This is a genomic window from Streptomyces sp. RG80 (genome assembly GCF_040446465.1).
Lineage (GTDB): Bacteria > Actinomycetota > Actinomycetes > Streptomycetales > Streptomycetaceae > Streptomyces.
Map to the genome: position 1 here is coordinate 1 of NZ_JBEAAJ010000004.1, position 54727 is coordinate 54727.

Genomic DNA, 54727 nt, shown 5'->3' on the forward strand with positions numbered 1-54727 from the left:
GTTGTGCTCGACGGCGGGCCAGAACTGCGGGTTGTTGGTGAACAGTTCCCGGAAGTTGTCCAGCCCCACCCAGTGGATGGAGTCGAAGCCGATGCCGTCCCAGGTGGTGAAGGCCAGCGCGATCGACGCGAGGGCCGTCACCCAGACCAGGACGACATGCAGGATCGTCGGCAGGGTCGCCATCAGGCCCAGGGTGAGCCGGTCGCGACGGGTCAGGAGCCGGCGGTGCCCGGTGGGCACCTTGCGCGGGGCAGCGCCCGAAGGCGGCGCGACGGGCGCCGCCTTCGGGGACTCGGTGGTGTCGGTGGTCATGTCGCTGCCGATCACGAGGACGCGAAGATGGTCTTCTTCTGGCGCTCGATCGACGAGAGCAGACTGTCGATCCCCTTGGGGTCGCGGATGAACTTCTGGAGCGCGGGCTGCATCACCGTCGAGGTGAAGTCCGGGCGGCTGTCGCGGTCCATGAACTGCGTCAGGTGCTTGGCGCCGGAGATCATCTCGTACGCCTTCTTCTGGAGGGCGCTGTACGAGGAGGTGTCGGCGTTGGACGCGGCCGCGACGACGTTCGGGTCGGACTTGAGGTAGATCTGCTCGGCGGCCGGGGTGCCCAGGTACTCCAGCAGCTTGACCGCGCCGGCCTTGTTCTTCGGGGCCTTGGAGAGCATGAAGCCGTCGGTCGGGGCCTCGACGGTGTCCTGGCCGAACTCGGGGGTGATCTCCGGGAAGGCGAAGAAGTCGAGGTCCTCGCGGTCGGCCTCGTTGGTGAACTGCTGGCCCACGAAGGTGCCCAGCAGGTACATGCCGGCCTTCTTCGACACCAGGGTCTGCGCGGCGTCCTGCCAGGTGCGGCCGACGGCGCCGTCCTGGTGGTAGGGGAGGATCTCGGCCCACAGGTCGAAGGCCTTGCGCACCTTGGCGTCGGTCCAGGAGGCCTTGCCGGCCATCAGCTCGACGTGGAAGTCGTAGCCGTTGGCACGGAAGTTGATCTGGTCGAAGGTGCCGAGCGCGGGCCAGGCGTCCTTGTCACCGAAGGCGATCGGGACGAGCCCGTCCTTCTTCATCTGCTTGCACAGGGCGACCAGCTGGTCCCACGTGGTGGGAACCTCGTAGCCCTTCTCCGCGAAGACGCTCTTGCGGTAGAAGAGCGCCCACGGGTACGTGTACAGCGGCACGAAGTAGTACTTGCCGTCCGCGCCCTTGCTGAGCGCCTTCATCGCGTCGGGGAAGTTGCCCCCGATGGTCTTCCACACGTCGTCGATCGGCGTGGCCAGTCCCTTGCCCGCGAAGAACTGCATGCGGTACCCGGCGAACCAGTTGAACACGTCGTCCGGCGTGCCCTGCAGATACGAGTTGATCTGCTCCTGGAAGGTGTTGTGGTCCTTGGTGTTCACGTCGACCGTGATCCCGGACTGCTTCTTGTAGGCGGCGTAGATGTCCGCGAACGCCTTCTTCGGCACCGCGTCGGACGCGTTCGAACCGACGGTGACGGTCTTCGGGTCGGCCGAGGTGCCGCTGCCGCCACAGGCGCTCAGCAGGGGGATGCCGGCACCGAGAACGGCGGCGCCGCCGATGCCGCGCAGGACGGAACGGCGGCTGGCGGAGGGGAGGGAGAAGTCGGGCATGAACGGCTCCTGAAGGCAGGGTTCGGCCAGGCGGGGAGTGTGTCAAAGTCCGTCGTAACCGATCAGAAATCAACTTGACCGAACACGGTGGCGTAATGACAGCCGCATGTCCTGTCATTGGTCAAGAGATGACGGTCACCTTTGTGGAAACGTGACCGACACATCCAAGATCGTGTTGATCGTCCGAATAGCCTTCGACCCGTCGAACAAGTAGCGATCGTTTCCGGCCACGTCACACGGACGGCCCCACACCCTCGCCGGGGGTATGGGGCCGTCTGAGTGTTGGATTTAGTGGATCTCGACCGTCTTCGTCTCGGTGACCTGGTCGATCTCGGAGACCCGGATCGTCACCTTCATCTCCCAGGTGCCGGCGAGGGGCAGGTCGAGGTCGTCGGTGCCCCAGTAGCCGCCGCGGTCGGTGAGCTTGGCGTCGAGGGGCCCGATGTCCTGGGAGGCCAGGGTGAACGAGAGCCTGACCTCGGGGACGATGGCGAACCCGCCCTGGGCGTCGAGGACCACCGCCTCGACCGTGTTCCGGCCGACCCGCCCGGCGTCCAGGGTGATCTGCACCTGGCCGCGCGCGCCGCCGACCTCGAACGGGACGTAGCTCACGGAGGCGACCGGCAGCCCGGCGGCCGCGGGGCTCTTGGCGGCCTCCTCCTCCGCCCGGCCCGGCAGGGTCCCGGTGAGCACGGTCGTGATCACCAGCACGATCACCCCCACGGTGACCTCGGCGAGGACGGACCGCCGCAGCCCCCGCCGGTCCGGCACCACCGGTTCCGGCTCCGGCTCCGACTCGGACGGCTCGTCGGGCAGCGCCGGCCCGCCCACCGGCTCCGGCACCCGCTCCGGTACGACGGTCCGGGCGCCGGCCGTCGCCAGCCGTACCGTCCACAGCCGCGAGAACCCGGCCGCCGTCAGCAGCACGACCACCGCGATGAGCTTGACGACCAGAAGCCGGCCGTACGTCGTGTCGGTGAGCGCGGACCAGGAGCCGAGGCCGCGCCAGGACTGGTAGACGCCGGTGACGGCCAGGACGGTCACGGAGGCGAAGGCCAGCTTGGAGAAGCGGGCGACCGTGGCCGGCTCCAGGACCGCGGCCCGGGACAGAGTGACGACCAGGGCCGTGAGCCCGCCCAGCCAGGCCGCCATCGCCAGGACGTGCAGCACCGAGGAGGCCATCGCCACGGGCACCTGGATGCCCGCGGAGGCGTGTTCGCCGGCGGCCCAGGTCAGGGCGAGGCCGAGGGCGAGGGCGGCGCCGGCCGCGTAGGAGGACCGGCGGCGCCGGAACAGCCGTAGGAGGAAGACCGCGGTCAGGGCGAGGAGCGCCAGCCGGGCCAGCAGGACCAGGCCCGGGCGGCTCGTCGCCGTCCGTTCGAAGGCGGCGGCGTCGAAGGCCGTCGCGGGGCCCGTACCGGTCTCGTAGGGCGCCCGGAGCACGAACAGTGCGACCGTGGCGCCGAGCAGCGTCCACCAGCCCACACGCAGCAGCCTGGGCAGGATGTTGGCGTCCGCCGGGCGGCACACCGCGAGGAACACGGCCGTGCCGATCAGCAGCGCCACGGCGAGATAGGCCAGATAGCGGGCGATGTTGTAGAGGCCGGCCGTCGCCGGGTTCTCCACGGGCCCCGCGTCCACGGTCACGGCCGTCGCCGAGGGCTCGCCGATGGAGAACGTGAACGCCCCCGACACCGGATGGCTGTCCGCCGAGACGACCCGCCAGGCCACCGTGAAGGTGCCCTCGCCGAGCCCGTCGGCGGGCAGTGCCACCCGGGCGGTGTCGGAGCGTCCCGGCACGTGGTCGGCCTCCCCCGTGCGCACCCGCTCGTTCTTGGGGCTCAGCACGCGGAAGGAGTCGTCGAGCAGACCGACGGACTCCGTGAACGTCAGGGTGATGTGACCGGGTGCGGACTTGAGGACGACCCCGTCCTCGGGGTCGCTGGAGCGGAGAGCGGCGTGGGCCGACGCGGATCCGGCGCCGCCGAAGAGGAGCAGGACCAGCACGGTGCCGACCAGCACCAGGCCTTGAACTCGACGCCGTCGTCGTCCACCGTCACGCTCCATGTCAGTTCCTCAACCCTGGGCTCGCCTCCGGGAGAGGTACGGACGCGGGCGCCGGAACACTCACCACGTGGGCCGCGCGGACATTCCGCCGTCGACGACCAGGTCCTGCCCGGTGAGCCATGAGGCGAGCGGTGAGGCGAGGAACACACAGGCGTCGCCGATGTCCCGCGGGCTGCCGAGGCGTCCCAGGGGCGCCTTGTCCCGCCACCGCCCGACGCCGTCCGGCCAGTCCTCGGCGAGCCCCTCCCGGTCGATGAGCCCGGGCGAGACGCTGTTCACGCGGATGCCGCGAGGGCCGTATTCCAGTGCCGCCGACCGGGCGTGCATCACCACGGCCGCCTTGGACGCGCAGTAGTGGGCGTGCCCGGCGGCCGGGGCGTGCGCCTCGACGGAGGCGATGTGCGTGACGGATCCGCCCGCCATCACCTCGGCCGCCGCCTGCGTACAGGCGAAGACGCTCGTCAGGTTGGTGTCGACGACCTCCCGCCACTCACCGGCCGTCATCCCGGGCAGCGGCCGCACGGGCTGCACCCCCGCGTTGTTGACCAGCGCGGTCAGCCCACCACCCCACGCGGACGCCTCCCGCACCAGCTCCCGGCAGGCGTCCTCGTCCGCGAGATCCGCTTGCAGTACGACGGCCCGGGCGCCCGACTCCCGCACGCGGGAGGCCACTTCCTCCGCCGCCTCCACCGACGTACGGCAGTGCAGGGCGACCGCCGCCGCCCCCTGCTCGGCGAACCGCAGCGCGATCCCCCGCCCGATGCCGCCGCCCGCGCCCGTGACGAGGGCGACCTGTCCTTCGAGGAGTCTCATGGCCGGCACGGTCCCGCGATCCGGTCGGCCTCGGCGGGGTGCTGTGCCTTCCCGGGGGACGCCCCCCGGACCCCCGGCAGAAAAGCAGGTCCGCGAGCACCACCCGTGCGAGCATCGCGAAGCGAACCCACGCGACACGCCCTCGACGCACTGCCCCGCCCGACACCACCATCCACGCCCCTGGCCAGGGCCACCCGTCCTTGGAGAAGTCTCATGGTCGGCACAGTCCCGCGATCCGGTCGGCCTCGGCGGGGTAGCGCGCCGCGAGCGTCTCGAACTCCCCGTGCTCGTAGCCCTCGTAGGTGAATCCGGGGGCCATCGTGCAGCCGAAGAAGGTCCAGTCACCGCGCGGTCTCGCGCCCATCCAGGTGCCGCCGGGGACGGTCAGCTGGAGGTGCTGGCCGGCGAGGACGTCCGGGCCGAGGACGGGGGTGGCGGAGGTGCCGTCCGGGGCCAGGAGGAGCAGGTCCAGGGGGTCGCCGAGGTAGAAGTGCCAGACCTCGTCGCTGGGCAGCCGGTGCAGGGCGGAGAAGTCGCCGGAGGCGAGCAGGGCGACTATGGCCGAGCCCTCCGGCCGGCCGTCCGCGCGCTCGGGGCCCGCCCAGGTACGGCGGAACAGGCCCCCCTCGCGCGGAATCGGCTCCAGTCCGTAATGGGCGACGAGGTCTTCTGGGGTCACCCCGGGAAGGCTACCTCCCGGGTCAGGAAGGCCAGTTGGGCGTGCTTCTCGGGCAGGTACACGTCCGGGATGTCGATCTCCGGCAGCACGACCCGCTCGCCGGCCACGAACCCCTGCCGCAGGAAGCGGGCGATGGCCTTCTCGTTGCGGACGTCGGGGTCGACCACGACCCGCTCGTGGTCCTTGAGGATGTAGTTCGCGACAGCGCCGAGCAGCGCCGACGACCAGCCGTCCCGGGCGCCGCCCGCCCCGGCGGGCGCGAGCAGCAGATGGATGCCGATGTCGCCGGGCTCGACCTCGTAGCACTCGCCGACCCGGTCGGCCTTCGGCTCATAGGTCTGGAGCAGTCCGGCCGGTTCGCCGTCCTTCTCCAGGAGGTAGGCGTGGTGGGTGTCGAGGGTGTCCAGGTGGGCGTAGATCTCGGCCACCTGGTCGCGGGTGAGGCCGTTCATGCCCCAGAACGCGGCGCGTTCCTCGCTGACCCAGCCGTGCAGCACCTCGGCGTCGGCCTGCGGGTCGAGCGTGCGCACCCGGACGGTGCCGAAGCCGGCGACCTCCTGCTCATGGACGTAAAGGTCAGACATCGCTCTCCTTGCTGAGCTGTTCGAAGTCGGTGACGACCGGGACGAGGTCGCCCACCAGCCACAGGGGCAGTTGATCGCGGTGATGCGGTGAGCCCGGCACCCCCGAGGCGCCGAACGGCACCACCCAGCGGCTGTCCTCACGCCGGGCCAGGTCCCACACGTAACGGGCGGCGGGACCGCGCGCGGCCAGGTCGGTCAGACCGGGGACGGCCGAGGTGCACAGCACACAGTCGTGGTCGCCGGACAGCCCGGGCCCGGGGTGCTCCCCGGCCGCCGGGTCCGGCAACGCCCGCCAGGCGAACAGGCGGTGGGTCTCGCCCCAGGTCTCGGCGGGCTTGCCGGCGGCCACCTGCTCGAGGGCCGCGCGGATCTCGGCGGGGCGGTCGACGCCGTACAACTCCTCGGCGCGCAGCAGGTGTTCCAGGGCGTAGCCGATCCGCGGGACCAGGCCGAGCCAGGGGAGGAGGACCTCGGGGTAGGCGGGCGGCGTGGTCAGCGCGGCGAAGGCGGGGTGCGCGGCGAGACGGCGTACGACCGCGCCGCGCACCGCCGAGTAGAGGGCGGCGTCGGTGCTGTCCGCGTCCATGCGGCGGTTCCAGCGCAGCAGGGTGTCCCTGAGCCGGGCGGCCTCGGGGGTCAGGCCTTCCAGGGCGGCGAGGTGGTCCAGCAGGGGCCCGGCGGAGGCGAGGTGGGTGTCCATGTGGATCGCGGGCATGTCGTCCGCGGACCACTTCTCCTTCTCCGCGAGCAGGGCGGCGATACGGTCGGCGCGGTGCGGCGGGGCGAACTCGACGCCGAGCGGGGCGGCCGGGCCCCGCTGGTTGGCCATCACGGCGACACCGTCGGTGAGCCCGGCATGGGCCAGGTCGTGCCAGCCCTCCCACTCGTGCCCGGGCTGCCAGGCGGGGACGATCCGGGTGCGGTTGGCCTCGGACCGCAGCGGCACCCGACCCGCGACCCGGTGCAGCAGCCCGCCCTCGGTGTCGGCGGCCTGCACGACGTTGACCGGTTCGGCCCAGGCGTCGAAGGCCCGGTCCACGTCGGCTACCCGGCGGGCCCGCAGCAGCGGGAGCAGGGTGCCGAAGCCCAGGTCGGCCGTCACACGGGGCGGGATGCGCAGGCTGAGGGCGAGCGGGGTGCCGTCGTCGAGGCCCTCGGGTCCGCCGGCGATCACCGGGCCCCGCTCGGTCTCGATGATCTCGACCTCGACCGGCTCCTCCCCCGCCACCTCGACGGTCTCGGTGTGCCGGGAGGCGCGCGCCCAACTCCCGTCGGGGCCAAGGGCCTCGACACCGGCGCCGGTCCTGCGCAGCCGCTCCTCGTAGAGGTCCTGGTAGTCGGCCATGGCGTTGGTGATGGCCCAGGCGACCGTGCCGGTGTGGCCGAAGTGGGCGATGCCGGGGACGCCGGGGACGGCGAGGCCGACGACGTCGAACTCCGGGCAGGAGAGGTGGATCTGCTGGTAGACGCCGGGGTCCTCGATGAAGCGGTGCGGATCGCCGGCGATGACGGCGTGCCCGGTGACGGTCCGTTCCCCGGCCACCAGCCAGCCGTTGCTGCCGGAGGTGCCGGGGCCGTCGATGGCGAAGAGCCCGACGGCCTCCTCGCCGAGGTGCTTGACGGCCTGCTCGCGCCAGAGCTTGGCGGGGAAGCCGGCGAACAGGATGTGGGTGGCGAGCCAGACGCCGAGCGGGGTCCAGGGCTCCCAGTGACCGGGGGTGCCGAGCGGCAGGGTGGCCTCGCCGAGGCCTTCGTTGACCCCGTCGACGTACGCCCGTACCCAGTCGGCGGTCTCCGGGTCCGTTCTCTCCAGGTTCGCGAAGCAGCGTCTCGCGGTGTCGTCGAGGCGGGCCCGTCTGATGAAGCGGTCCCAGGGCAGGGCGTCCACACCGAGGAGGGCGGCCGAGGTGCCGCGGGCCCGGTGCCGCTCGACCTCCAGCTGCCAGGCCCGGTCACGGGCGGTGACCCGGCCCTGGGCACGGGCGAGTTCGCGCACGCTGTCGGCACGCAGATGCGGGACACCCCAGGCATCCCGGTAGATCTCGGCGCTCACTCTGGGTCTCTCCTGTGCTTTAGGTTAGGCTCACCTAAGTAATCGGTGGTGAAAGCGTACGCGAGAGGTGAAGACACGATGGCGCAGGGGCACGGCTGGGAGGGCGCGGTCCTCAGACTGCTGCGGGCGAAGGACTACGTCTTCACCGTCACCGGCGCCGAGGACGTCACCGCGAGCTACCGCCGCGTGCACCTCACCGACGGCGGCATGCTGGCCGCGACCGGCGTCCACCCCACGATGTGGGTCCGCCTATGGTTCTCCCACGCGGGCAAACCGCACCAGCGGGCGTACACCCTGGTCGACCCGGACCCCGCGACCGGCACCTTCAGCCTGGAGTTCGCCCTCCACGAGGGGGTGGCCAGCGACTGGGCACGCACGGCGAAGCCCGGCGACACCGTCGAGGCCACGGTCCACGGCACCGGCTTCGAGAACCCCGACCCGGCACCGACGCGCGTCTTCGCGATCGGCGACCCGGCGTCCCTGCCCGCCATCAACTCCCTGCTGGACGCCCTGGACTCGTCCCCCGCGACCATCTGGTTCGAGGGCCCCACCGCCGGCCTCCCCTTCCGCACCGACCCCACCCGCCACGACCTCCGCGAGTCCACCGCCCTGGTCGACGAGGTCAAACGAGACCTCCCCGACCTCCTGCGGACCCACCCGGACGCATACGTCTGGATCGCCTGCGACACCGCGACGACCCGCACCCTCGCCGCATACGTCCGCAAGGACCTCGGCGTCCCCAAGGACCGGATGCACGCACTGGGGTACTGGCGGGCCGCCTGACGTACAACCGTTCGTGGGGCTCGTGTGTCATGCGGGACGTCTGTTGTCTCCACCCGCATCGAGGAGTCCCGTTGCGCAGAGCTGTCACCGCGGCCACCGTGCTCGCCGCGGCCACCGCCGTCACCCTCACCCCGGTGACGTCGTCCGCCGCTGCCCCGTACAAGGGCGCCAACACGGCCGCCGTGCAGGACGACTTCAACGGTGACGGGTACCGGGACCTGGCGGTCGGGGCGCCGAACGCGGCCAACGGCACAGTGGAGGAGGCCGGTTCGGTCGTCGTGCTGTACGGCTCGAAGTCCTCGGTGAGCGCCACCCGCCGGACCGTCATCACCCAGGCGACCGCAGGCGTCCCCGGCGACCCGGAGAAGTGGGACGAGTTCGGCAGGACCGTGACCAGCGCCGACCTCGACCGGGACGGTTACGCCGACCTGATCGTCGGCACCCCGCACGAGGACGTCGGCGGCGCCGAGGCGCGGGGCGCCGTGACCGTCGTGTGGGGCGGACCGAACGGGCTGAAGGGCGGTGCGAGCATCGCCCCGCCGGCCGGCTTCGGCGAGGACAGGACGTATTGCCGCTTCGGCATGTCCGTGGCCGCCGGTGACACGAACGGCGACGGCGCCCCCGAACTCGGCATCGGCTCCGGCTGCAGCGCGGCTTCCTACAGCGGCCCCTTCACCCGCGCCGGCAAGCCCGCCGCGCAGTACCTGGAGTGGCGTGAGAACGCCCGCGGCGTGGTGATGGGCGACGTCGACGGCGACGGCAGGGCCGAGCGCTTCTACCTCGCCGGCCCGACCGACGGCGACATCCGCGGACCGGTGACCCTCGACGCGGGCGCACCGGACCCCGAGAACTACTCGGCCAACCAGGGCATCGAACTCCCCTACGCCGACGGCCACGCCGGCCAGATCGGCGACGTGAACGGCGACGGCTACGGTGACCTCGTCACCGGCGTCTCGGGCGACGAGTCCCACTTCAACGAGCCCGGCGCCGCCCGCAAGGGCGGCGAGATCCAGGTGCTCTACGGCAGCGCCCAGGGCATCACCGCCGACCAGCGCCCCAAGGTCTTCCACCAGGACACCGCGGGGGTGCCGGGCACCGCGGAGTGGGGTGACTGGTTCGGCCAGTCGCTGAGCGTCGGGGACGTGAACGGCGACAGGTACGCCGACGTCCTCGTCGGCTCCCCCTACGAGGCCGTGGGCGCCCGCGAGGCCGCCGGTACGGCCGTCCTGCTGCGCGGCTCGGCCGCAGGCCTCACCACGGCCAAGGCCGCCGGATACACCCAGGACACGGCGGGTGTGCCCGGCACCGTCGAGAAGGGCGACCAGTTCGGGGCGGCCGTCCACCTCGCCGACCTCACCGGGGACGGCAAGGCCGAGACGATCGTCGGGGCACCCACCGAGAACAGCGACGGCTGCCTGTGGATCGCCCGCGGCTCGGCGTCCGGCCCCGTCCTGGCCGGCTCGGTGAACCTGTGCGGCAAGAGCGCCGGGATCACCCCGCGCGGTGTGAAGGGCTACTTCGGCGCGGCCCTGACCAGTCCCCACGTGGAGATGTGAGCGCACCGGGGGCATGATCGGGGTCATGGACGTCACCCTTCACCTCGCCCAGGACCCCGAGGCCGACGAGCTGCTCGGGCGCTCCCCGCTCGCCGCGCTGGTCGGAATGCTGCTGGACCAGCAGGTCCCGATGGAGTGGGCGTTCAAGGGACCCCGCACCATCGCGGACCGGCTCGGCGCGGACGACCTGGACGCGCACGAGATCGCCGCACAGGACCCGGAGGCCTTCGCGGGCCTGCTCTCGGAGAAGCCCGCGGTGCACCGCTACCCCGGCTCCATGGCCAAGCGGATCCAGCAGCTGTGCCAGTACCTCGTCGAGCACTACGACGGCAGCGCCGAGCTCGTCTGGAAGGGCGTCGACGACGGGCGCGAGCTGCTCAAGCGCCTGGAGGCGCTGCCCGGCTTCGGCAAGCAGAAGGCGCAGATCTTCCTGGCCCTGCTGGGCAAGCAGCTCGATGTACGGCCCAAGGGCTGGCGGGAGGCCGCGGGCGCGTACGGCGAGGCCGAGTCCTTCCGGTCCGTCGCCGACATCACGGGCCCGGAGTCGCTGACGAAGGTACGGGCGCACAAGCAGGAGATGAAGGCGGCGGCGAAGGCCGCGAAGGCGGGCGGCAAGTAAGCCGTTCGGCCCGTCCCACCTCGCGGGGCCGTCGTACGCGGTCCCAGCATGGACCATGACCGAGGCACCGCGCGGCTCCACCTGGGGGCCCGAGTACGACGACCGCAAGGTCCACGCGCAGCAGCGCGTCCATGAGCCCGAGCCGCCCTTCGAGGGACCCCTGCACGCCCTGTCCAGGGCGGCCTGGCAGGTGGTCCTGGTCACCGGCCTCGCCTCCCTCGTCCTGGGCGTCCTCGTCCTGGTCTGGCCGGGCTCCACGCTGCTCGCCACCGGCATCCTGTTCGGCGTCTATCTCGTCGTCAGCGGCGTCTTCCAGCTGGTCTCGGCGTTCGGCACGCACAAGACCACCGGGTTGCGCGTACTCGCCTTCATCAGCGGGGCCCTGTCGATCCTGCTGGGCCTGTTCTGCTTCCGCGGCCCCATGCAGTCGATCCTGCTGCTCGCCCTGTGGATCGGCATCGGCTGGCTGATCCGCGGCATCACCCAGACCCTGGCCGCCGCCTCCGACCCGTCGATGCCCGCCCGCGGCTGGCAGATCTTCCTCGGGGTCGTCACGTTCGTCGGCGGGATCGTGCTGATCGACTCGCCCTTCGAGTCGGTCGCCGTCCTCACCGTGGTCGGCGGGATCTGGCTGGTCGCCGTGGGCGTCGTCGAGATCGTCACCGCCCTGCGAATGCGCGGACGGGCCGCACAGGTGCCCCGCACGGTGTGAGTAACCCGTGCGAGCGGATCTGACGGACGACGCGATGAACCTCGTACTCCCCGGGGCAGACCAGCAATCATGAGCAGCACCAGAACCTGGCTCCGCGCCTTCGTCCTGCTGCTCGCGCTGCTCGTGCCGGGCGCCCACGCCGGGGCGCACGCCGCCACCGCCGTCACACCGCTCGTCTCCGCGGAGTTCGTCGAGTACGACGTCCTCGGCACGGCCCTGCGGCCACCGGCGCGCAGCGCCCTCCGCCCCGCCGCACCCCTGCGCCCGGCACCCCACCCCCGACCGGCGTCCCGCGTCCCGGCCGGCCCGGCCTTCCCGGCGCCGCCGCACCCGTCGTACGCCCCGCACACCCCGCGCTCGGTGGTCCTGCGCTGCTGACCGGGCCTTGCACACGAGGCCGTTTCAGCAACGAACGCGAGGAGTACGACCACCATGCCCATCGACCCGTACGCCGTCCTGCGCGCCCTGCTGCGCGCCGAGGCCGCCCGCAACGCGCCCAAGCCGCAGGTCACCACGGAACATAAGCCGCCGGCCAAGGAGGTCAAGCGCGGCTGATCCCGGGGCGGAGGCGGGGCCCTACGGGGTCATCGCCTCCGCCGTGCCGTTCCGAAGATCGAGCGGCTGATCTCACGGCCGATCTGCGTCCCCAGCGACCGGGCGAGGGACTTGAACACCCCACTGCCGGCGACCTGTTCGACCACCGAGGGCTGTTCCTTCGCCTTCGGCTTCGGCTTCGCCTCCTTGGGCGGGGCCGTCATCTCGTCCGGGCCCTTCGCCCCGCGCGACGCGTTCAGCTTCTCGTACGCCGACTCCCGGTCCACAGCCTGTGCGTATCGCCCGTGCAGCGGCGAGGCCTTGACCGCGCTGTCGAGGACAGCGGGGTCGACCGGGCCCATCAGGGACTCCGGGGCCCGCAGCCGGGTCGCGGCGACGGGCGTCGGGGCGCCCTTCTCGCTGAGCACGGTGACCACGGCCTCCCCCGTCCCGAGCCCGGTGAGCAGCTCCTCCAGGTCGTACGCCGAGTTCGGGAAGGTCTTCACCGTCGCCTTCAGCGCCTTCTGGTCATCCGGGGTGAAGGCCCTGAGCGCGTGCTGGACGCGGTTGCCGAGCTGGGCGAGGACGTCGGCGGGTACGTCCTTCGGGGTCTGCGTCACGAAGAAGACGCCGACCCCTTTCGAGCGAATCAGCCGCACGGTCTGTGTGATCGAGTCCAGGAACGCCTTCGAGGCGTCGTTGAAGAGCAGGTGCGCCTCGTCGAAGAAGAAGACGAGCCTGGGCTTGTCGGCGTCGCCGACCTCCGGCAGATCGTGGAACAGATCCGCCAGCAGCCACATCAGGAACGTCGAGAACAGCTGCGGTCTGTCCTGCACGGCGGGCAGTTCGAGCACGGAGACCATGCCGCGCCCGTCCTCGGCCGTACGCAGCAGCTCCTTCGTGTCGAACTCCGGCTCCCCGAAGAAGTCGGCCATGCCCTGCGCCTCGAAGGCGGTCAGGGAGCGCAGGATCACCCCGGCCGTGGCGGTCGAGAGCCCGCCGATGCTCTTCAGCTCCGGCTTCCCCTCGTCCGAGGTCAGGAAGGTGACGACCGCCCTGAGGTCCTTGAGGTCGACGAGTTCGAGGCCCTTGCTGTCGGCGTAGTGGAAGACCAGGCCGAGGGACTGCTCCTGGGTCTGGTTGAGCCGGAGCACCTTCGACAGCAGCAGCGGGCCGAAGTCGGTGACGGTGGCCCGTACGGGAACGCCGTGGCCGATGCCGCCGAGGGCGTAGAACTCGGCCGGGAAGCCGGTCGCGGTCCACCGCTGGTGGACGTCGGCGGCACGGGCCTTGATTCTGTCGTTCGTGGTACCGGGGGCCGAAATACCGGACACGTCCCCCTTGATGTCCGCGAGGAAGACGGGCACCCCCTGCGCCGAGAGCTGCTCGGCGATCAGCTGGAGCGTCTTGGTCTTGCCGGTGCCGGTGGCGCCCGCGACCAGTCCGTGCCGGTTCAGCATCGGGAGCGGGATCCTGACCTGTGCGTCCGGCAGACACACCCCGTCCCACAGGAGGGCGCCGAGATCGAGGGCGGGCCCGGTGAAGGCGTACCCGGCGGCGATCTCCAGAGCCTCCTTCGGGAGGGCCGGGGCACTGCCCGGGGCCTCGGGAGCGGCGGCCTGCGGCATGGTCTCGCTGTCACTCATCTCAGGCACCTGTTCCGGTTTGCCCCCTATTACGGCATCTTTTCCAGCATCACACTCCGTCGCCATGGCTGCGCCCGGAAGGTCTTGACCGGTAGGCTTTCCGTGTGATCTTCAAGCGCATCGGAAACGGCCGGCCATACCCCGACCATGGCCGGGAAAGCACCCGGCAGTGGGCGGACGTCGCGCCGCGCCCGGTCCGCCTCGATCAGCTGGTGACGACCAAGGGCCAGCTCGACCTGGAAACCCTGCTCGCCGAGGACTCCACGTTCTACGGCGACCTCTTCGCGCACGTCGTGAAGTGGCAGGGCGACCTGTACCTCGAGGACGGCCTCCACCGCGCGGTACGAGCGGCGCTCCAGCAGCGCCAGGTGCTCCACGCGCGTGTGCTGGAACTGGACTGAGCGGCGGATTTGTAAAGGGTTGGCCCTTTCGGGTTCACCTGACCCGAATCCAATGATCATTTAGTAGGCATCACCGCCCGGGCGCACTACGCTGCGCCCATGAGCATGCTGACTCCCCCAGGCATGGGCGGCAAATACCGGATCACGGGGGACAAGTACCCGCGCATGCGACGACCCCGGCGGCGTGGCCGACTCGTGGTCGCGCTGGTGGGCTCGGTCGCCGCCCTCGGTCTGGTCGGCTGGGGCACGCTGCAGCTCATCGACGTCTTCACCGGCAACGGCGACGAGGCCTCGGCGGCCGGCCCCACGGCGGACTGCGCGACCAAGGCGTCCCCGTCGGCCTCGGCCTCGGCGTCCACCGCCGCGTATCCCAAGCCGGCCCGGATCACCGTCAACGTCTTCAACGCCACGCCGCGCGCGGGGCTCGCCAAGAAGACCGCCGACGAGCTGAAGAAGCGCGGCTTCAAGATCGGCGACGTGGGCAACGCGAGCGCCGAGTTCGACAAGAAGGTCAAGGGCACGGGGCTGCTGCTCGGCCCCACGTCCGCCGTGAGCACCTCGCTGCCGGTCCTCGGCACGCAGCTCGCCGGCGCGGAGGCCCGCCCCGACGGCCGCAAGGGCACCGACGTGGACCTGATCATCGGCACCGGGTTCAAGTCCCTCACGCCGAAGGCGGCGGCGGACAAGGCGCTGGCCGCGCTGGGGAAGCCGCAGCCGACGCCCAGCAGTTCGAAGAAGGCCTGCTGAGGCGCGCCCCAAAGGGGCGCGGGGAACTGCGCGACCAGCCACATCGAGCCGGCAGTCGCGCTGGTTCCGCACCCCTACGGCGAAACGGCGTCCTTACTCCGCAGCTCCGTAAAGACGATCGCCCGCGTCCCCCAGCCCCGGCACGATGTACCCGTGGTCGTTGAGGTGGTCGTCGACGGCCGCCGTCACGACGGTGACCGGCGTCCCCGCCAGCTCGCGCTCCATCAGCTCCACACCCTCCGGCGCGGCGAGCAGCACGACCGCGGTCACATCGTCCGCGCCGCGCTTGATGAGCTCGCGGATCGCCGCGACCAGCGTGCCGCCCGTGGCCAGCATCGGGTCGAGGACATACACCTGGCGGCCGGAGAGGTCCTCCGGCATACGCGTGGCGTACGTGGACGCCTCCAGCGTCTCCTCGTTGCGGATCATGCCCAGGAAGCCCACCTCGGCGGTCGGCAGCAGCCGGACCATGCCGTCGAGCATGCCGAGGCCGGCCCGCAGGATCGGCACCACCAGGGGGCGCGGGTAGGAGAGCTTGACGCCGGTCGTGGTGGTGACCGGGGTCGTGATGTCGACCGCCTCGGTGCGCACGTCCCGCGTGGCCTCGTAGGCGAGCAGGGTGACCAGCTCGTCGGCCAGCCGGCGGAAGGTCGCGGAGTCGGTGCGCTGGTCGCGCAGCGTGGTGAGCTTGTGAGCGACCAGGGGGTGGTCGACGACATGGAGACGCATGTCCACAACATTAACCGGGCCCACCGCCCCCGGCGTCCCGTGCGGCGCCAAACCCCAAGTCACCCGTCCGCTGGCATCAAACCCCCCGTCGGAGGGAAAGTGGGAGGGACGCAACGGGGTGGTGAGCAGATGCCGAACCAGGAGTCACGCGAGTCCTACGAGGACACCGCACGGCAGGAGACCGACGCCGAGCGCCGACGGCGCCGGGCCCAGTTCCTGCGCGACCTCGCCGAGGCCCGTGAGCTGCGGGACCGCGTCCAGCCCCGGCGCGCCAAGACGGCCCGGCTGCGCCACGCGATGCGCATGCGCACCTTCCGCTGGTAGGCCGACCCGCCCTCTTCGGGCTCCCGCGTACGTTCTCACCGCCCCGGCCGCGTACGATCCCGCTGGTGGACGATCAAAACGGGCGGACACAGGGTGCCGAAGACGTCCCCTGAACGCTCCGTTTCTGCCACGATTCCGAGTGGGCGGGGCTCGGAGCCAATGCCTTACCGCCCACAACCTCCGCCGGGGGGACCCCCAACCGGCACGCCTATGACCAGTGGGAGAGTCACGGTGTACTTCGCCGCACTGCTCGCGCGCACCGAAGACGGGTGGGAAGCGAGCGACAAAGAGCTCGACGACGTGGAGACCCTGTCGGATCTGGCCGACCTGGCCCGTGAAGCCTCACCCGAGGACGACACGGTGCTGGTGCTGATCGAGCAGGAGGACGCCTGGTTCGGCGTCGTCCGCATCGACGGCGAGGAAGACCCACGCATCTACGTCTCGGACGCCGCCGCCGCTGCCCGCAGCAGTTACGGCGAGATCCTGCTCACCGACGAACTGCTCGGAAGAGAGCCCGGGGACGACGAGACCGACCTGGACGCCCTCGACCTCGACGGCACCGAGGACGGTGAGGACGAGGAGGACGACGACGGCACCGAGGGCGGCGGCTCCGCCGAGGCCGTGCCGCACGGTCCGGTGGGCGACCCCGGGATCCTCGACGACCTGGGCGTCAGCGAGAAGGAGCTGAAGTCCCTGTCGGAGGACGCGCTCGGCGAGATCGCCGAGGCCCTGGGCGCCTCGGAGGTCCTGGAGACCGTCCGCTGACCGTGCACACCACCGAGGGTCCCCCGGACCCGGTACGCGACCGTTGGCGGGCCGCGATGCGGCTCGCCCTGGACGAGGCCGGACGGGCCGGTCCGGACGTCCCCGTGGGGGCCGTCGTACTGGCCCCGGACGGCACCACCGTGCTCGGCGCCGGGCACAACGAACGCGAGGCGGTCGGCGACCCGACCGCCCACGCGGAGGTTCTCGCCGTCCGGCGGGCCGCCGCGGAACTCGGCGAGTGGCGGCTGACCGGCTGCACGCTCGTCGTCACCCTGGAGCCCTGCACGATGTGCGCGGGAGCCCTGGTGCAGTCCCGTGTGGACCGGGTCGTCTACGGCGCCCGCGACGACAAGGCCGGTGCGGCCGGCTCCCTGTGGGACGTCGTACGCGACCGGCGCCTCAACCACCGTCCCGAGGTGATCGGGGGCGTGCTGGCCGAGGAGTGCGCGGCCCTGCTCACGGCCTTCTTCCGATCCCGGTAATACCGATTTCAGAGCACGCCCCACCTTGCTGTAATGTCTCCCTCGGTAGCGTGTCCGAGCGGCCGAAGGAGCTCGCCTCGAAAGCGAGTGTGGCGCAAGTCACCGAGGGTTCAAATCCCTCCGCTACCGCAGGTAGACGAAGGGTCCGGCTCAATGAGCCGGACCCTTCGCGCATCTCCGTCTCAGTTTCCGTCTCAGTTAGTCGCCCGGAAGCAAAAAATTAAGCTGTCGAGGCATCCAGCCGCCCTCTACTCTGCTCGCGTGGATCGTGACTGGATGCGGCAACGCCTGGAGGCGTTCGACGCGCTCGTGACCAAGTACCTGACAGCGAGGGGACCAACCTCATACGTCCTCTCCTCCGACCGCCCGCAGCCGGTCAACCCTGAAGTTCGCGTACTCCGGACTGAGATGTTCAAAGCGGAGCCCACGATCAGGAAGATCCTCAGTTGTCTCGATCCTGAGCTTACGAAGGACATCGATCTCGAACGTTCGAGCGGGCAGCACGTAGCCAGGAACCAAGTTCGCCGGGCCCTTGGAATGCTCGACGACATGGACGAGTGGGCAACGCGTCTGACGCCAGACGCTCCCGCACTTTCCGCCGACCAGTTCCACCCATGGGTGTGGGACGCTGCTCGCACCCTGTGGGAGTCCGCGCACTATCGAGCTGCCGTTCACGCCGCCGCTACGTCGATCAATGCCCACCTACAGACCAAAGTGGGTCGCCGTGATCTGGCGGACGCCAAGCTCGTTCAGGAGGCTCTGAGTGACAAGCCACCCGAGCCAGGCAAACCCCGACTTCGGATTCCGGGTGATCAAACAGATCCAGGCGTCCTGACACGGCAGCGTGGCGCCCTGCAGCTCGGTCAAGGGGCCTACTTCGCGCTCCGAAACCCTGCCGCCCACGAAACAGGCGACTTGGGAGAGCAAGAGGCATTGGAGCAGTTGGCCACGTTCAGCGTGGTTGCGCGGCTCATCGATCAGTGCCAGGTCGTGACGTAAACGGATGGGGGCAGATCAAGAGACCTGCCCCCATTGCTTCAGCCTGCCGGTGCGAACACCCCGGCGGCTCCGTCGTCGTCATCGGTCGGCCCGTGCGCGGCAGGCTTCCAGATGAGTCCGTCGACCTGTCGAGCGACATCGTTCCGGACCGAGTCCACCATGTGCTGGTACCGCGCGGCCATGGCCGTGGTGGACCATCCCATGAGCCCCATCACAGCCCGCTCCGAGACTCCGAGGATCAGCAGGACCGTGGCGGCGGTGTGCCGAGCGTCGTGCAGTCGGCCGTCCCGGACCTTCGCATCTTCGAGCAACTCCTTCCAGTCGTCGTAGTCCGTACGCGGTGACGTCCCCTTGCCAGTCGGCGTAGCGAACAACCATCCCTCGTCGACCCAGTCGTCTCCAGCCGACGCCCGTTCGGCATCCTGCTTGGTCCGGTGGGCCCGCAGCAGATCCACAAGTTGTGCAGGGAGTCCGACCGCGCGGCGCCCCGCACGAGACTTCGTGTCGGCAGTCTCGGGGTTCGTCCGCAGACGCTGCGGGCAGTAACCCGCCTGCCTGCCACAGGAGTCACCGCACCCATGGGCATAGCGCGGGCGGCGGCGACTCCGACGGACCATCAGGATGCCCCGGCCAAGGTCCACATCGGCCCACTTGAGGCCCAGCGCCTCCCCCTGCCTTAGACCGAGGGCGAGCGCCACGGCCCAGCGCGCGGAGTTCCGGTGGTTGTCCGCCGTCTGCAGGAGCCGCTGCACCTCTTCCACGGTGTACGGCTCCACTTCCTCTTCCCGGACGCGGGGCGCCTTGGCGAGTTGGACGGGGTTCCGTCCGAGGTGGCCGCGCCGTACCGCCTCGTTCAGCGCGGTGCGGAAGGTCCGGTGGATCTGGTGAATCGTCCCTGCCTTACGGCCGTCGGCATGCATGTTCCCGTAGAAGCGCTCGATGTGCTCCGGCCTGAGCTTGTCGAGCCGGTGGGCGCCAAGTGCCGGGATCAGGTGCTTTCGCACGGCCACGCCGTAACCGACCATGGTGTTCTCGTTCACCGCGAGCGGCGCGATGGTGTCGACCCAGTGGGTCAACCAGGTCTTGACTGTCCAGGGCTTTCCGGGCTTGGCCAGGGTCTTGGCCTCACGCTGCTTCTCCAGTTCGCGGACGGCGGCCGTGACTTCGGCGCGTGTCTTGCGTTCGACGTGCCGGCGGTCGGGCCGTCCGTCGTCGCGGATGCCGACGGTCACGCGGCCGTGCCACTTGCCGTCGCTCCCTTCGTAGATCGAGCTGCGACCGTTGGGCTGCCGGGTGCGCTTCTTGTCTTCCGCCACGGGCGGTCTCCTTTGAGTGAAACGACCGGAGCGCCACCCCGGTATGGGTGGCGCTCCGGCGAGCGAGGTGGATCAGACTGCGTGCTGCTGAGTGCGGAGCCGTGCGAGGTAGGCGGCGGGGGCATCGGCGGGGACGCGTCGAAGTCCACCGATCAGGTGGGACTCCAGCTCGCCGGAACGAATGAGGGCGTAACAGGTGGTCCTGCCGACGCGGAGTCGGCGAGCGGCTTCCTCGACTTTCAGAAACACGAGGGTGGGGTCCGTGCTCTCGTCGAGCCGGACTGCGTCCACGCCAGCGATGCTCATGCGGATCTCCTCGGGGCAGTCCTTCGGGGGGCCTCTCTGAGGGGCGCTACTTCCGCTACCGCCGCTACCGCGCAGGTCAGGGGCCTGCTGGAGGTAGCGGGAAGGGGTAGCGGTAGCGGATGGGTAGCGGGGCGGTAGCGGCAACCGGCCCCGGTTGCCGCTACCGCGTTGTTGCTGGTCAGGCCGCGTTTTCGGTGCCGGGTAGCGGAGGTAGCGGACTTTCCGGGGGTGGGGGGCAGTAGCGCGCCCACGCGTCCCAGAGATCGGCTGCGTGGTAGCCCTTGAGGACGCTTCCGGCGGTCTTGATGTTGCGGGAGGCGATCGGCTCGTTGTCGGCCGTCATGTACTCCGCGAGCATCTTGGACAGGCGCCGGTTGTCGAACGGCTTGCCGTGCAGGTCGGCCCAGGGGGCGTCATCAAGGGCGTTGAGCCGGTCCAGGATGGCCACGGTGGGCAGGCGGTCGATGCCGACCAAGACGTGATCACGCAGATCGGTCAGCAACCGGACCCCGAGACTGCCCTTGTCGTTGGACTTGGACGCGGTCACCAGCGTCACGCACGCGGCGCGGGCCCGCTCGGGCCAGTCACCGCCTACTGCGTCGGCGATGGCCAGCAGGGGTTCCCACACGTCTGCCGGCCGGTCGGTGACCCCGTCGGGCATCTCCGGCCACGCGCCCATGACGAACCCTCGGGCGTGTTCGGCCCATTGGGCGAGCCGGTCTCGCAGCTTGTGCCCCTGCGTTTCGTGGAGTCGGGCGCGGAAGGCTTCCACGCGTTCGTTGCGGGCTCGTCGGCGCATGCGGATGACGACGGACCGGGTCATGATCGTGTCGGGCAGGTTGCCGAGTCCTGCGACGGCGACCGCGCAGTAGGAGGGGAAGGCTTGCACCGTCTGGTTGCCGCCGTCGCCGATGCACCGGTAGGTGACCCCGGTCCGGCGGTGACCAGCGTTGAGGAAGCCGCGTAGTTCCTCGTTGTCGCCTGCCTTGGGTCCGAAGACCGTGTCGATCTCGTCGAACAGGATCGTGGGCCGTCCGTTGGGGTTGGACACCGACCGGAACAGGGCGGCGGCGGAGGCGTTCACGGCCGTCATGGGCGCGGGGACGAGGGTTTCCACGACCTCCAGCGCGCGGGACTTGCCCGAGCCCGGTTCCGGGGAGAGGAACGCCAGGCGGGGTGTGGAGTCGAAGCAGTCCAGCAGGTGGGCGTGGGCGTCCCACAGCGCCACGGCGACGTAGGCAGCTTCGTGGGGGAAGACGTTGAAGCGACGGTGGAAGGCTTCCACCTCGTGAAGCAGCTCGGCCCCGTCAATGGTGGAGGTCATGCGGCGGCCCTTCCTTCCTGTGCGGGGGTGGTGCCGTGCGGGCAGACACCGACGCGGACGCGGGTGGTGAGTTCGATGACGGACGACTTGCCACGGGCGCGTTCGTGGTGCCCGCAGGAACACAGCCAGTCCGCGACCGGCGGGCTGGTGAACTGGACCTGGAGACCCGGCCAGATGCCGGTGACGATGACCGTGTCCGGGTCAGAACGAAGAGCAGCAGAAAGGACGCCCTCACGGGCGACGACCTTCGGCACGCCCACGACCGGTGCGGGCGAGGCAAGTTCGGCGACCGGCCCCCCACTCGCCGGGGGTTGGCCTTCCAAGGGGGAGGAGCCGGGGGCGTTCATACCGCCTCCCGGGGCCGGGCCTTGCGGATGGAGCTGTCCAGGGCACTGCGGATCGTGGCGCGGCACTCGGCAGCGGTGAGTCCCCGCTCCACTCCCGCCCCTTGGAAGGCCTCCTCCACCACGTGTCGGGGAATGTCGCCCCACGCCACGAAGCGCCCCACCTTGAAGGCGCACCGGTTGAGCGTGGTGTTGCGCTGCTTGTCCGGCGCTGCGGACACGACGGCGCACTCTGCTTCCAGCGCGGACAGGGCCGCACGGCCAGCATCGACCGCAGGAGGCTTCAGCGGCCCCGCAGAGCGCACGGGGACGGGTTGCAGGATGGCTTGTAGCCATTCGGGGAGCGGAGCCACTACAGAGCTGCTGACGGCTTCGTACGTTCCGATGTCGTTGGTGCTGCCCGCAGCGACGACGTAGCCGCCCCATGCCCGTGTGTCGACCAACTCGCCAATGGTTCCTGCGGTGTTGGCCAGCCAAACACCGTTGGGGGCGGTGAAGTACAGGTGCGTCCCGCCACTCGCAGTCCGCACCCGGTAGGTGGCGGGGACGGCGTGCCCGGCGCGCTCGCAGAGCGCCCCGAAGGTCGCCGCGCCGCAAGGCGCGTCCGAACTGCCCTTGTCCTTGGGCATGTCGAGGTCGATGACCACCAGTCCGGAGGTGCCGGTGGCGATGCCGACGTTGAACGGCGCCTGTGACCACGCCGCTTGGATGCGGTCGGGGTCGGTGGTGGCGCGCTGCTCCCACTTCCGGTGCCCGCCCGTGCACTCGCCGGTGCGGGTGCAGGACTTCTCGCCGTGCAGGGCGGGCCGCTTGGTGCCGGGACGGAGAGGGAAGACGTGCCAGCCGCGTGCGGCGGCATCCAGCGCGGCGCGCAGCAGCGCTAAGCGGGGGTCTTGGGTCATGCTGGAGGTCTCCAGTTCCTTGATGGGTGACTGGCTGACAAGGGCGGCCCCGGACTTTGGCGAGACGGGGGCCGCCCTTGGCGTAACTACTGCTGGTTGTTGGTCTTGGCCCAGATGCCGCGCGTGGTGGTGGACACGGTGCGCTGGTCCTGGTGGACGGGCCCGATGTAGTGGTGGTGAACGTCCGGCGCCGGTTTGGCCCGCGCGGCGAGCCGGGCGAGGGCGAGCACGAGAGCAGTCGGCGCGCCGAAGACGAGCCCGCACACGATGGGGTCGGCGAACTGGGACACGTACATGAGCACCGCGGCGGTGCCGCCGACCATGGCGGTGGTGGTGCCGCCGGCAAGCATGAGGACGCTCGCGTCGGTGGCGCCCTGACTCATCGGGGGCCGTCCGGGCTGGGCGACGGGCGGGGCGTCGCCGCGAGTGGGAAGCGGGGTGTGGTCGCGGTAGGCGGTGGGCCGGTAGGCATCGTCGATGATCCGACGGGCCTCGGCCTTGGCCTGGATCTCGCTCAATCCGGCGGTCGTGGGGGCGGGTTGGGGGGTGGTGTCGGGGTGCATGCGGAATCCCTTCCGAAACGGGGTCAGGGAGGCGGAGGCACCCCCTTGGGGGTGCGCTGTGGAGGGGGTTTTCGGGGTCTGACCTGGCGTGCCTCCCTGCCTCCCTGAACGATCATTCGTGCAGGTCAAGGCCAGGGAGGCGGGTCAGGGAGGCGGTCAGGGAGGTCTCCCTGCCTCCCTGACCCGGCACACGTTGGCTCCCTGCCGTCAGGAGGCAGAAGCGGAACCCTCGTCGTCGCGGTTGGCGAGGGCGCGGGCGAGCCGGTCGCGGCTGACGACCATGACCCCGTCGGACTTGTAGGCGATGTCCGGCCCGTCCGGCGCAGCGTCGTCGAGGACGCGCTTGAGGTCGTTGAACGACCAGTCGCCGTAGGCGTCTTCGTCCAGGATCGCGAGCCGGTGCAACACGTCCTTGGTCCGCACCCTCGCCGCGTCGCCGACCACGCGCACGATGTCGGCGAGCCGGTCACGCTCCTCGCCCCGCTCGATGACGGTGAGGGTGGCGACGCCGTCGCGCAGGGCCTTGGCGCGGGCGGTGATGGCCTTGGCCGCGTCGTCGTCGACGTAGTGCGTGCGCACCGTGATGGATGCCTGTCCGGCCGGGATCTCGATCCCGGAGGAGGCCACGACCAGCGTTCCCTGATCCAGACCCGGACGCAGCAGGTTCGGCGCGGCGCCGCCGTCGACGGCCTTGTCACCGAGCGCCATGCGGGCCTGAGACTCCGTGCCCAGGGCGAGGGAGGCACGGGTGTGGGCGCCCTCGCGGACCAGCTTGGGCAGGTTCTCGTTGGTCGGGTCCTGGGTGCCCTGCCACATCAGCACGTTCACGGCACGGCCCTGGTTGTGGATTTTGCGGACGGCCATGAAATAGCGGGAGTTGGCCTTGGAGCCGCCGTAGGGGCGCTTCTCGTCGTCCTTGGCCGGGCACATGAACGCCACCTGCGCCTCGTCCACCAGCACGATCAGCGCCGGGAACTGCGTTCCCGGCGGGGCCTGGATGCGGCGGTTCATCTCCGACACGGCGCCCTCGACCATCTCGGTCACCTGGACCACGTGCTCATCGGTGGGCCCCTGGATCAGGGTGGCGGCCACGCCGTCGAACATGTTCCAGTCGCCGACGCCCTTGAGGTCCCCGATCAAGAACTGCACCGACTTGTCCAGGGCGAGCCAGAGGGCGAGGGAGCGCAGGGCGACGGTCTTGCCCTGGTTCGACAGACCGGTGATGAGCAAGTGGCGCTGATACAGGCTGAGCAGGGCGGCATCCCCGCGCAGGTCCTGCCCCCAGGGGGCACGGCCCTTGGCGTAGTCGGCGGTCATCGTCTCGTCCGTCACCAGCGGCGAGGGACCGATCGGCTCGTCCAGCGCGCCGGAGTCGGCGATCCACAGCCGCACCGTGCGGGCTGCCGGCGGCAGGGTGATGAACACCTCGTGCTCGTGCCGGGTCAGGTTCTCCGCCAGCTTGCGGCGCCGGGTCTGCACCTCGTTCGTCGACACCCCCGACGGGAGCGTGACGTCGACTTCGACCCCGCATCCGGCGATGGTGATCGGGCCGAGCATGGACGCGCCCGCATCCCCCATCTCCTTGATGGCGGTGCGCATCGCCGGTATCCCCAGGTCGCGCAGGGCCTTGACGACGATGGACGGGGTGATCGGCTCGCCCTCGCCGGAACGGATGCTGGCGGGCAGTGCCCACTGCGGGGCAGCCTGCTGGTGACGGCCCACGCCCCACATGCCCAGCAGCGCGAACAGCGGGCCGAGGATCAGGGCCGGACCCCAGACGATCTGCACGATCCGGATCAGCAGGCCGAGGAAGTCGACGGTGGCCGCGAGCGGGGTGACGACGTCGGCGGCATCCTTGTTGTTGATCGCCATCACGATGCCGAGCGCGACCAAAACGCCGATGCTCATCCCGGTGCCCACGGCCACGCCCTTGGCGATGTCGACGGGCGTGTGAAGCAGGTCCATGCGGCGGCGGTGGCGGGCCTCACGGAAGCGCTGGAGACGCTCCTCCCACTCCTCCGCCAACTCCGTATTGCCCGCGGCTTCGGCGGCGCGGAGCATGCGCTCATAGCGGGAGCCTGTCTTGCCGTCCCAGGCCCGACGGGCCACGATCCGGCCCCCGTTGACCGTGTAGAGGCTGTGCCGGGCCATCGCGCGGGCGACGGTCGTGGTCCGCTCGTGCGTGGCCAGCGACCGGACCGCACGGCCCGAGCGGACCCACAACGGCACCAGCGGCGCGTCCGGGGTGTCGGGCACGGCGGCCAGCGGGATCGGCGGCGTGCCGTGGCCCTCGGGGTCAGGGGTGGGGTCCTTGTAGAGGTGAACGACGTTCTCAGACATGCTGGAACTGCTCCTGACTGCCCCAACAGGGGCGGGAGTTGAGGGATGCTCCGGGGTGGCCGGTCCTGGCAGACGAGGGCCACCCCGGGGCAGCAGACGGTGAGCCCTGCTCACCGGGACTTCTAGGACGCCCGGGTCGGGCAGCCGTTGTGCAGGTGGTCCAGGCACGGCTTGCAGTCCTCGCGCGGCTTGAGGCGGCGGTGGATGCTGCGGTCGTGGGCGTGCTGCCAGCACTGCGGGCACTCGCCCGCAGGGGTCGGCTTCACCACAGCCACCCCCCGGCGGACTTCTTCGCGGCCTTGGCGGTCGCGGCCTCGGTCTCGATGCGCTTGCGCTCCATCTGCAACGCGAGCAGCTCAGCGGTCAGCCGGGACAGGGCCGACTGCCACGCCGACTCAAGGTTCCGTTCCGCGCGCCCGGTGCTCTTGCCGCGGGTGACCTTGTAGCCGCCGCCGACCAGGGCGCGGGCGATCTGGCCCCGCTCGGAGCTGGTCAGCGGCCACATCTCCTCGTTGTGGACCGCTTCGATCTTGCGCTGGGTGGCCTGGATTTCCTTGTCCAGGCGCCGGGTGTCGGGCTTGGCCATGGTCAACCCCTCCTGGGGGACGTGTCGTTGAGGCTGGCGTGCAGGACGGCGGGTGTCGTCATGTCATGCACCAGCCGGAGTCACAGCCGGTGTCGGTGTCGTCGAACGGCAGCGTGTCCACGCCGTCGGGGATCGCGTCGGCCAGCGGCCGGAGCAGGCGGGTGAGGTACACGTGGTCTTTGCCGAGCAGGTCGCGGCGTCGGTTGAGGAGCGCTTCCAGGTCGCAGGCTTTGGCGAACAGCTCCGGCTCGTCGCGGCGCATGTCGTGCCAGTTCTCCGGCCGGTGGAACGGGCAGAACCAGCACGCCGACTTCGGCGGCACCGGCAACCCCACGCTGCGCAGGATGCGCGGGCAGTCGGCCCGGCGGATGCCGCGTTCGAGCAGCGGGTATTCGATCTGCTCGTACGGCTCGCAGCGCCGCTTGTTCGCCCGGCCGATCTCGTCCAGGCTGATCCCGATCCCGACCGTGGCCGGGTTATCCCGGGACGCGCCGCGCCGCTTCAGCTCCTTACCGATGACCTTGATTTTGAAGTCGCCGGTGCAGGCCCGGGTGCCCGGCGCCCCACTCGGGGACAGCCGCACCGGGATCGGCAGCGACCGCGAGCCCTCCCGGGTGATGCGCCCGTAGAGGGTCTCGGGCGTCTTGTCGCGGCGGACCCGGCCGACGGTGACCAGCTCCAACCCGTGGGCTTCGGCGAACGGGCGCGCGTACTGCTCGACATAGCGCAGGGTGGCGGGCTTCTCGGAGTCGTCACCGACGTTGGCGAAGATGAACGTCTTGTAGTCCAACTCCCCCAGCGCGGCCAGCGCCAGGGCGGTCGTCGACTGCACCCCGCCACCGAAGCTGAACGCCTTCACCGGCCTGGTCTCGATGCTGCTCATGCGGTCACCTGCTTTCCGGTGGCCCGCTCGGCAAGGAGCGCATCGCGCAGCATCCGGGCGTTCGCGGGCGAGGTGCGGATGGTGCGGCGGATGCCCTCGGCGGTCACCTTCGCGTCCGGCAGGCCAGCCGTCGCCTTGCGTGCCTGAGCCAGCAGCTGATCGGGCGTGCGCTTGGTACGGGGCGATCGGGCAGCGTCGGGCACCCGACCGGTCACCCCGCGCGGCGGAGTCGATCCCGCCGGCACACTCCCCCGTACCGGCGCGGCGATCGGCGCCGGGGTCGGGGTCGGGGCGGGGATGGCGGGCATCGGCTTGAGCGGGAGGATCGACTTGCCCGCATCGATCGCGACCGGTTCCGGCACCGCAAGACGGGTCAGCGTCACGGCCGGGGCCGGGGTCGATTTCCCCAGGTCAGCCATAGACCGTTTCCTGACGGTCTCGGTCGATTCCTCCGCATTCGTGATGGCGGCCGGAATCGGGGTGGGGCGGTGGTGCAGCACCTTCGCGACGAGGTCGGAGCCGAAGTAGATCGACCCGACCGGCAGCGAGGTGGCCAGCAGGACCAGGGCCCAGTTGGCGGGGTCCCAGTCGGCGAGCCGTCCCCAGTCGACCGTGCGGCCGTGCAGCTGAGGGACCAGGCCGTGCACGTAGTTGAGGACTAGGGAAGCGGCCGTGTAGGTGCCCAGCACGCGCAGCGCGAACTTGCGGTCACCATCGGCCAGGACCAGAGTGGCGACGAGGGCGAGGGCCATCAGGCCGTCGACCACGAACGGATAGAGGGTGGCGGCGGTGTCGTCCGCGCCGATCGCGCCTGCGATGTCGCGCAGCGCGTTCCACGAGACGCGAAACGCCATGCCGACCACGCCAACCAGGGCGAGCACGAGGGCCGCGCGGCCCTTGCGGGGCAGGTTCATCGGGCACCGCCCCTCAAGGTCCAGCCGTGCAGCGCCCAACCGGTGAACTGCGTGAAGCAGGCTCCGGCGGTGGCGTACCGCCAGGACGGCTCACCGGTCACGCACATCAGGGACAGGCAGGCCGCGGTGGCGGCGATGCCGAGCACGATCAGGGCCAGGGCGAGGCCGCGCGGAGAGGTGTTCTGCGTCATGCCGCACCCCCCGAGACGCCCGTGACGGGCTGGTTGGCGAGGGCGCGGCGAGCGGCCAGCAGACGCCGACGGGCCCGCCGGATGCGCTGGGTGTCCACCTCGGTCGGGGTGCGGTCAAGGGTGATGATCTGCGCGTCGATCAGGTCGACGTCCGCCAGGATGACGGGCATCTCCCGCTCGATCGCGTCCAGCTCCGCGTTCGTCGGCTCGACATAGTCGGCGAAGTCGGTAACAGCGTCCTGAACAGTGACGATGGTGCTCATGGGTCGTGGTCTCCCTGGTAGGTGGAAACGGCCCGAACAGCACCCCCGGAGCTGCAACTCCGGGGGTGCGCGCCGTTGAGGGTGGGGGTCAGTCGGTGAGGGTGACGCCGGTGCCGGGGCGGCTCTGACGCGTCAGTTCCTGGCGGATCGCGGTCAACGCGTCGGCCCTGCTCACCGGGTAGTCGAAGTGCGCGGTGTCACTGACCTGCTCCCGCTTGCCGGTGCTCAGGTCCGTGACGGTGGCGGTGAAGCGGTAACTGCGCTTCATATGCGTTGTCCCTTCGGGTCCATGGCGGCATGACGTGCTGCGCTCGCCGTTCGTGCGGCGGACGGAGCGCCCCGGGCGAGATCCGATCTCGCGCCCTCGCGGCTGAATGCCGGGGCGACGTGCATGTCTCCTTTGGGGTGCCGCACCCGTATCAGGTAGTGCGGCTGACCCCGTTGTAGGCGTATGGAGACGCGACCTTTCGGTCAGCCCTTCCGAATGACCAGGGTCGGAGGCGCCCTCGGCCCGCTCTGTCCCGGGCCCCTTGACCTCGAACGGGCCCTAGATCAGGGCGCATTGAGGTCCGGCACCCACCGTCCGGTTAGACCGTCCGGCGGGCACATCCCTAAGGTTCCCTAGGGTTCCCTGCGGTGTCAAGCGGTAAGGTAGGGAACCTCAGGGAAGTGACGACAGGGAGCAGGCGAAATGGCAGGCCAGGCCGACAACCGGGCGCCGTACGCGAAAATTGCCGCCCACTACACAGAGCTGATTTCGTCTGGTCAGCTGGAGCCAGGCACGCTCTTGCCCAGCATCAAGAACCTCGCTGAAGAGTGGAAAGTCAGCACCGCGACAGCCGAAAAGGCTCTGCGCAAGCTGCGCAACGAGGGACTTGTACGAGGTATCCACGGGATCGGGACTGAGGTTCTGGACCAACCGGGTCCGATGTCTTCAGGCTCCCAGCGCCAGGACCGTGGACGACGTACCGGATCCAGTTGGGGGGCGGGCGAAAGGTCAGACTCCCACCAAGCGGCCGTGGTGCCCGCGCCCCCGGAAGTAGCCCAAGCGTTGGACTTGAAGCCCGGCTCCGACGTGATTCGCCGGAGCCGCGTGTACCGGGACCGGCACGGCATCGTCGCCCACAGCACGTCATGGATTCCTGCGCGGTACGGGAAGATGATCCCCCAACTGGCGGAGAGCGAGCGACTGACAGGGGGAACATCCCTCCAGCTCATCGCCAAAGCGACCGGCCACCCGATCAGTCACCGCGTCGACACCGCCTCTGCGAACCTGCTCACGCCCGAGTACGCCCGACTCCTGGAACTGGACCCCAAGAACCCACCGACGGAACCAGTGGTCGTGATGACAGCGAAGTTCGTCGACAGTGAGGGCAACGTCGTGGAATTCGGCGTGGACCTCGGAGGCCCTGGCCGCACATGGCGTACCGAATCGGAGGTCTCGCCATGACGGTGGTGGACGACACGCTCGCGAGCGTGCTCGAAGACCGCCTAGGGTCACTAGTCGCGGCCCGGAGGGATGGCACAATCACGCCCGAAGCCGAAGCGGAGATGGCTGCCATCTCCATGACCATGACGAGACCGATGTCACCACGTCCACCGTTCTGCGTCCTGATGGCCGGGCTGCCCGGCTCCGGCAAGACCACGCTGTCCCGCACGCTCACCGCTCGCGGGTTCATACGGCTGTGCCCGGACGAAGAGATGTACCGCCGGCATGGCGTCTATGGGGTGGACTTCCCCCGAGGCATCTTCCCCACCCTTGAGCGACCGGTCCTAGAGGACGTGGCCGTCGAGCTCACCGACCACCTCAAGGCGGGGCACGACGTCGTCGTTGATCACGGCTTTTGGACCCCCGAGGATCGGGCTCACTGGCGGGCCATCGCCACCGACGTCGGCGCCACCCCCGTGCTCGTCTATCTCGCGGCAAGCCACGACGAGCTGTGGGCGAGGATCAGCAAGCGCAACGATTTTCACGCGAACGATCCCAACTCGATCTACTTCTCTGAGAGTGACCTCCAGCGGTACCGGACTCGGTTCTTTCCCCCGGGGGAGGACGAACCGCACCTCTTGTATGAGGGCGACCCGACGGTCGTGGTTGCGGCCTTGGACGCTCATGGATGAGGGGTTGGCAGCACTGCTGGCAGGGGCTGGAGCGTTGATAGGCGCACTGCTGGGGGCCGTGGCCTCGTATAGAGGCGCGAAGATCGGAGCGGAGCGGGCCCTGGAAGCGACCCTTGCTCAAGTTGAGCGACAGGCACTCGCCGAACATGCGCATTGGGCCCGCGAGCACCGCAGGACTGCCTGGATAGAGGCACTAGACGCGGCCGCCATCGCCGTCAGAACCATCGACGAAATGGCAGCTCACTGTCGCCGCGGGGAGGGTATACCCAGAGAGCTTCCAGCGCGTGCACGGGACTCTGCCACGGTGCTGTCGCGGGGCGCTATTCACTTGAGCGTCTGGGGACCGGAAGCAGGCGCAGACGCTTGCGTCGACCTGCACGGCCGAATCTTCGAGCAGTTCATGGCAGTCCTTGGCTGGGCCCGGGCTATCGCATCATCTGGCGATCCAGAAGCCGCCGCACTCGCGTACGAGGAGGCTGACGCCGCGCGACTCGACGAGTACACCACCTTCCTGCACCTCGCCAAGGCGGCATTGCGAGACGGGGCGGCAACCAGCTGAGCGCATCCCGGCCTGCGCGGCCGTCTCAGTTTCCGTCTCATTCACCCCCGTGCGGGGCCGTTCATACCGGTGCACGCGTCGGGCGCGAGTACCGGAATGAACGAGGCTGAACAGCCCTGGATCATGCTCTGACCAGCACGAACAGACCTCGAAAGCGAGTGTGGCGCAAGTCACCGAGGGTTCAAATCCCTCCGCTACCGCTTGAGAAGGGCCCCGTCGTCAGACGGGGCCCTTCGTGCGTGGATCCTCCCGTGGATCCTCAAGTGCGCTCACGGGGTCGGCAACGGGCCTGGGCCCGCGGGTCGTTGGTCCTTAAATAGGACAGGAAGTTACACTCGCCGCCGGCACAGGAGTCCCAACAGGCACGACAGTCACGGGGGAGGCCGCGGTGGCGGTGAATTCTAAGAAGGCCGCTGTGTACGTGGTCGTGGTCTTCGTGCTGTACGTGATCATCACGGACCCGGCCAAGGCGGCGGACTACGTCCAGATAGGGTTCGAGGGCATATCGGACGCCGCCAAGGCCATCGGTGACTTCTTCACGTGGCTCGCCGACGGGGCGCAGAACTAGGAGCGCACATGATCCGCCACCTCGTCCTCTTCAAGCTCAACGAGGGCGTCCAGCGCGACGACCCGAGGGTCGTGAAGGGCGTCGAGGCCTTCCGCGCGCTCGACGGGAAGATCGAGGAGATCCGGTTCTGGGAGCTGGGCTGGAACCTCAGCGACCGCCCCATCGCCTACGACTTCGCCATCAACTCGGGGTTCGAGGACGCGGACGCGCTGCGTCGGTACGTGGAGCACCCGGAGCACCAGGCGGGAGTGGCGCTCTGGAAGGAGTTCGCCACCTGGGTGATCGCGGACTACGCGTACTGAGCCTCACCCCTTCGCACGCCCCTCGCCAGGAACGGCGGGGGGCGTTATTGCGTCTTATGCCCCAACTCTTCCCTCAACACGGTGTTATGCGGTGCTTGCACACAGTGCACATGTCTTGTGATGCTATGACCGCTTTTGACGGATGAGTTGACCGATGCAGACCGATGAAGACCGATGAAGAGGTGGCGTTGACCGTGTCGGCCAGTACTGCGCCGCCTCAGGAAGAGGCGCCCGCCCAGACCCCCGCGCCCCTCCAGCCCCCGGCGCCCGCCACCCCCCAGCGCAGCCGCGGCGCCGACACCCGGGCCCTCACCCAGGTGCTCTTCGCCCAGCTCAAGGAGGTCCAGCCGGGCACGCCGGAGCACAACCGGGTGCGCGCGGCGCTGATCGAGGCGAACCTCCCGCTCGTGCGCTACGCGGCCGCCCGCTTCCGCTCCCGCAACGAGCCGATGGAGGACGTCATCCAGGTCGGCACCATCGGGCTGATCAACGCGATCGACCGGTTCGACCCGGACCGGGGCGTGCAGTTCCCGACGTTCGCCATGCCGACCGTCATCGGGGAGATCAAGCGGTACTTCCGGGACAACGTACGGACCGTCCATGTCCCGCGCCGGCTCCACGAGCTGTGGGTCCAGGTCAACAGCGCCACCGAGGATCTGACGACCGCCTTCGGGCGCACCCCGACCACCGCCGAGATCGCCGAGCGGCTGCGCATCGGCGAGGACGAGGTGCTGTCCTGCATCGAGGCCGGGCGCTCGTACCACGCCACCTCGTTGGAGGCCGCCCAGGAGGGCGACGGACTGCCCGGACTGCTGGACCGGCTCGGCTACGAGGACCCGGCCCTGGACGGCGTGGAGCACCGGGATCTCGTACGGCATCTGCTGGTCCAACTGCCCGAGCGGGAGCAGCGAATCCTCCTTCTTCGCTACTACAGCAATCTCACCCAGTCGCAAATCAGCGCGGAACTCGGTGTCTCCCAGATGCATGTCTCCCGGCTACTCGCGCGTAGCTTCCAGCGGCTGCGGTCCGCCAATCGGATCGACGCATAGTCAGGCGTAAGTCAGGCGCATAGCCGGATGCATAAGGGGCGCACGGTCGCACGTTCCGGAACGCCGCAGTTCGCAAGCAGGATCGAGGCGTAACCGGCGCGAGCTAATCGCTCACCTGCGCCGTTCCCGACAGTTCTCGGCCGAAAAACCGTCAGACCCCCTTTATCCAGGGCGTATTCGCGTCTCGCATGTCGACATGTCACTACAGCGTGTTGCCGACATGTGACATTCTGCGGGAAGAGCGTTTGCCGGGGCTCCGGCTCCGGTATTCAGGTGAAGGCTGGCGTTCCTCCCGGAGCGTTCGCCGCGACCGTCCCGCGACCCAAAGGGGGTGGCATGTCCGCAGACCAGGGCAGCTCGAAGGTGCTCACGCTCACCAAGAGCGAGGCTGCGCCCGCGCTTGACGACAACACGGCTGTCGAGGCCGTAGAGGCCCCGGCCCTCCCGGCGACCTCGGGCGCCATCGACACCCGGACCCTGTCCCGCTCCCTCTTCCTGCGGCTCGCCGCCCTCGACGAGAACAGCCCCGAGCGTGCGTACGTCCGGGACACCCTCATCGAGCTCAACCTCCCCCTCGTGCGCTACGCGGCGGCCCGGTTCCGCTCGCGCAACGAGCCGATGGAGGACATCGTCCAGGTCGGCACCATCGGCCTGATCAAGGCGATCGACCGTTTCGACTGCGAACGGGGCGTGGAGTTCCCGACGTTCGCGATGCCGACGGTCGTGGGCGAGATCAAGCGCTTCTTCCGCGACACCTCGTGGTCGGTTCGCGTCCCGCGCCGCCTCCAGGAGCTGCGCCTGGCCCTCACCAAGGCCAGCGACGAGCTCTCCCAGAAGCTCGACCGCTCCCCGACGGTCCCCGAACTCGCCGCCGTGCTGGGCGTGTCCGAGGAGGACGTCGTCGACGGCCTCGCGGTCGGCAACGCGTACACCGCCTCCTCGCTGGACTCCCCGGCCCCGGAGGACGACGGCGGCGAGGGCTCGCTGGCGGACCGCCTCGGTTACGAGGACACCGCGCTGGAGGGCGTCGAGTACCGCGAGTCCCTCAAGCCCCTGCTCGCCAAGCTCCCGCCCCGCGAGCGGCGCATCATCATGCTCCGCTTCTTCGCCAACATGACCCAGTCGCAGATCGGCGAGGAGGTCGGCATCTCCCAGATGCACGTCTCCCGGCTGCTGACCCGGACGCTGGCGCAGCTGCGCGAGGGACTCATCTCGGACTGAGAATCGGACCGAGGGTTCTTATTTGACGGTGCGTCAGCCACTATGGCCCGATGCTCCGTACGACATGGACGTATGGCCGTCGAGGCGCCGCGATCGGTGCGTCGGCGGCCGTCGTCTGTCTGGGCGCGGTACTGGCCGCGTGCGGGGGCGGAAGCGGCGGAGGCCGTGACGGTTACGTCGCGGTCGGGGCCGCGGGTGGTCCGCCGTCAGGGGTGGTGACTCCGACCGGGGGTGTGCGGGTGGTGCCGCTGCCCGGGGCGGATGCGGAGGAAGACACTGACGGCAACTCCGCCGACCCGCGCGGCACTTCATCGGGTACGGCACGCCCGGCGCCGGGAGCCGTGGCCTCGGGCGGCGCCAAGTCCGGTCGTACGCCGTCCGATTCGGCCTCGGTGCCACCGAGCCCCAGCCGTACGGCCGGCCCTGCCACGCCTACCGCACCTACCACCCCCACCACCCCCGCCGCCCTCACCTGGAGCGAGCCCGAGCGGGCGGCCGGCGACGAGCGCTGGTGCGAGGACGTGACGCTGGAGTTCCGGAACTCCGGTGGCAGCGCGGTCCGTTCGGGTGCGGTGACCTTCGGGACGCACATCATCGGGGCGCTCGGGGTCGACTGGGGGACGGTCGTCACGGAGGTCGCGCTGCCGGCGCCGATCGGGGCCGGGGCGCGGAAGGGGAAGACCTGGACGGTGTGCGTCGACGCGTGGCGGGTGCCGCTCGGGATGCACATCGAGACGCGGGACGTCGCCGTCCAGTGGAAGTAGTCCTGGAAGCAGGGGCCCCGAAGAGGCCTACTTGAGCGCCAGCCAGGCCACCGCCGCGACGATCGCCACGGCCACGACGACACCGACGATCAGGCCGATGCGGGGACCGGAGGAGGGAGCGGCCGCCGGCTGACGGCCCTGGGGGGCCTCGTCGACGAACGCGCGGAACATCTGGGTGCTGCCGGCGGGGTCGTTGTTGCCCTGGGGGCCCTGGGTGTTAGCCATGCCCCGAGACACTAGCGAATGAGCGGTTGCGGCCCAAGTGGGGGCCCGGGCTCCGTACCGCCTGTCCCCACCTGCGCGTTTACGCTCGCAATACTTGCCTTTGCCAAGTTTTTATGGCGTACCCACCCGTTTTTATTTGCCTGTAGCAACCAACAGTACCTATGGTTGCCCCAAGCAACGAATACGGGAGGTGTGATGGCCGGGCAGGCGCAGTACGAGGAACTGATGCGTCAGTTCAGTGCCTTCGGCGCCGTGAAACGGGAGATGGGGCGGATCCTGCCGCCCGACTGCCCGAGCGGTTCCGCCGCCGTGCTGACGCTGCTCGCCGGGCATGGGGACATGCGCATGAGCAAGCTCTCGGAGCTGCTCGCCGTGGACATGTCCGTGACCAGCCGGCACGCGGCGCACCTCGCCGAGCGCGGCTGGATCCGGCGCTCCCCCGACCCGGCGGACAAGCGCGGCCGCATCCTGCACCTCACCCCGGCGGGCCTGGCCCAGCTGGAGCAGCTGTCGCAGCGGACCTGCGAGCTGCTCGCCGAGCGGCTCGGTGACTGGAGCGACGACGAGGTGGCCCAGCTGACCGTGCTGATGGCCCGGCTGCGGGCCAGCTTCGACGACTGCCGCGCCGCCGCGCCCCGCGTGTTCGAAGAGATCACCCGTACACCCGCAAACACGTAAGAGAAGGAAACCCATGGCAACGACCACACCAGCCGGTGTGCGGGCCGCCCACGCCAAGCACGGGGGAGGCGCCGAGCACTCCGCGCACGCCCCCATGACGCACCGGCAGATCATGGAGGCGCTCTCCGGGCTGCTGCTCGGGATGTTCGTGGCGATCCTGTCGTCCACGATCGTCTCGAACGCCCTCCCGGAGATCATCGGCGACCTCGGCGGCGGCCAGTCCGCCTACACCTGGGTCGTCACCGCCGCCCTGCTGTCGATGACGGCCTCCACCCCCCTGTGGGGCAAGCTCGCCGACCTCTACAGCAAGAAGGCGCTCGTCCAGATAGCGCTGGTCATCTACGTCCTCGGCTCCGCGGCCGCCGGTCTCTCGCAGAACGCCGGCACGCTGATCACCTTCCGGGTGGTCCAGGGCATCGGCGTCGGTGGACTGTCCGCCCTCGCGCAGATCGTGATGGCGGCGATGATCTCCCCGCGCGAGCGCGGCCGTTACTCGGGCTACCTCGGCGCGACCTTCGCCGTCGCCACCGTCGGCGGCCCGCTGCTCGGCGGAGTCATCACCGACACCTCGTGGCTGGGCTGGCGCTGGTGCTTCTACGTCGGTGTGCCCTTCGCGATCATCGCGCTGATCGTGCTCCAGAAGACCCTGCACCTGCCGGTCGTGAAGCGGGACGTGAAGGTCGACTGGGCCGGCGCGTTCTTCGTCGCCGCGGCGGTCTCGCTGCTGCTGATCTGGGTCACCTTCGCCGGTGACAAGTACGAATGGCTGTCCTGGCAGACGTACGCCATGGTCGGCGGCTCGATCGCGCTCGCGCTGATCTTCGTGCTCGTCGAGTCGAAGGCCTCCGAACCGCTCATCCCGCTGCGGCTGTTCCGCAACCGGACCATCACGCTGTCGTCGATCGCGTCGATGTTCGTCGGTACGGCGATGTTCTCCGGCACGGTGTTCTTCGCCCAGTACTTCCAGCTGGCCCGCGACGAGTCCCCGACCATGTCCGGCGTGCTGACCATCCCGATGATCGGCGGTCTGTTCGTCTCCTCCACCGTCTCCGGGCAGTTCATCACCCGCACCGGGCGCTGGAAGGCCTGGCTGGTCAGCGGTGGCGTGCTCATCACGGCGGGCCTCGGTCTGCTGGGCACCATCCGCTACGACACGGAGTACTGGAAGACCGCGATCTTCATGGCGCTGCTGGGCCTCGGCATCGGCATGATGATGCAGAACCTGGTGCTGTGCACGCAGAACCAGGTCGAGCCCAAGGACCTCGGCTCGGCGTCCTCCACGGTCACCTTCTTCCGGTCCCTCGGCGGTGCGATGGGCGTCTCGGTGCTCGGTGCCGTGATGGCCAACAAGATCACCGACTACGTCAAGGACGGTCTGACCGACCTCGGCCCCAAGTACGCCTCCGCCGCGTCCGGTTCGAGCGGCTCCAGCTCGATCCCGGACATGGACGCGCTGCCCGCGCCGCTGCGCACGGTCATGGAGAGCGCGTACGGCCACGGCATCGCGGACGTGTTCCTGATCGCGGCGGCCCTGGCGGCGGTGGCCTTCCTGATCACGCTGTTCATCAAGGAGGTCCCGCTGCGGACCAAGGGCGCGATGGCCCAGGAGGCCGCGCCCGCGCAGGAGACGGCCACCGAGGCTCCCGAGGCTTCCGCCGCTGCCGAGGAGCGGGTGCCGAGCTGGGCCGTGACCTCCGAGACGCAGGCCGCTCCCGACGGCACGCAGAAGCTCGCCGCCGTGGCCACGCTGGAGGCTCCCCCCGCCTCCTCCGGCGGCATCCCGGTCCGTGGACACGTCCGCGGCGCCGAGAGCGCGCCCGTCCCGCAGGCCGCGGTCACGCTGATCTCGCTCGCGGGACGGCAACTGGGCCGGTCGGTGACGCAGGCGGACGGCTCGTACGCCGTCGACGCGCCGAGTGTCGGGTCGTACGTCCTGATCGCCTCGGCGGACGGCTTCCAGCCGCAGGCCTCGACCGTCGTGGTGCACGGTGAGCCGGTCGCCTACGACGTGCTGCTGAGCGGCACGAGCGGGCTGAGCGGTGTGGTGCGGGCCGTGGACGGCGCGCTGCCCGTCAAGGACGCGATGGTGATCGTCACCGACGTCCGCGGCGATCTGCTGGCCACCGGAACCACCGGTGAGCAGGGCGAGTTCGGCTTCGCCGAGCTGGTGCCGGGTGCCGTGACCGTGGCGGTGAACGCCGCCGGGTACCGGCCGCGCGCGCTGCCCGTCGAGGCGGGCGGCACGGGCGTCACCCGGGTCGAGGTCGAGCTGGAGTCCGGAGCCCAGGTCCTGGGCGTCGTACGGGCTCCGCACGGGCCGCTGGCCGATGCGCGGGTCACCCTCGTGGACGCGGCCGGCAATGTCGTAGGAACCGCGACGACCGGGTCGGACGGGGCGTACGCCTTCACCGACCTGGACGCCGGTGACTACACGGTCATCGCCACGGGCTACCCGCCGGTGGCGACGGCCCTCACGGTGGGCGGTCGTGGAACCGACGGCCATGACATCGAACTCGCGCACCCCGGCGAGTAACCGAAAACCCCGGCCCGTGGCGGGTGTGCGCGCGCTCTGAGCGGAGGCGCGCGCCCCGCCGCGGGCCGGTCGCATTCTTGAAGGAGTACGTGAAATGGGACTGACCGCGAAGATCCGTACGCGGGACGGATGGGCCGTGTCGCACGCGGTCGTCACGGTGACCGACATGACGGGTACGCAGGTGCTGCGCGTCGAGGCGGACGAGGAGGGGGCCGTCAGGGATGTGACGCCGCTGGCTCCCGGGGCGTACACCGTCATCGTCACCGCCGTCGGGTACGCGCCGGCCGCCTCCAGTGCGATCGTCACCGCTGGGGGTACCCCCTCTGGGGGAGGCCGCGCCGAGGTCGGCACGGTGACGCTGGCCCGGCAGGGCGGGACCGAGCTGCCGCCGCCCGGGCCGTGGACCGTGGACCCGGCGCACTCCACGGTGGGTGCGGTCGCCCGGCATCTGGGGATCTCCAGCGTGCGGGGGCGGTTCACGGAGTTCGCCGCGGCCGTCGAGGTCGCGCCGGACGACATCGGCAAGTCCCGGGTGGAGGCGGTGATCCGGGCCGACTCCATCGACACGGGGAACGCGATGCGGGACGGGCATCTGAAGTCGGCGGACTTCCTGGACGTGGAGCGGTTCCCCGAGATCACGTACCGGTCGACCGGGCTGACGGCCGCGGGTCCGGACCGCTGGACCGTGCACGGGGAACTGTCCCTGCACGGTGTCGTACGTCCGGTCGACCTCGACCTCGCTCACCTCGGCACCGGCGCCGACCCGTGGGGCGGGACCCGGGCGGCCTTCCGGGCCACGGCCCAGCTGCGGCGCGAGGACTTCGCCATGAACTACAACCAGGTCGTGCAGGCGGGGATCGCCGCGATCGGTACGACGCTGAAAGTGGAGCTGGACATTCAGGTGGTGCGGGGGGAATCGCTGCCGCAGGCCTAGGCTGGCGCCATGGCACCGAACATCGCGACGAACACCGCTGTCTCCCTCGACGAGTTGCTGGACTTCGTACGTCCACGCCACCGCGCCCTGCTGCTGACCCGGCGGGCCGACGGCAGCCCGCAGGCGTCGCCGTTGACCTGCGGGGTCGACGACTCGGGGCGGATCGTCATGTCCACCTATCCCGAGCGCGCCAAGACCCGCAACGCCAAGCGGGACGAGCGGGTGAGCGTGGTCGTCCTGAGCGACGACTGGAACGGGGCGTGGGTCCAGATCGACGGGACGGCGGAGGTCATCGACTCGCCGGACTCGGTCGAGCCGCTGGTGGAGTACTTCCGGAACATCTCCGGGGAGCACCCGGACTGGGACGAGTACCGCGAGGCGATGGTGAAGCAGGGCAAGTCGATCATCCGCGTCACGCCGGTGAAGTGGGGGCCGGTGGCCACCGGCGGTTTCCCAGCGCGGTTGGCTTCGCCGGACGCGTGAGAGCTCGGGGGGTTCGGTGAGTGTGCGAGTACCGGTCGTTCGTGGTTTCTCGCGCAGTTCCCCGCGCCCCTGAGTGGGTTCAGTCATCCTCTCTTTTCACCATCGCTTCGATCCCGGCCACCAAGAGGTCCAGGGCGAAGTCGAAGTCCCGTTCCCACATCTCCTCGACCGTGTCGCCGCCGCGGGCCGCCATGATGTCCTCGGACTGCTTGACGATCTCGGCGGCCTGCGGGGCCTCGGTCACCGTGCTCATGGCGTGCCGGAAATACTCGTCCGGGGTCATGCCGACGTCGGTGGAACGGGCGATGAAGTGGCCCTCGATCGTGCCGAATCCGTACACGAACTGGAAGACGGCGGAGATGGCGGCGGCCAGGCCGTGGGCGGGCAGGCCGGTGCGGCGGATGACGCGGTGGATGACCTGGGCGAACTCCAGGTAGTTCGGGCCGATGTTGAGGAAGGTGCCGCTCAGCGGGGAGACCCACGGATGGCGGACCAGGAGGGTCCGGTAGCCGCGGGCCAGCGTGCGCAGCTGGTCGCGCCAGTCCTCGTCGGACTCCGGTTCGGGCAGGGTCAGTTCGCCGCAGACCGAGTCGAGGGCGAGTTCGAGCAGTTCGTCCTTGGTGTCGACGTACCAGTACACGGACATCGCGGTGACGTTCAGCTCGGCGGCCAGGCGGCGCATGGAGAACTTGGCGAGCCCCTCGGCGTCCAGGAGACGGACGGTGGTCGCGGTGATGCGGTCGCGGTCGAGGCCGGAGGGGTGGCCGCCACCCCGCCGCGACTTGCCGCCCTCCAGCCACACGCTGGTCCGCGCCGCCCTCTGGCCTGCCTTCACCATGGCGCACCTTCCTGGACTTGCTCATTGCCGGTCAGCTTAAGCGCCCCGAAAGGGGGGCGGGGCTGTGTCTGATGTGCGGCTCCGCCGCGTGGGCGCGATCAGCCACGACGGACCCGCAGCCGCAATACGGCGGAGCCCCCACACTCCTAGGCGACCTCTTCCCGCTCAGCCCGCCGCAGCAACGCCCCCGCGACCAACCCACCCAGCAACACGGCCACCGCGCCCACCAACAGACTCGTCTCCAACCCGGAGGAGTACGCCTCGGTGATCCGCGCCCGCTCCCCCGCCGACCCGGCCGCCGCCAACGCCGCCGGCAGCGAGGACGCCCCTACGGAAACCAGCGCGGCGAACCGGGAGTTCAACACAGCGCCCAGCACGGCCACGCCCAACCCCTGCCCGAACTCCGCCACCGTCCCGTTGATCCCGGCCCCGATTCCCGCCTTCTCCGGCGGAATGGAGCTCATGATCGCGTGGGCCATCGCCGGGTTGGCGATCGCGGCACCGGCCCCGATGAGCAGCAGCCCGAGCAGTGTCCCGGCGTAACCGCCGGAGGTGACCGTGGCGATGGAGACCAGGCCGCCCGACATCAGCACCATGCCGAGCCCGATCGCGGCCGGATTCCCCAGCTTGGTCGCCCACTTCGCCGCCATCCCGGAGAAGTTGAGCGCCACGATCGTCAGCGCGAGCGGTGCCGTGCGCAGACCGGCCTCCAGCGGGCCGTAGCCGAGCACGAACTGCATGTGCTGGGTGAGGAGGAAGAGCGAGCCGCCCATGCCGAAGGTGATCAGTACCGCGCCCGCGATGGCGCCCGTGAAGCGGCGGTTGGCGAAGAAGTGCAGGTCGAGCATGGGGTATTCGATCCGGCTCTCCCAGTACGCGAACCCGGCCAGCACCGTGACCGCGACGACCGCGGAGGTCAGTACGCGGCCCGAGGTCCAGCCGTGCTCGGGGCCGGAGATGATCGCGAAGACCAGGGAGGCCATGCCGACGGTCGAGAGCAGGGCACCGAGGAGGTCGGGGCGGTCGCCGCGCGGGTTCTTCGACTCCGGGACCAGGGTGATGGCGGCGACCAGACCGATCGCCGCGACCGGGAGGTTGACCAGGAAGATCGCGCCCCACCAGAAGTGGTCCAGCATGAAGCCGCCGAGCAGCGGGCCGCAGGCGAAGCCGAGCGCGTTGACCGCCGCCCAGATGCCGATCGCCTTGGCGTGCTCCTCGGGCGCGAAGATCTGCATCACCACGGCGAGGGTGGTGGTCAGCAGCAGTGCGCCGCCGATGCCCATCCCGGCCCGCGCGGCGATCAACTGCCCGGTGCTGTCGGCCAGTCCGGCCGTGAGCGAGCCCGCGCCGAACAGGGCCAGGCCCGCGATCAGCATCTTCTTGCGGCCGTAGCGGTCGGCGGCGCTGCCCGCGGTGAGCAGCAGCCCCGACTGCACCAGGGAGTACGCGTTGATCATCCACTGGATGTCCGAGGTGGCCGCTCCCAGTTCCTCGGTGAGGGAGGGGATCGCCACGTTCAGGACGGTGTTGTCGAGGACGACGGTGAGCTGGGCGAGGCAGATGACGCCGAGGATGAGCCAGCGCTGGGGGTGGCCCTGGGGGACGGTGACGGGTGTGGGTGCGGTGCCGGGAGCGGACATGTTCTACACCGTAGAACAGTTCCTATACGGCGTACAACAGAAATAAGAAGAGGGGGCGGCGGCCCGGTCGGCCACCGCCCTCTCCACTCCTACCGATCCACTCCTACCGGTCCACTGCTACCGGTCAGCTGCTCGCCTTCTGCGTGAGGTCGTAGAAGGTGGACGAACCCACCGTCACCTTCTTGAAGTTGGCCTCGACCCAGCTGGTGATCTGCGAGGACGTGCCGCTGCTGCTGCCGCCCATGCCGCCGCCGGAGCCGGAGGAGATGAAGTAGTGGATCTTGCCGTCCTCGACGTACTGCTTGAACTGCGCGAGCGTCGGCGACGGGTCGGTGCCGTTGAAGCCGCCGATCGCCATGACCGGGTCGCCGGTGGAGAGCTGGTAGCTCGCCGCGTTCTGGGCGCCGATGGCCGCCGCGACCCAGGTGTAGTCACCGGAGTTCGTCTCCAAGAGCTTCTTCGCCTCGTCGGAGACGGTGGCGCCGTTGAGGAGGCCGCCGACACCGCCGCCTCCCATGCGGCCGCCTTCGCCGGTGGTGGTGCCGGGCATGCCGCCGGTCTGGCCCTGCTGCTGGCTCTGGCCGCCCTGGGAGTTGCTGTTGCCGTTCTGGCCGGGCATGCCGCCACCGGGGAAGCCGTTGCCGACCTGGCCCTGCGTGTTGCCGTTGCCGTTCTGCTGGTTCTGGCCCGGCATGCCGCCGCCCATACCGCCGCCACCGCCACCGGGACCGCCGCCCCGGCCGCCGCCACCGCCGCCCATCATGCTGGCCCCGGCGGGACCGGCCGTGACGATGGAACCGGTGTGGCCCTCCTGGAGGGTGCTGATGGTGTACGCGGTCGGGCCGGCGAGGGAGGCCACCAGGCCCACGGACGCCGCCGCGAGGGCGAGTTGCCGGTTGATGCGGCCGGCGAAGATCAGGCCGAACGCGGAGGCGAGGCCGCCGACCAGGACCAGCCACTTCAGCCAGGGCAGGTAGTCGGAGGTGCGGTTGAGCAGGACGTAACCCCAGGCGGCGCTGGCCACGACCGCGGCCGCGAGGGTGAGGGACGCCCAGATCTCGGACCGCTTCTCCCACAGCAGGGTCGAGCCCATGCCGATCACCGCGGCCATGTAGGGCGCGAGGGCGACCGTGTAGTACTGGTGGAAGATGCCCGCCATGTAGCTGAAGACGACCATGGTGATGAGCAGCGAGCCGCCCCAGACGAGGAACGAACCGCGGGTGACGGACGTCCTGCGGGCCTTCCGCGTCGCCCACAGGCCCGCGACCAGCAGGATCAGGGCCGCCGGGAGCAGCCAGGAGATCTGGCCGCCGATCTCGGAGTTGAACATCCGGTCCCAGCCGGTCTCGCCCCACTGGCCGGTGCCGCCGTTGCCGCCACCGCCGCCGACACTGCCGGTCTCCTCGCCGTTGAGGCGGCCGAGTCCGTTGTAGCCGAAGGTCAGTTCAAGGAAGGAGTTGTTCTGGGAGCCGCCGATGTAGGGGCGGGAGGAGGCGGGCCACAGTTCGACGATCGCGACCCACCAGCCGCCGGAGACGACCAGGGCGGCGGTCGCCGCGGCCAGCTGGCCGAAGCGCTTCTTCACCGACACCGGGGCGCAGACCGCGTAGACGATCGCGAGCGGCGGGAGGATCAGGAAGGCCTGGAGGGTCTTCGCGAGGAAGGCGAAGCCGATCGCCACGCCCGCCCACAGGAGCCACTTGGTGCGGCCGTCCTCCAGGGCGCGGACCACGAAGTAGCAGGCCACGGCCATCAGCAGGGCGAGCATCGCGTCCGGGTTGTTGAACCGGAACATCAGCGCCGCGACGGGGGTGAGCGCGAGCACGGCGCCCGCGATCAGGCCGGCCGCGGGGCTGAAGCGGCGGCGCACGGAGGCGTACACGACGGCGACCGAGCCGATGCCCATGAGGACCTCGGGCATCAGGATCGCCCAGGAGCTGAGCCCGAAGATCCGCACCGACAGGGCCATCGGCCACAGCGAGGCCGGGGGCTTGTCGACGGTGATGGCGTTGCCCGCGTCCAGCGAGCCGAAGAAGAACGCCTTCCAGGACTGGCTGCCGGCCTGGACGGCCGCGGAGTAGAAGGAGTTGGCGTAGCCGGAGGAGCTGAGGTTGTAGAAGTAGAGTGCCGCGGTGGCCAGGAGCAGGCCCCAGAACGCGGGGCGTGCCCAGCGGGGGTCCTCGGGGCGGCCGCGCCACAGTCTTTTCACGAAGGGCTGCTTGGGCTCGCCGGCCTCGGGGGCGGGCGGGGCCGCGGGAGCCGTGGGCTCCTGTACGGCCGTATTGGTGATGGTCATCGGGAGGCCCCCGGGTCGTTGTCGGCGGGGCGCACCGGCTGAAGCCGCATGGTGGCGTCCCGCCAGTTGCGGTCCGCGGCTGCACCGGCGCGGAACTGGTCGTCGTACGAGAAGTGGTCGCCGCCGGTGCGTACCGGCAGCGGCGGGTGGAACGGCTGCATCGTGGGGGTCGGCGGGACGGGAGTGTGGCTCGCCACCACCGTCGACTCGCGGCGCTCGGGGAAGACCCAGGCGCGGAAGAGCAGGAAGCGCAGCACGGTCGCCGCGAGGTTGGCGGCGATCAGCACCGCCAGTTCGGTGGAGTGCGCGGGGTCGCTGCTGGCCGCGTTCAGCGCGGCGAGCGAACCGCTGGTCAGCGCGAGGCCGATACCGAAGACGACCAGGCCCTGCGCCTGGTGCTTGACGGCACCACCACCGCCGCGCACCCCGAAGGTCAGCCGGCGGTTGGCCGCCGTGTTGGCGACGGCCGAGACCAGCAGCGCGAGCGCGTTGGCGACCTGCGAGCCGCCGAACTGCCGGAAGACGCTGTAGAGGAGGAGGTAGAAAAGGGTCGAGAGTCCGCCGACCACACAGAACCCGACGAGCTGGCGGGCCAGTCCCTTCGGTACGTCCTGGATCTCACGGTCGCGCGGGTCGTCGCCGAACGGCCGGGTGATCCGGTCCAGCGGCAGGGAGCCGGAGGCCAGGGCCTTGCCCACCCGCCACACTCCCTTGAGGTCCTCGGTCGCCGTCCTGACGATGTGGACGGTGGAGTCGGGGTCGTCGACCCAGTCGACGGGCACTTCGTGGATACGCAGTCCCGCACGCTCGGCGATGACCAGCATCTCGGTGTCGAAGAACCAGCCGGTGTCCTCGACCATCGGCAGCAACTGCTGGGCCACGTCACGCCGGATGGCCTTGAACCCGCACTGCGCGTCGGAGAAGCGGGCCTGGAGCGAGCCGCGCAGGATCAGGTTGTACGAGCGGCTGATGAACTCCCGCTTGGGGCCGCGCACCACCCGGGAGGAGCGGGCGAGCCTCGATCCGATCGCCAGGTCGGAGTGGCCCGAGATCAGCGGGGCCACCAGCGGGAGCAGGGCGTTGAGGTCGGTGGACAGGTCCACGTCCATGTAGGCGAGGATCGGGGCGTCCGAGGCGGACCACACGGTGCGCAGGGCGCGACCGCGACCCTTCTGCTCCAGGCGGAAGTTGCCGACCTCGGCGAGCTCCGCCTCCAGCCGTGCCGCCACCTGAGGGGTGGAGTCCGTCGACGCGTTGTCCGCGATCGTGATGCGGAACGCGTACGGGAAGGTGCGCTTGAGGTGCTCGTGCAGTCTCAGCACACACGGCTGGAGGTCCTTCTCCTCGTTGTAGACGGGGATCACTACGTCCAGGACAGGCGTACCGGCGTCTGTGGCCGGGAGGTGCTCCCGCGCCGGCAGAGTGCCGGGAGAAGAGTCGGTTCGCATGACAACGACTCTGGTCAGGTGCCCTGTTGCACCCATGTGCTGGCACTGTGCTGTACCTGTGAGTGCGATTGCCAGTTTGTCTCGGGCGCCGGGCGGGGGATCGCCGGGGTGAGCGCGGGCAGGTGCACGGTGAAGACCGTACGGCCCGGAACGCTGTCCACGGTCACCGCGCCGCCGTGCGCGGTCGCCACGGCCTGCACGATGGCGAGGCCGAGACCGGTGGACCCGGAGGCCCTGGACCGCGAGGAGTCGCCTCTCGCGAACCGCTCGAAGACATGCGGCAGCAGATCGGGCGGGATGCCCTGACCGTTGTCCTCGACGTCCACGCACATCCACGGTCCCCGGCGCTGGATGCGGGCGGTGATGGTGGTGCCGGGCTCCGTGTGCTTGCGGGCGTTGCCGAGCAGGTTGATGAGCACCTGCTGGAGGCGTGCGGCGTCGCCGGAGACCAGGGCGGGTTCATCGGGCAGGTCGAGCCGCCAGTTGTGCTCCATACCGGCCGCGCGGGTGTCGCTGACGGTGTCCACGACGAGGGGGATGAGGTCGGTCTGCTCGAACTGGAGCGGGCGGCCCGCGTCCAGCCGAGCGAGCAGAAGCAGATCCTCCACCAGCAACGTCATACGGCCCGCCTCGGACTCGATCCGTCCGAGCGCGTGCCGGGTGTCGGGGCCGATCTGCTCTCTGCCGCGTCTGGTGAGTTCGGCGTAACCGCGGATGGAGGCGAGGGGGGTCCTCAGCTCATGACTGGCGTCGGCCACGAACTGCCGTACGCGCATCTCGCTCTGCTGGCGGGCGTGCAGGGCGCCGTGGACGTGGTCCAGCATCCGGTTGAGAGCCGCGCCCACCTTGCCGACCTCGGTGTTCGGATCACACTCCGACTCCGGGACGCGCTCGCTGAGGTTCACCTCGCCGGTGTGGAGCTGGAGTTCGGAGACACGGGTCGCTGTCGCGGCGACGCGGCGGAGGGGGCGGGTGGCGACACCGACGATGACGGTGCCGGCGATCCCGGCGGCGACGAGGCCTGCGGCGGTGACGCTGGCTTCTACGGCTATGAGGGTGTTGAGGGTGTTGTTGACTTCCGTGGTGGGGAGGCCGACGTAGTAGTCGCCTTTGTCGCCAGTGGCGTACTTGACGAGGTACTCACCGAGGCCGGGGATGTCGACAGTGTGCAGCTTCTGGTCCTGGGAGACTTCGTTGAGCGCCTCGATCGCCTCGTCGCTCAGGGCCACCGCGGTCCGGCTGTAGCCGTCGTCATCCCCCACCTTGGCATCAGTGATGACGCCCTTCTGGACCATGGCAGCGATACTGCGCGGCTGCGGCCCCTTGCTGACCAGGTCGGTCAGGCTGGCCGGGGTGTCTCCCCCGGGCCCGCCAGTTCCCTTCGTCTGCTGACCAGGCGGAGCGCCCAACCCGGAAGCCCGCGCCGCGGACTCGCCGACCTTGGTGCCCAACTGCTCGTACAGATGCGACCGCAACGCCAAAGTCGTCACCGTGCCGATCACCGCGCACACCACCGCGATCAGCACCACCGACGCGACGACGAGCCGCGCCCGCAGGGTGCGCGGCTTACCCAGTCGCTTCTTCTGCGTACGCGGCCGTCGTCGTCCGCTCATGACGCCGCGGGCTTGATCAGGTAACCGGCGCCACGCCGGGTGTGGATCATCGGCTCGCGACCGGCGTCGATCTTGCGGCGGAGGTACGAGATGTAGAGCTCGACCACGTTGGCCTGCCCTCCGAAGTCGTACGACCAGACCCGGTCCAGGATCTGGGCCTTGCTGAGCACGCGCCGAGGATTGCGCATCAGGAAGCGCAGCAGCTCGAACTCGGTGGCGGTGAGGTGGATGGACTCCCCGGCCCGCGACACCTCGTGGCTGTCCTCGTCGAGGGTGAGGTCGCCGACGACCAGCACGGAGTCGGAGCGCCGGTCGGCGGCACCGGAACGGCGGATCAGTCCACGCAGCCGGGCCACGACCTCTTCGAGGCTGAACGGCTTGGTGACGTAGTCGTCGCCCCCGGCGGTGAGCCCGGCGATACGGTCCTCGACGGCGTCCTTCGCGGTGAGGAACAGGACGGGAACGTCCGGCAGCTCACGGCGCATGCGCCCCAGAACGGTCAGCCCGTCCATGTCGGGCAGCATCATGTCGAGGACGACGGCGTCGGGCCGGAACTCCCGAGCGGTCTGGATGGCACCCGTGCCATCTCCCGCACTCCGGATCTGCCATCCCTCGTAGCGCAGGGCCATGGACAGCAGTTCGGTGATCGACAGCTCGTCGTCCACCACAAGCACTCGGACGGGGCTCCCGTCCGGCCTCAGCAGTTCGGTGCGCCCCTGGGGCGAGGTCGTGGTCATGTGGCCACACTGTCTGGATCCTCTGAGAGCACGCTTTCGGGAGCCTGTGATTTTCCTGAGAAACTCACAGGGACCTCTCAGGGAATGCCCTGGAGGCTCCTTGCCCGCTCCCTTGCCTGCTCGGCCCCGTACTCGGCCCCGCGCCCGTACCCACGCCGGACCCGGCGGTCAGAACAACCCGTCCTGCACAGCCGTCTCCCTCCTGAACTCCCGCACCGGCACCGAAAGTTCCCCGGTGTCCACCGGGTCCACGGGGATGAGTTCCCACCCCGTCATCAGCCGCGTGTCCAGCACGACCACCCCGCCCCCGGTCTCCAGATGCAGATCGGGCCCGGCGGCCGCGACCAGCCGCCCGCCCACCGCCCCGCCGGCGACGAGCTCCGCCACCTGACCGACGGCGGCCGGAAGCCCCGCGAGCCCGAACGCCCCGGTGTGGTCCACAGGTCGGCACGGCTCGGCCCGCAACGACTCCGGCCACCCCCCGAGCGCCACGGCCCGCGCGTGCAGCTCGACGACCTCGGCGGCCCGCTCGGCCTCCGTGCCGGGCAGCCCGGACCGCACCGCCCGCTTGTCGGCGTACGGAATGCGGTCAGGCACCCCGAGGGCGGCTCGCAGCAGCTCCTCGGTCCGGCGGGCGGCCATGAGCGGGCCGGCACCGAGCCAGGTGAAGCAGACGGCGCCCTGTTCCAGCAGCCGCGCCGAGCCCCGTTCTTCGGCGGTGATCCCGACCTTCGTCATGCCGGGTCCGAACCAGGCCAGATACACGTGGTACGGGCGTGGATCGTCCGCGATGGTGTCGGCGGCCACGGAGTGCGCCCGGTCCAGCCGCGCACAATCCTCGCACCGCGCCCCCGTGCTGCGTCCCGGCACGACCGCCCGTACCGGACACGCGTTTCCCCGTGCTCCCACACATGTCCGCACACCCCCGTCCGCGACCCCGAAGGCCACGCGTTTCCCCCAGGTCAGCGCGGAGCGCCGACCGCCTGCCCATGCCAGCGCGGGACCGTCCGCCGCCCAGCGCGGCCCCGAGCACTTCCATGCCTGTGCCATCACCGACGAGCGTAGGGGGCGGCACTGACAATCGGCGCCGAGCCTCCGTGGCCCACGAGTGCAGCCCCCGAGTGCGGCCCGCGAGAACGAGCGGTCAGCGCGCGGTTTCGACGGCCGGGGCGGGCGACACCGCCGTAACGGCGGCCGTATCCGACTCTCGTACCCGCCCCTGGCCCCGCTCCCGACCTCGTCCTCGACCCGCCAGGCGACACCCCACGCACCCCGGGTGCCCCTCGCGCGCGGACAGGTCGCGTGCCCGCATCCCCCACTGCTCACGCGGCCGGCGCCCCGGCGGCTTGCCCCAGCCGGTCAGGTGCAGGACCCAGGTGACCAGGACACTCGCCGCGACCACGGCGAGGCCGCCCGCCAGGACCGCGACGGACACCATGACCACCCCGAACCCCAGCACCACGGAACCCAGGGTGGCCACGGCGAATCCGGTCCACCCCGCGACCGTGTGCCCCTCGTCATACTGATGTGCGCTCACGTACCCGCCTCCCGACCCGACCCGATCTCTTACTTCCTAAGAAATTTAGCACCGAAACCTCTCACGATCTAAGGTAATTTCGAAGATGCCAGCCAAGCCCCGCCCCGCCAGCACCCCGGCCCAGGCGCTGTCGTCGATGGACTCCGTCATCGCGACGCATCTGCTCGGGCAGCAGGAGATGGCCCAGCGGCTGGGCCTGAGCGTCACCGATCTCCTCTGCTTCGGCTGCGTGCTGAAGGCCGGCGAGGACCTGCTCACCGCGGGCGACCTCGCCGAGCACGCCCATGTCACGACGGGCGCGATGACCGGCATCCTCAACCGTCTGGAACGCGGCGGCTTCATCACGCGCGTACCCGACCCCAAGGACCGCCGCCGAGTGCGCGTCGCCGCGGTCCCGGCCGCCGTAGAGCGCGTGGAGGCGCTCTACGGCCCCTACTACGCCCGCCTGAACGACCTGTTCGCCGACTACTCCGCGGCCGAGATCGCCGTACTGAACGACTGGTTCACGCGGACCGCGGGCCTGGCGCTGGAGTACATCGAGGAACTGCGGGTCAGGGACGGGGAGTAGGGCGGGTCGGAGGGCGGGGGTAGGGCTGGCTCCACCCTCGGTTCGGTAGGACACACCCTCGTTCCGAAGGGGTGCGCGACGAGATCGTGGAACCACGCTGATCCGGGACTGATTCCGGACTGATCCGAGCTGAAGCCGGGGTGAAACCCCGCTGAAGCCGGGCCGGGTTCAGCTGTACCTCGTCAGTCAGCCGAGCCCCGCCGGAAGGAACCGTCATGGAGACGCAGCGCACGCAGGACAAGCCGGTGGGCCCGCTCGCCTCCTTCGTCCGGTTCGTGGTGTGCGGCGGCGGGGTCGGGGTCCTGTCCAGCGCGGCGGTCCCGCTGCTGGCCCTGCTGATGCCCTGGGCGGCGGCGAACGCGGTGATCACGGTCGCCTCGACGATCCTCTGCACCGAGCTGCACGCCCTGTTCACCTTCGGCACCGGCGGCCGCGCGGGGCTGCGCCGGCACCTCCAGTCGGCCGGTTCGGCGACCGCCGCGTACGTCGTGACCTGCGCCGCGATGTTCGTCCTGCACACGGTGCAGTCCTCGCCGAGCCTGTTCTGGGAGCAGGCCGTCTACCTCGGCGCCTCGGGCCTGGCCGGCATCGGCCGGTTCCTGGTGCTGCGGCTGTTCGTCTTCGCCGGCGGCCGCAAGGAGACGCCGGCGACGATCCGTCCCGTCCCGGGCGCCCCTGTCCGGCACGGGGACCTGCTGCTCGCCCGCTGAACTCGTTCCGCCGAGAAGGGGCCCCGGGAACGCACACCCCGGGGCCCCTGTTCATGCGTTCAGCCAGGCGTTCAGGAACCGTCGGCCCGTATCGCGTACACGTACCGCTTGTTGACGTACTCGCTGGCGTTCCAGATCACGGACTCGTTGTACGACCAGCCAGAGGCCCCACTGCTGTGGAAGCTGAGGTCCTCGGAGCCGATGGCGAGGTCGGCGACGACGCTCGCGCTGTTCGCCCCGGAGTTGAAGGTGCGCAGCGTGCCCGCGCCGGACGGGCCGTCGCTCACCGAGAGGTAGTGCTTGCTCTGGCGGGAGACGACACCCTGGATCTTCTGCTGGGCGACGGTGACGGCCTCGGTCGCGGTGAGCGAGCCGGGGTGCCGGTCGGTGTAGTCGAGCGGCCAGCGGACCACCTTGGGCACGGTGTTGGTGGGCTCGGTCGTCCCGTTGAAGGGGTCGCCCGGCTCGTCGTAGTCGACGACACCGGAGAGCGAGTACTCGCCTATCACCAGGCTGTCGGGGGTGCTGGCGCGGTCGAGCCCGATCGCCGAGTAGCGCAGCCAGGTGCCGGCGTTGTCGTAGGCGTGGCTCTGCGGCAGGACGTACTTGTAGCCGTAGCCGTAGTACTGGCCGTCGGTGTGCAGTCCGCACACGTCCTTCTCGGCGGTGGCGACGGTGAAGAGGGTGTTGAGGTCGAAGATCCTCAGGCCCTTGTACGTGTCGACGACGTACAGCAGGTTGCCGTACCACATGATCCCGCCGGCGTGCTTGCGGACGGGGTTGAAGGAGTACGCGCCCGTGGCCGTCCGCACCGGCTCGACCAGCAGGATGTGTCGATAGGTGGGCGCGGAGGGGGTGTTGTAGTCGACGAAGGTGAGTCGCATGCCCTTGTCGAGGGCGTAGTCGTTGTCACCGTCGTTGTCGGGGTCGGTCTCGAAGTACCAGGAGACCAGGATGACCTTGTTGCTGCCGCCCTCCGGGTAGAGCCCGTTGCCGTAGGCGTCGGCGCTGGTGGTGACGCCCTGGGGTATCCAGTACGGCACCTCCTGGTCGTCGGGGTCCCAGGCGAAACCGGCCTGGAAGGCCTCGGCCGTGCTGGGTGCGCCGCTGAGCGCGTCGGCGCTGCGGTTGGTGTCGGCTATGACGGTGGTCGCGTCCACCTTGGTGAGACTGGCCGCCAACCCGGCTGCCAGAGCGGCGAATTCGCCGTGGCTGTTGTAGGAGCGGCTGGTCAGGGAGTACTGGCCGGCGTTGATGGTCGCGGCGTGGGCTGCGGTGGGGGCGAGCACGCTGCCGGCGGCGCCGACGAACGGCGCGGCCGCGATGCCCTTGATGATCGCTCTGCGCGTCATGGTCATGACGCGAGAAACTAGGCTGAGTCGAACAGATAACACAAGCACAGTTGTTCGCACCCGACCGCGCCCGTTCGCGCCCAATGGGCGGGCGGGGACGGCCACTTGCCACTCACACCTCTGCGTCCGCCCCGAAATCCGGTCGCCCTCGGGAGAAGACGCGCATAACCTCCAGCGGTGACCGACAGCAGCGACGGCAGCGACCTCAGCGGCCTCAGCGGCCTCAGCGAGAGAGACGGCAGGGACGACAGCGGCGGCGAAGGTGCGCAACTGGGCGCGAAGGCCGCCCGCCGCCTGGCGGCGACCGGCATCTACCGCTTCGAACCCGGCCTGACGGACGCCGAGTTCACCCGTATCGAGCGCGAGCACGGTTTCGAGTTCGCCGACGACCACCGCGCCTTCCTCGCCGCGGGCCTACCGGTCAACATCCCGCAGGAGGAGGGCCAGACCTGGTCCAGGCCGTGGCCCGAGTGGCGCGACGGCGACCCGGACGAACTGCGCGCACAACTCGCCCGGCCGGTCGAGGGAGTTCTCGGTTCGGTCGAGCACGGACGCTTCTGGTACGAGGACTGGGGCCCCCGCCCGCCTGACACGGCAACGGCGCTGGAGATCGCCCGGCTCCGACTGACCGCCGCGCCACGCATGGTGCCTGTGTACGGCCACCGCTACCTGCCCGCGGGCCGCCGCACCTTCGGGCACCCGGTGCTGTCGATGTGGGGGACCGACATCATCCACTACGGCCTCGACCTGTACGACTACATCCACCGGGAGTTCGACGAGGCCATGGGCGAGGTGGACGAGACCTGGAACCCGAGAGCCACGGCCCCGTTCTGGCGGGACCTGCTCTGACACCGGGGGCCCTCAGCGCTTCAGCGCGCGGTACCGCCGATACGCCTCCACCCCGTCGGGCACGAACTCCCACCGCCGAAGGGCATCCTCGAACTCCCCTTCCGTGAGCCACCCGTACCAGTCGATCTCCTCCGGATCGGGCACGATGGCCGCCTCACCCACCACGTCAGCCGCCGCGTCGATCACGGCTTCGTGCACGCCGAGCCAGTACGGGCTGATGACCCCATGGCACAGGAACTTGAACACGAACCGGACCGGCACCCGGACCCCCAGCTCCTCCGCCAGCTCCCGGCCCGCCGCCTCCTCGTACGACTCCCCGACCGCCGCGGCCCCGCCGAGGAGCCAGTTGTACTGCCCCGGGAACCGGGACATCCCCCGCGCCCGCCGATGCACGAGCACGCGCCCCCGGGCATCACGGCACACCACCGTCGCCACCCGATGCAGCCACCCCCGCTCGATCGCCTCCCCACGCTCCACCACCCCGAGCACCCGGTCCCACTCGTCCACCCGCTCGACCAGTTCACCCATGACGGGCACGATCGCAGAGGGGTACGACAGTCCGAACTCGAGCCCGACTCGAGGGGGGCTGGCGTCCCTCTGGGGTACGGCTAGCCGCACCCCCTGTCCGGTGGGTCACTCCATGGCGGCGACAGGGCGACGGGGGCATCGTGGAGAGCAGAGGATCCGCGAGGCACAGGCCCCCTCCCCGGAAGGAAGATCCCATGAAGTCGCAGCCGTCCCCCCAGTCGAACACCGCCGCGCACGAGAGCGAACTCGCCCCGCTGCTCACCGCCTGGGACCAGGCCCACCCGGCCACCGCCGACCCCGAGTGGCGCCATCTCCTGGACGAGCTGGCCCATCCCCACACCACAGAGGCCTTCCACCGCCTGGCAGGAGCCGCAGCTTGAACCGGCCCCCTCCGCACCGCCCGACCCAGCACCCCGAAGACACCGAAGGCCCCGGATCTCTCCGGGGCCTTCGATCTGTGCGCACCAGGCCTCGGACCGGCGCTACAGGGGGGGGCGACCGCCGGGGTTGTGGTACCTGGCTGCGGTAACGCAGGATCCAGGCGGGGGTGACCATGGAACGGCACGTGCTGGAATCGCTGTTGACCGGTGACGACGAGGCCTGCGTGAAAGCTCTGGCCATGCTCCGCAGCGGCGCCACCTACAGCGTGCCGGACGGGGCAACTCCCGCAGACCGGCATGCCGGCGTCTTCAACCGCCGACTCGAGCGCCTGCGAAGGCTCGGATTCGAACCTCACGGGCTGGAACGCGCAGTGCAGCTCCTCCGCTCACATGGCCGACCGGTACGCGTAGGGCTGATCGATTCCGCCGACCGGATATGGACCTCCCTGCTCTTCCTCACCGAGGACGGCAGCGCACTGGTGGCCTGCGCCACCTGGCAGCGGTTCCGCAGGGAACCACCGCTCTAGGAGCGAGGCCGGCCGATCAGGCTCAGACCCAGTGACTTTCGACCCCGGAAACACCGAAGGCCCCGGATCTCTCCGGGGCCTTCGATCTATGTGCACTCGGCAGGATTCGAACCTGCAACCTTCTGATCCGTAGCTCTATTTGGATCGGTTGGTAGCGGTCACACCGGTCGCACTACGGCGTTACAGCGACGCTGCCGGACATGGTTGATTGCTGTGGTTG

Annotated in this window: 62 protein-coding genes, 1 tRNA gene and 1 pseudogene; 30 read left to right on the forward strand and 34 right to left on the reverse strand. The window is 70.1% G+C overall.

All coding sequences use genetic code 11. From position 1 onward, the window contains the following. The 7 genes and pseudogenes from ABKA17_RS13960 to ABKA17_RS13990 form a co-directional block, all read right to left on the reverse strand. Positions 1-312, reverse strand: a pseudogene (locus ABKA17_RS13960) (sugar ABC transporter permease); the annotation flags it as partial. Between the two features lie 11 nt (positions 313-323). Further along, positions 324-1622: an ABC transporter substrate-binding protein gene (locus ABKA17_RS13965; RefSeq protein ID WP_353692349.1), complete on the reverse strand. Its 1299-nt coding sequence runs from the start codon at positions 1620-1622 to the stop codon at positions 324-326. 288 nt (positions 1623-1910) lie between these two features. Next, complete coding sequence (locus ABKA17_RS13970) at positions 1911-3644, reverse strand: copper resistance CopC/CopD family protein (RefSeq protein WP_353692987.1); 1734 nt, start codon at positions 3642-3644, stop codon at positions 1911-1913. A gap of 105 nt (positions 3645-3749) precedes the next feature. Beyond that, positions 3750-4502 carry an SDR family NAD(P)-dependent oxidoreductase gene (locus ABKA17_RS13975; RefSeq protein WP_353692350.1) on the reverse strand — a complete coding sequence of 251 codons (753 nt, stop codon included), beginning with the start codon at positions 4500-4502 and terminating at the stop codon, positions 3750-3752. Positions 4503-4713: 211 nt separating this feature from the next. Beyond that, on the reverse strand, positions 4714-5181 hold the full coding sequence (locus ABKA17_RS13980; RefSeq protein WP_353692351.1) for a cupin domain-containing protein: 468 nt from the start codon (positions 5179-5181) through the stop codon (positions 4714-4716). Then, complete coding sequence (locus tag ABKA17_RS13985; protein WP_353692352.1) at positions 5178-5765, reverse strand: GNAT family N-acetyltransferase; 588 nt, start codon at positions 5763-5765, stop codon at positions 5178-5180. Before ABKA17_RS13985 ends, ABKA17_RS13980 begins: the two co-directional genes overlap by 4 nt. Beyond that, positions 5758-7818 carry a penicillin acylase family protein gene (locus tag ABKA17_RS13990; RefSeq protein ID WP_353692353.1) on the reverse strand — a complete coding sequence of 687 codons (2061 nt, stop codon included), beginning with the start codon at positions 7816-7818 and terminating at the stop codon, positions 5758-5760. Before ABKA17_RS13990 ends, ABKA17_RS13985 begins: the two co-directional genes overlap by 8 nt. Before the next feature lie 78 nt (positions 7819-7896). Between ABKA17_RS13990 and ABKA17_RS13995 the strand changes: the two genes are divergently transcribed. The 6 genes from ABKA17_RS13995 to ABKA17_RS14020 all read left to right on the forward strand — a co-directional run bounded on the left by ABKA17_RS13995 (position 7897) and on the right by ABKA17_RS14020 (position 12043). Beyond that, the gene (locus tag ABKA17_RS13995) at positions 7897-8601 is read left to right on the forward strand and encodes a siderophore-interacting protein (RefSeq protein WP_353692354.1); all 705 of its coding nucleotides are present in this window, start codon (positions 7897-7899) and stop codon (positions 8599-8601) included. Between the two features lie 71 nt (positions 8602-8672). Next, the gene (locus ABKA17_RS14000) at positions 8673-10157 is read left to right on the forward strand and encodes a hypothetical protein (protein WP_353692355.1); all 1485 of its coding nucleotides are present in this window, start codon (positions 8673-8675) and stop codon (positions 10155-10157) included. Positions 10158-10182: 25 nt separating this feature from the next. Further along, positions 10183-10776: an HhH-GPD-type base excision DNA repair protein gene (locus ABKA17_RS14005; RefSeq protein ID WP_353692356.1), complete on the forward strand. Its 594-nt coding sequence runs from the start codon at positions 10183-10185 to the stop codon at positions 10774-10776. A 55-nt stretch (positions 10777-10831) separates the two neighbouring features. Continuing rightward, positions 10832-11488, forward strand: coding sequence for an HdeD family acid-resistance protein (locus ABKA17_RS14010; RefSeq protein ID WP_353692357.1), 657 nt, complete (start codon positions 10832-10834; stop codon positions 11486-11488). Positions 11489-11557: 69 nt separating this feature from the next. Further along, positions 11558-11866 (forward strand): hypothetical protein, encoded by a 309-nt coding sequence (locus ABKA17_RS14015; protein WP_353692358.1) that lies wholly within the window; start codon positions 11558-11560, stop codon positions 11864-11866. 54 nt (positions 11867-11920) lie between these two features. After that, positions 11921-12043, forward strand: coding sequence for a hypothetical protein (locus ABKA17_RS14020; RefSeq protein WP_353692359.1), 123 nt, complete (start codon positions 11921-11923; stop codon positions 12041-12043). Positions 12044-12072: 29 nt separating this feature from the next. Here the strand turns inward: ABKA17_RS14020 and ABKA17_RS14025 are convergent, their stop codons facing one another. Continuing rightward, positions 12073-13668, reverse strand: a complete 1596-nt coding sequence (locus ABKA17_RS14025) for a helicase HerA-like domain-containing protein (RefSeq protein ID WP_353692360.1) — start codon at positions 13666-13668, stop codon at positions 12073-12075. 104 nt (positions 13669-13772) lie between these two features. Between ABKA17_RS14025 and ABKA17_RS14030 the strand changes: the two genes are divergently transcribed. Then, complete coding sequence (locus ABKA17_RS14030; RefSeq protein WP_003999914.1) at positions 13773-14069, forward strand: type II toxin-antitoxin system VapB family antitoxin; 297 nt, start codon at positions 13773-13775, stop codon at positions 14067-14069. Between the two features lie 99 nt (positions 14070-14168). Continuing rightward, positions 14169-14816, forward strand: a complete 648-nt coding sequence (locus ABKA17_RS14035) for a LytR C-terminal domain-containing protein (RefSeq protein WP_353692361.1) — start codon at positions 14169-14171, stop codon at positions 14814-14816. Positions 14817-14909: 93 nt separating this feature from the next. On the opposite strand, the gene upp is transcribed toward ABKA17_RS14035, so the two are convergent. Next, a complete protein-coding gene (gene upp, locus ABKA17_RS14040; protein ID WP_353692362.1) occupies positions 14910-15545 on the reverse strand; it encodes a uracil phosphoribosyltransferase in 636 nt (211 codons plus the stop codon). Between the two features lie 129 nt (positions 15546-15674). On the opposite strand from upp, the gene ABKA17_RS14045 reads away from it, so the two are divergent. The 5 genes from ABKA17_RS14045 (at position 15675) to ABKA17_RS14065 (ending at position 18115) form a co-directional block, all read left to right on the forward strand. Next, on the forward strand, positions 15675-15869 hold the full coding sequence (locus ABKA17_RS14045) for a hypothetical protein (RefSeq protein ID WP_353692363.1): 195 nt from the start codon (positions 15675-15677) through the stop codon (positions 15867-15869). 231 nt (positions 15870-16100) lie between these two features. Beyond that, the gene (locus tag ABKA17_RS14050; RefSeq protein WP_353692988.1) at positions 16101-16634 is read left to right on the forward strand and encodes a tRNA adenosine deaminase-associated protein; all 534 of its coding nucleotides are present in this window, start codon (positions 16101-16103) and stop codon (positions 16632-16634) included. A 56-nt stretch (positions 16635-16690) separates the two neighbouring features. Then, the gene (gene tadA, locus ABKA17_RS14055; RefSeq protein ID WP_353692989.1) at positions 16691-17116 is read left to right on the forward strand and encodes a tRNA adenosine(34) deaminase TadA; all 426 of its coding nucleotides are present in this window, start codon (positions 16691-16693) and stop codon (positions 17114-17116) included. A gap of 44 nt (positions 17117-17160) precedes the next feature. Further along, positions 17161-17245: transfer RNA gene (locus ABKA17_RS14060), tRNA-Ser, on the forward strand. Between the two features lie 132 nt (positions 17246-17377). After that, on the forward strand, positions 17378-18115 hold the full coding sequence (locus tag ABKA17_RS14065; RefSeq protein ID WP_353692364.1) for a TIGR02391 family protein: 738 nt from the start codon (positions 17378-17380) through the stop codon (positions 18113-18115). Positions 18116-18153: 38 nt separating this feature from the next. On the opposite strand, the gene ABKA17_RS14070 is transcribed toward ABKA17_RS14065, so the two are convergent. The 14 genes from ABKA17_RS14070 to ABKA17_RS14135 all read right to left on the reverse strand — a co-directional run bounded on the left by ABKA17_RS14070 (position 18154) and on the right by ABKA17_RS14135 (position 28315). Beyond that, positions 18154-19431, reverse strand: coding sequence for a tyrosine-type recombinase/integrase (locus ABKA17_RS14070; protein WP_353692365.1), 1278 nt, complete (start codon positions 19429-19431; stop codon positions 18154-18156). 72 nt (positions 19432-19503) lie between these two features. Continuing rightward, positions 19504-19737, reverse strand: coding sequence for a helix-turn-helix domain-containing protein (locus ABKA17_RS14075; protein ID WP_353692366.1), 234 nt, complete (start codon positions 19735-19737; stop codon positions 19504-19506). Positions 19738-19915: 178 nt separating this feature from the next. Then, the gene (locus ABKA17_RS14080; RefSeq protein ID WP_353692367.1) at positions 19916-21061 is read right to left on the reverse strand and encodes a DUF3631 domain-containing protein; all 1146 of its coding nucleotides are present in this window, start codon (positions 21059-21061) and stop codon (positions 19916-19918) included. Next, entirely contained in the window at positions 21058-21408 is a 351-nt protein-coding gene (locus ABKA17_RS14085; RefSeq protein WP_353692368.1) for a hypothetical protein, read from the reverse strand. The genes ABKA17_RS14080 and ABKA17_RS14085 overlap by 4 nt, the downstream gene beginning before the upstream one ends. After that, positions 21405-22307: a bifunctional DNA primase/polymerase gene (locus tag ABKA17_RS14090; RefSeq protein WP_353692369.1), complete on the reverse strand. Its 903-nt coding sequence runs from the start codon at positions 22305-22307 to the stop codon at positions 21405-21407. The genes ABKA17_RS14085 and ABKA17_RS14090 overlap by 4 nt, the downstream gene beginning before the upstream one ends. Positions 22308-22393: 86 nt before the next feature. After that, positions 22394-22870, reverse strand: coding sequence for a hypothetical protein (locus tag ABKA17_RS14095; RefSeq protein WP_353692370.1), 477 nt, complete (start codon positions 22868-22870; stop codon positions 22394-22396). Between the two features lie 207 nt (positions 22871-23077). Next, positions 23078-25210, reverse strand: coding sequence for an FtsK/SpoIIIE domain-containing protein (locus tag ABKA17_RS14100; protein WP_353692371.1), 2133 nt, complete (start codon positions 25208-25210; stop codon positions 23078-23080). Between the two features lie 122 nt (positions 25211-25332). After that, positions 25333-25476, reverse strand: coding sequence for a pRL2-8 (locus ABKA17_RS14105; protein ID WP_353692372.1), 144 nt, complete (start codon positions 25474-25476; stop codon positions 25333-25335). Next, entirely contained in the window at positions 25473-25796 is a 324-nt protein-coding gene (locus ABKA17_RS14110; RefSeq protein WP_353692373.1) for a hypothetical protein, read from the reverse strand. Before ABKA17_RS14110 ends, ABKA17_RS14105 begins: the two co-directional genes overlap by 4 nt. 58 nt (positions 25797-25854) lie before the next feature. Further along, positions 25855-26679, reverse strand: a complete 825-nt coding sequence (locus tag ABKA17_RS14115; RefSeq protein ID WP_353692374.1) for a phosphoadenosine phosphosulfate reductase — start codon at positions 26677-26679, stop codon at positions 25855-25857. Continuing rightward, positions 26676-27593, reverse strand: a complete 918-nt coding sequence (locus ABKA17_RS14120; protein WP_353692375.1) for a DUF2637 domain-containing protein — start codon at positions 27591-27593, stop codon at positions 26676-26678. The genes ABKA17_RS14115 and ABKA17_RS14120 overlap by 4 nt, the downstream gene beginning before the upstream one ends. Then, on the reverse strand, positions 27590-27784 hold the full coding sequence (locus ABKA17_RS14125; protein WP_353692376.1) for a hypothetical protein: 195 nt from the start codon (positions 27782-27784) through the stop codon (positions 27590-27592). The genes ABKA17_RS14120 and ABKA17_RS14125 overlap by 4 nt, the downstream gene beginning before the upstream one ends. Then, positions 27781-28047, reverse strand: a complete 267-nt coding sequence (locus ABKA17_RS14130) for a DUF6284 family protein (protein WP_353692377.1) — start codon at positions 28045-28047, stop codon at positions 27781-27783. The genes ABKA17_RS14125 and ABKA17_RS14130 overlap by 4 nt, the downstream gene beginning before the upstream one ends. A gap of 88 nt (positions 28048-28135) precedes the next feature. Further along, entirely contained in the window at positions 28136-28315 is a 180-nt protein-coding gene (locus ABKA17_RS14135) for a hypothetical protein (protein ID WP_353692378.1), read from the reverse strand. A gap of 423 nt (positions 28316-28738) precedes the next feature. Here ABKA17_RS14135 and ABKA17_RS14140 point away from each other — a divergent pair, with 423 nt between their 5' ends. The 8 genes from ABKA17_RS14140 (at position 28739) to ABKA17_RS14175 (ending at position 34631) form a co-directional block, all read left to right on the forward strand. Beyond that, on the forward strand, positions 28739-29497 hold the full coding sequence (locus ABKA17_RS14140) for a GntR family transcriptional regulator (protein WP_353692379.1): 759 nt from the start codon (positions 28739-28741) through the stop codon (positions 29495-29497). Beyond that, positions 29494-30168, forward strand: coding sequence for a P-loop nucleotide/nucleoside kinase family protein (locus ABKA17_RS14145; protein ID WP_353692380.1), 675 nt, complete (start codon positions 29494-29496; stop codon positions 30166-30168). The genes ABKA17_RS14140 and ABKA17_RS14145 overlap by 4 nt, the downstream gene beginning before the upstream one ends. A gap of 4 nt (positions 30169-30172) precedes the next feature. Beyond that, entirely contained in the window at positions 30173-30727 is a 555-nt protein-coding gene (locus ABKA17_RS14150) for a hypothetical protein (protein ID WP_353692381.1), read from the forward strand. 388 nt (positions 30728-31115) lie between these two features. After that, the gene (locus tag ABKA17_RS14155) at positions 31116-31295 is read left to right on the forward strand and encodes a hypothetical protein (RefSeq protein ID WP_353692382.1); all 180 of its coding nucleotides are present in this window, start codon (positions 31116-31118) and stop codon (positions 31293-31295) included. 8 nt (positions 31296-31303) lie between these two features. Next, entirely contained in the window at positions 31304-31597 is a 294-nt protein-coding gene (locus ABKA17_RS14160) for a Dabb family protein (protein WP_353692383.1), read from the forward strand. 164 nt (positions 31598-31761) lie between these two features. Continuing rightward, on the forward strand, positions 31762-32646 hold the full coding sequence (locus ABKA17_RS14165) for an RNA polymerase sigma factor SigF (protein WP_353692384.1): 885 nt from the start codon (positions 31762-31764) through the stop codon (positions 32644-32646). Positions 32647-32982: 336 nt separating this feature from the next. Further along, entirely contained in the window at positions 32983-33867 is an 885-nt protein-coding gene (locus ABKA17_RS14170) for an RNA polymerase sigma factor SigF (RefSeq protein ID WP_353692385.1), read from the forward strand. Positions 33868-33917: 50 nt separating this feature from the next. Continuing rightward, positions 33918-34631, forward strand: a complete 714-nt coding sequence (locus ABKA17_RS14175) for a hypothetical protein (protein ID WP_353692386.1) — start codon at positions 33918-33920, stop codon at positions 34629-34631. Positions 34632-34658: 27 nt separating this feature from the next. On the opposite strand, the gene ABKA17_RS14180 is transcribed toward ABKA17_RS14175, so the two are convergent. Beyond that, on the reverse strand, positions 34659-34856 hold the full coding sequence (locus tag ABKA17_RS14180; RefSeq protein WP_353692387.1) for a hypothetical protein: 198 nt from the start codon (positions 34854-34856) through the stop codon (positions 34659-34661). A 195-nt stretch (positions 34857-35051) separates the two neighbouring features. Here ABKA17_RS14180 and ABKA17_RS14185 point away from each other — a divergent pair, with 195 nt between their 5' ends. From ABKA17_RS14185 to ABKA17_RS14200, 4 genes are all read left to right on the forward strand, one after another. Continuing rightward, positions 35052-35534, forward strand: a complete 483-nt coding sequence (locus ABKA17_RS14185; RefSeq protein ID WP_353692388.1) for a MarR family winged helix-turn-helix transcriptional regulator — start codon at positions 35052-35054, stop codon at positions 35532-35534. Between the two features lie 94 nt (positions 35535-35628). Further along, on the forward strand, positions 35629-38067 hold the full coding sequence (locus ABKA17_RS14190; RefSeq protein ID WP_502994262.1) for an MFS transporter: 2439 nt from the start codon (positions 35629-35631) through the stop codon (positions 38065-38067). Positions 38068-38161: 94 nt separating this feature from the next. Further along, positions 38162-39001, forward strand: a complete 840-nt coding sequence (locus ABKA17_RS14195) for a YceI family protein (RefSeq protein ID WP_353692390.1) — start codon at positions 38162-38164, stop codon at positions 38999-39001. A 9-nt stretch (positions 39002-39010) separates the two neighbouring features. Next, on the forward strand, positions 39011-39484 hold the full coding sequence (locus ABKA17_RS14200) for a PPOX class F420-dependent oxidoreductase (protein WP_353692391.1): 474 nt from the start codon (positions 39011-39013) through the stop codon (positions 39482-39484). A gap of 79 nt (positions 39485-39563) precedes the next feature. On the opposite strand, the gene ABKA17_RS14205 is transcribed toward ABKA17_RS14200, so the two are convergent. From ABKA17_RS14205 to ABKA17_RS14240, 8 genes are all read right to left on the reverse strand, one after another. Beyond that, the gene (locus tag ABKA17_RS14205; RefSeq protein WP_353692392.1) at positions 39564-40322 is read right to left on the reverse strand and encodes a TetR/AcrR family transcriptional regulator; all 759 of its coding nucleotides are present in this window, start codon (positions 40320-40322) and stop codon (positions 39564-39566) included. A 146-nt stretch (positions 40323-40468) separates the two neighbouring features. Then, the gene (locus tag ABKA17_RS14210; protein ID WP_353692393.1) at positions 40469-41962 is read right to left on the reverse strand and encodes an MFS transporter; all 1494 of its coding nucleotides are present in this window, start codon (positions 41960-41962) and stop codon (positions 40469-40471) included. A 124-nt stretch (positions 41963-42086) separates the two neighbouring features. After that, the gene (locus tag ABKA17_RS14215; RefSeq protein WP_353692394.1) at positions 42087-44258 is read right to left on the reverse strand and encodes an ArnT family glycosyltransferase; all 2172 of its coding nucleotides are present in this window, start codon (positions 44256-44258) and stop codon (positions 42087-42089) included. Continuing rightward, entirely contained in the window at positions 44255-45706 is a 1452-nt protein-coding gene (locus ABKA17_RS14220; RefSeq protein WP_353692395.1) for a bifunctional glycosyltransferase family 2/GtrA family protein, read from the reverse strand. The genes ABKA17_RS14215 and ABKA17_RS14220 overlap by 4 nt, the downstream gene beginning before the upstream one ends. Before the next feature lie 14 nt (positions 45707-45720). After that, the gene (locus tag ABKA17_RS14225; RefSeq protein ID WP_353692396.1) at positions 45721-47319 is read right to left on the reverse strand and encodes a sensor histidine kinase; all 1599 of its coding nucleotides are present in this window, start codon (positions 47317-47319) and stop codon (positions 45721-45723) included. After that, positions 47316-48056 (reverse strand): response regulator transcription factor, encoded by a 741-nt coding sequence (locus tag ABKA17_RS14230; protein WP_171141772.1) that lies wholly within the window; start codon positions 48054-48056, stop codon positions 47316-47318. Before ABKA17_RS14230 ends, ABKA17_RS14225 begins: the two co-directional genes overlap by 4 nt. Before the next feature lie 168 nt (positions 48057-48224). Beyond that, the gene (locus ABKA17_RS14235) at positions 48225-49106 is read right to left on the reverse strand and encodes a DUF2797 domain-containing protein (protein WP_353692397.1); all 882 of its coding nucleotides are present in this window, start codon (positions 49104-49106) and stop codon (positions 48225-48227) included. Positions 49107-49200: 94 nt separating this feature from the next. After that, entirely contained in the window at positions 49201-49593 is a 393-nt protein-coding gene (locus tag ABKA17_RS14240; RefSeq protein ID WP_353692398.1) for an HGxxPAAW family protein, read from the reverse strand. Positions 49594-49678: 85 nt separating this feature from the next. On the opposite strand from ABKA17_RS14240, the gene ABKA17_RS14245 reads away from it, so the two are divergent. Next, complete coding sequence (locus tag ABKA17_RS14245) at positions 49679-50161, forward strand: MarR family winged helix-turn-helix transcriptional regulator (protein WP_353692399.1); 483 nt, start codon at positions 49679-49681, stop codon at positions 50159-50161. 215 nt (positions 50162-50376) lie between these two features. Then, entirely contained in the window at positions 50377-50871 is a 495-nt protein-coding gene (locus ABKA17_RS14250) for a GtrA domain-containing protein (protein ID WP_353692400.1), read from the forward strand. Between the two features lie 71 nt (positions 50872-50942). Here the strand turns inward: ABKA17_RS14250 and ABKA17_RS14255 are convergent, their stop codons facing one another. Next, a complete protein-coding gene (locus ABKA17_RS14255) occupies positions 50943-52223 on the reverse strand; it encodes a hypothetical protein (RefSeq protein ID WP_353692401.1) in 1281 nt (426 codons plus the stop codon). A 294-nt stretch (positions 52224-52517) separates the two neighbouring features. On the opposite strand from ABKA17_RS14255, the gene ABKA17_RS14260 reads away from it, so the two are divergent. After that, positions 52518-53072 (forward strand): hypothetical protein, encoded by a 555-nt coding sequence (locus ABKA17_RS14260; protein ID WP_502994263.1) that lies wholly within the window; start codon positions 52518-52520, stop codon positions 53070-53072. A gap of 12 nt (positions 53073-53084) precedes the next feature. Here the strand turns inward: ABKA17_RS14260 and ABKA17_RS14265 are convergent, their stop codons facing one another. Beyond that, entirely contained in the window at positions 53085-53600 is a 516-nt protein-coding gene (locus ABKA17_RS14265; RefSeq protein WP_353692403.1) for an NUDIX hydrolase, read from the reverse strand. Between the two features lie 194 nt (positions 53601-53794). Between ABKA17_RS14265 and ABKA17_RS14270 the strand changes: the two genes are divergently transcribed. Both ABKA17_RS14270 and ABKA17_RS14275 read left to right on the forward strand, forming a co-directional pair. After that, complete coding sequence (locus ABKA17_RS14270; RefSeq protein WP_353692404.1) at positions 53795-53980, forward strand: hypothetical protein; 186 nt, start codon at positions 53795-53797, stop codon at positions 53978-53980. A gap of 173 nt (positions 53981-54153) precedes the next feature. Beyond that, positions 54154-54507 (forward strand): hypothetical protein, encoded by a 354-nt coding sequence (locus ABKA17_RS14275; RefSeq protein ID WP_353692405.1) that lies wholly within the window; start codon positions 54154-54156, stop codon positions 54505-54507. Positions 54508-54727: the final 220 nt, after the last annotated feature.

Bases quoted from the DNA above. Each gene is read 5' to 3' on its own strand.
- ABKA17_RS14175 (WP_353692386.1), top strand. From the start codon at position 33,918: ATGCTCCGTACGACATGGACGTATGGCCGTCGAGGCGCCGCGATCGGT.
- ABKA17_RS14080 (WP_353692367.1), bottom strand. From the start codon at position 21,061: ATGACCTCCACCATTGACGGGGCCGAGCTGCTTCACGAGGTGGAAGCC.
- ABKA17_RS14130 (WP_353692377.1), bottom strand. From the start codon at position 28,047: ATGAGCACCATCGTCACTGTTCAGGACGCTGTTACCGACTTCGCCGAC.
- ABKA17_RS14210 (WP_353692393.1), bottom strand. From the start codon at position 41,962: ATGTCCGCTCCCGGCACCGCACCCACACCCGTCACCGTCCCCCAGGGC.
- ABKA17_RS14085 (WP_353692368.1), bottom strand. From the start codon at position 21,408: ATGAACGCCCCCGGCTCCTCCCCCTTGGAAGGCCAACCCCCGGCGAGT.
- ABKA17_RS14020 (WP_353692359.1), top strand. From the start codon at position 11,921: ATGCCCATCGACCCGTACGCCGTCCTGCGCGCCCTGCTGCGCGCCGAG.
- ABKA17_RS14180 (WP_353692387.1), bottom strand. From the start codon at position 34,856: ATGGCTAACACCCAGGGCCCCCAGGGCAACAACGACCCCGCCGGCAGC.
- upp (WP_353692362.1), bottom strand. From the start codon at position 15,545: ATGCGTCTCCATGTCGTCGACCACCCCCTGGTCGCTCACAAGCTCACC.
- ABKA17_RS14270 (WP_353692404.1), top strand. From the start codon at position 53,795: ATGAAGTCGCAGCCGTCCCCCCAGTCGAACACCGCCGCGCACGAGAGC.
- ABKA17_RS14025 (WP_353692360.1), bottom strand. From the start codon at position 13,668: ATGAGTGACAGCGAGACCATGCCGCAGGCCGCCGCTCCCGAGGCCCCG.
- ABKA17_RS14045 (WP_353692363.1), top strand. From the start codon at position 15,675: ATGCCGAACCAGGAGTCACGCGAGTCCTACGAGGACACCGCACGGCAG.
- ABKA17_RS14140 (WP_353692379.1), top strand. From the start codon at position 28,739: ATGGCAGGCCAGGCCGACAACCGGGCGCCGTACGCGAAAATTGCCGCC.
- ABKA17_RS14225 (WP_353692396.1), bottom strand. From the start codon at position 47,319: ATGAGCGGACGACGACGGCCGCGTACGCAGAAGAAGCGACTGGGTAAG.
- ABKA17_RS14115 (WP_353692374.1), bottom strand. From the start codon at position 26,679: ATGAGCAGCATCGAGACCAGGCCGGTGAAGGCGTTCAGCTTCGGTGGC.
- ABKA17_RS14075 (WP_353692366.1), bottom strand. From the start codon at position 19,737: ATGAGCATCGCTGGCGTGGACGCAGTCCGGCTCGACGAGAGCACGGAC.
- ABKA17_RS14135 (WP_353692378.1), bottom strand. From the start codon at position 28,315: ATGAAGCGCAGTTACCGCTTCACCGCCACCGTCACGGACCTGAGCACC.
- ABKA17_RS14010 (WP_353692357.1), top strand. From the start codon at position 10,832: ATGACCGAGGCACCGCGCGGCTCCACCTGGGGGCCCGAGTACGACGAC.
- ABKA17_RS14205 (WP_353692392.1), bottom strand. From the start codon at position 40,322: ATGGTGAAGGCAGGCCAGAGGGCGGCGCGGACCAGCGTGTGGCTGGAG.
- ABKA17_RS14160 (WP_353692383.1), top strand. From the start codon at position 31,304: ATGATCCGCCACCTCGTCCTCTTCAAGCTCAACGAGGGCGTCCAGCGC.
- ABKA17_RS14095 (WP_353692370.1), bottom strand. From the start codon at position 22,870: ATGCACCCCGACACCACCCCCCAACCCGCCCCCACGACCGCCGGATTG.
- ABKA17_RS13965 (WP_353692349.1), bottom strand. From the start codon at position 1,622: ATGCCCGACTTCTCCCTCCCCTCCGCCAGCCGCCGTTCCGTCCTGCGC.
- tadA (WP_353692989.1), top strand. From the start codon at position 16,691: ATGCGGCTCGCCCTGGACGAGGCCGGACGGGCCGGTCCGGACGTCCCC.
- ABKA17_RS13995 (WP_353692354.1), top strand. From the start codon at position 7,897: ATGGCGCAGGGGCACGGCTGGGAGGGCGCGGTCCTCAGACTGCTGCGG.
- ABKA17_RS14245 (WP_353692399.1), top strand. From the start codon at position 49,679: ATGCCAGCCAAGCCCCGCCCCGCCAGCACCCCGGCCCAGGCGCTGTCG.
- ABKA17_RS14035 (WP_353692361.1), top strand. From the start codon at position 14,169: ATGAGCATGCTGACTCCCCCAGGCATGGGCGGCAAATACCGGATCACG.
- ABKA17_RS14250 (WP_353692400.1), top strand. From the start codon at position 50,377: ATGGAGACGCAGCGCACGCAGGACAAGCCGGTGGGCCCGCTCGCCTCC.
- ABKA17_RS14110 (WP_353692373.1), bottom strand. From the start codon at position 25,796: ATGGCCAAGCCCGACACCCGGCGCCTGGACAAGGAAATCCAGGCCACC.
- ABKA17_RS14200 (WP_353692391.1), top strand. From the start codon at position 39,011: ATGGCACCGAACATCGCGACGAACACCGCTGTCTCCCTCGACGAGTTG.
- ABKA17_RS14165 (WP_353692384.1), top strand. From the start codon at position 31,762: ATGAAGACCGATGAAGAGGTGGCGTTGACCGTGTCGGCCAGTACTGCG.
- ABKA17_RS14145 (WP_353692380.1), top strand. From the start codon at position 29,494: ATGACGGTGGTGGACGACACGCTCGCGAGCGTGCTCGAAGACCGCCTA.
- ABKA17_RS14190 (WP_502994262.1), top strand. From the start codon at position 35,629: ATGACGCACCGGCAGATCATGGAGGCGCTCTCCGGGCTGCTGCTCGGG.
- ABKA17_RS14170 (WP_353692385.1), top strand. From the start codon at position 32,983: ATGTCCGCAGACCAGGGCAGCTCGAAGGTGCTCACGCTCACCAAGAGC.
- ABKA17_RS14015 (WP_353692358.1), top strand. From the start codon at position 11,558: ATGAGCAGCACCAGAACCTGGCTCCGCGCCTTCGTCCTGCTGCTCGCG.
- ABKA17_RS14220 (WP_353692395.1), bottom strand. From the start codon at position 45,706: ATGCGAACCGACTCTTCTCCCGGCACTCTGCCGGCGCGGGAGCACCTC.
- ABKA17_RS14090 (WP_353692369.1), bottom strand. From the start codon at position 22,307: ATGACCCAAGACCCCCGCTTAGCGCTGCTGCGCGCCGCGCTGGATGCC.
- ABKA17_RS14230 (WP_171141772.1), bottom strand. From the start codon at position 48,056: ATGACCACGACCTCGCCCCAGGGGCGCACCGAACTGCTGAGGCCGGAC.
- ABKA17_RS14215 (WP_353692394.1), bottom strand. From the start codon at position 44,258: ATGACCATCACCAATACGGCCGTACAGGAGCCCACGGCTCCCGCGGCC.
- ABKA17_RS13975 (WP_353692350.1), bottom strand. From the start codon at position 4,502: ATGAGACTCCTCGAAGGACAGGTCGCCCTCGTCACGGGCGCGGGCGGC.
- ABKA17_RS14125 (WP_353692376.1), bottom strand. From the start codon at position 27,784: ATGACGCAGAACACCTCTCCGCGCGGCCTCGCCCTGGCCCTGATCGTG.
- ABKA17_RS14185 (WP_353692388.1), top strand. From the start codon at position 35,052: ATGGCCGGGCAGGCGCAGTACGAGGAACTGATGCGTCAGTTCAGTGCC.
- ABKA17_RS14235 (WP_353692397.1), bottom strand. From the start codon at position 49,106: ATGGCACAGGCATGGAAGTGCTCGGGGCCGCGCTGGGCGGCGGACGGT.
- ABKA17_RS14265 (WP_353692403.1), bottom strand. From the start codon at position 53,600: ATGGGTGAACTGGTCGAGCGGGTGGACGAGTGGGACCGGGTGCTCGGG.
- ABKA17_RS14255 (WP_353692401.1), bottom strand. From the start codon at position 52,223: ATGACGCGCAGAGCGATCATCAAGGGCATCGCGGCCGCGCCGTTCGTC.
- ABKA17_RS14195 (WP_353692390.1), top strand. From the start codon at position 38,162: ATGGGACTGACCGCGAAGATCCGTACGCGGGACGGATGGGCCGTGTCG.
- ABKA17_RS14275 (WP_353692405.1), top strand. From the start codon at position 54,154: ATGGAACGGCACGTGCTGGAATCGCTGTTGACCGGTGACGACGAGGCC.
- ABKA17_RS14100 (WP_353692371.1), bottom strand. From the start codon at position 25,210: ATGTCTGAGAACGTCGTTCACCTCTACAAGGACCCCACCCCTGACCCC.
- ABKA17_RS14005 (WP_353692356.1), top strand. From the start codon at position 10,183: ATGGACGTCACCCTTCACCTCGCCCAGGACCCCGAGGCCGACGAGCTG.
- ABKA17_RS14120 (WP_353692375.1), bottom strand. From the start codon at position 27,593: ATGAACCTGCCCCGCAAGGGCCGCGCGGCCCTCGTGCTCGCCCTGGTT.
- ABKA17_RS13985 (WP_353692352.1), bottom strand. From the start codon at position 5,765: ATGTCTGACCTTTACGTCCATGAGCAGGAGGTCGCCGGCTTCGGCACC.